The sequence below is a fragment of the Prochlorococcus marinus str. MIT 9302 genome (assembly GCF_000759975.1).
Lineage (GTDB): Bacteria > Cyanobacteriota > Cyanobacteriia > PCC-6307 > Cyanobiaceae > Prochlorococcus_A > Prochlorococcus_A marinus_M.
Genome location: NZ_JNAM01000010.1, coordinates 1 through 54,558 on the forward strand (window position 1 = coordinate 1; position 54,558 = coordinate 54,558).

At 31.3% G+C, this 54,558-nt stretch carries 72 protein-coding genes, 2 tRNA genes, 2 rRNA genes and 1 pseudogene (1 of these 77 only partly in view); 44 read left to right on the forward strand and 33 right to left on the reverse strand.

Going from position 1 to position 54,558, the window contains the following annotated elements; genetic code table 11:
- A 23S ribosomal RNA gene (locus tag EU96_RS04550) occupies positions 1–2,553 on the forward strand; the annotation flags it as partial.
- 64 nt (positions 2,554–2,617) lie between these two features.
- A 5S ribosomal RNA gene (gene rrf, locus EU96_RS04545) occupies positions 2,618–2,734 on the forward strand.
- A 43-nt stretch (positions 2,735–2,777) separates the two neighbouring features.
- Here rrf and EU96_RS04540 read toward each other — a convergent pair.
- The 4 genes from EU96_RS04540 to EU96_RS04525 all read right to left on the reverse strand — a co-directional run bounded on the left by EU96_RS04540 (position 2,778) and on the right by EU96_RS04525 (position 6,179).
- A complete protein-coding gene (locus EU96_RS04540; RefSeq protein WP_032526654.1) occupies positions 2,778–3,659 on the reverse strand; it encodes a DNA-formamidopyrimidine glycosylase in 882 nt (293 codons plus the stop codon).
- Positions 3,660–3,663: 4 nt separating this feature from the next.
- A complete protein-coding gene (locus EU96_RS04535) occupies positions 3,664–3,873 on the reverse strand; it encodes a photosystem I reaction center subunit IV (protein WP_032526655.1) in 210 nt (69 codons plus the stop codon).
- An 80-nt stretch (positions 3,874–3,953) separates the two neighbouring features.
- Positions 3,954–4,715 (reverse strand): LysM peptidoglycan-binding domain-containing protein, encoded by a 762-nt coding sequence (locus tag EU96_RS04530; protein ID WP_032526656.1) that lies wholly within the window; start codon positions 4,713–4,715, stop codon positions 3,954–3,956.
- 72 nt (positions 4,716–4,787) lie between these two features.
- Positions 4,788–6,179 carry an aldehyde dehydrogenase family protein gene (locus EU96_RS04525; RefSeq protein WP_032526657.1) on the reverse strand — a complete coding sequence of 464 codons (1,392 nt, stop codon included), beginning with the start codon at positions 6,177–6,179 and terminating at the stop codon, positions 4,788–4,790.
- 158 nt (positions 6,180–6,337) lie between these two features.
- Here EU96_RS04525 and EU96_RS04520 point away from each other — a divergent pair, with 158 nt between their 5' ends.
- Entirely contained in the window at positions 6,338–7,228 is an 891-nt protein-coding gene (locus EU96_RS04520) for a GNAT family N-acetyltransferase (RefSeq protein ID WP_032526658.1), read from the forward strand.
- A 73-nt stretch (positions 7,229–7,301) separates the two neighbouring features.
- Here the strand turns inward: EU96_RS04520 and EU96_RS04515 are convergent, their stop codons facing one another.
- Complete coding sequence (locus tag EU96_RS04515; RefSeq protein WP_032527001.1) at positions 7,302–7,553, reverse strand: DUF3104 domain-containing protein; 252 nt, start codon at positions 7,551–7,553, stop codon at positions 7,302–7,304.
- A 464-nt stretch (positions 7,554–8,017) separates the two neighbouring features.
- Complete coding sequence (locus tag EU96_RS10270; RefSeq protein ID WP_193741328.1) at positions 8,018–8,155, reverse strand: hypothetical protein; 138 nt, start codon at positions 8,153–8,155, stop codon at positions 8,018–8,020.
- 373 nt (positions 8,156–8,528) lie between these two features.
- On the opposite strand from EU96_RS10270, the gene EU96_RS04510 reads away from it, so the two are divergent.
- Positions 8,529–8,963: a hypothetical protein gene (locus EU96_RS04510; protein ID WP_032526659.1), complete on the forward strand. Its 435-nt coding sequence runs from the start codon at positions 8,529–8,531 to the stop codon at positions 8,961–8,963.
- Here EU96_RS04510 and EU96_RS0109190 read toward each other — a convergent pair.
- Positions 8,960–9,469: an alternative oxidase gene (locus tag EU96_RS0109190; RefSeq protein ID WP_032526660.1), complete on the reverse strand. Its 510-nt coding sequence runs from the start codon at positions 9,467–9,469 to the stop codon at positions 8,960–8,962. The genes EU96_RS04510 and EU96_RS0109190 overlap by 4 nt on opposite strands.
- Before the next feature lie 157 nt (positions 9,470–9,626).
- Between EU96_RS0109190 and EU96_RS10275 the strand changes: the two genes are divergently transcribed.
- Positions 9,627–9,767 (forward strand): hypothetical protein, encoded by a 141-nt coding sequence (locus tag EU96_RS10275; RefSeq protein WP_193741329.1) that lies wholly within the window; start codon positions 9,627–9,629, stop codon positions 9,765–9,767.
- 277 nt (positions 9,768–10,044) lie between these two features.
- On the opposite strand, the gene EU96_RS04505 is transcribed toward EU96_RS10275, so the two are convergent.
- Positions 10,045–10,353, reverse strand: coding sequence for a hypothetical protein (locus EU96_RS04505; RefSeq protein WP_032526661.1), 309 nt, complete (start codon positions 10,351–10,353; stop codon positions 10,045–10,047).
- Between the two features lie 306 nt (positions 10,354–10,659).
- On the opposite strand from EU96_RS04505, the gene EU96_RS04500 reads away from it, so the two are divergent.
- Complete coding sequence (locus tag EU96_RS04500; protein ID WP_032526662.1) at positions 10,660–10,866, forward strand: hypothetical protein; 207 nt, start codon at positions 10,660–10,662, stop codon at positions 10,864–10,866.
- A 90-nt stretch (positions 10,867–10,956) separates the two neighbouring features.
- A complete protein-coding gene (locus tag EU96_RS04495; protein ID WP_032526663.1) occupies positions 10,957–11,247 on the forward strand; it encodes a TIGR03894 family protein in 291 nt (96 codons plus the stop codon).
- A gap of 12 nt (positions 11,248–11,259) precedes the next feature.
- On the opposite strand, the gene EU96_RS04490 is transcribed toward EU96_RS04495, so the two are convergent.
- Complete coding sequence (locus tag EU96_RS04490) at positions 11,260–11,517, reverse strand: hypothetical protein (protein ID WP_241434567.1); 258 nt, start codon at positions 11,515–11,517, stop codon at positions 11,260–11,262.
- A 63-nt stretch (positions 11,518–11,580) separates the two neighbouring features.
- Positions 11,581–13,110, reverse strand: a complete 1,530-nt coding sequence (locus tag EU96_RS04485; RefSeq protein ID WP_032526665.1) for a phytoene desaturase family protein — start codon at positions 13,108–13,110, stop codon at positions 11,581–11,583.
- Positions 13,111–13,432: 322 nt separating this feature from the next.
- Here EU96_RS04485 and EU96_RS04480 point away from each other — a divergent pair, with 322 nt between their 5' ends.
- Entirely contained in the window at positions 13,433–13,918 is a 486-nt protein-coding gene (locus tag EU96_RS04480) for a hypothetical protein (RefSeq protein ID WP_032526666.1), read from the forward strand.
- A gap of 1 nt (position 13,919) precedes the next feature.
- On the opposite strand, the gene EU96_RS04475 is transcribed toward EU96_RS04480, so the two are convergent.
- Positions 13,920–14,135, reverse strand: a complete 216-nt coding sequence (locus tag EU96_RS04475) for a Nif11-like leader peptide family natural product precursor (RefSeq protein WP_032526667.1) — start codon at positions 14,133–14,135, stop codon at positions 13,920–13,922.
- Positions 14,136–14,230: 95 nt separating this feature from the next.
- Between EU96_RS04475 and EU96_RS04470 the strand changes: the two genes are divergently transcribed.
- The gene (locus EU96_RS04470) at positions 14,231–14,545 is read left to right on the forward strand and encodes a hypothetical protein (protein WP_032526668.1); all 315 of its coding nucleotides are present in this window, start codon (positions 14,231–14,233) and stop codon (positions 14,543–14,545) included.
- Between the two features lie 11 nt (positions 14,546–14,556).
- Here EU96_RS04470 and EU96_RS0109195 read toward each other — a convergent pair whose 3' ends face one another.
- Both EU96_RS0109195 and EU96_RS0109200 read right to left on the reverse strand, forming a co-directional pair.
- Positions 14,557–14,949: a hypothetical protein gene (locus tag EU96_RS0109195; protein ID WP_032526669.1), complete on the reverse strand. Its 393-nt coding sequence runs from the start codon at positions 14,947–14,949 to the stop codon at positions 14,557–14,559.
- Between the two features lie 4 nt (positions 14,950–14,953).
- Complete coding sequence (locus EU96_RS0109200) at positions 14,954–15,244, reverse strand: TatA/E family twin arginine-targeting protein translocase (RefSeq protein ID WP_032526670.1); 291 nt, start codon at positions 15,242–15,244, stop codon at positions 14,954–14,956.
- Between the two features lie 409 nt (positions 15,245–15,653).
- Between EU96_RS0109200 and EU96_RS04465 the strand changes: the two genes are divergently transcribed.
- The 3 genes from EU96_RS04465 (at position 15,654) to EU96_RS04455 (ending at position 16,967) form a co-directional block, all read left to right on the forward strand.
- The gene (locus EU96_RS04465; protein WP_032526671.1) at positions 15,654–15,887 is read left to right on the forward strand and encodes a hypothetical protein; all 234 of its coding nucleotides are present in this window, start codon (positions 15,654–15,656) and stop codon (positions 15,885–15,887) included.
- Positions 15,888–16,187: 300 nt separating this feature from the next.
- Entirely contained in the window at positions 16,188–16,637 is a 450-nt protein-coding gene (locus EU96_RS04460; RefSeq protein WP_032527003.1) for a peroxiredoxin, read from the forward strand.
- A gap of 57 nt (positions 16,638–16,694) precedes the next feature.
- Positions 16,695–16,967: a small RNA NsiR4-regulated ssr1528 family protein gene (locus tag EU96_RS04455; RefSeq protein ID WP_032526672.1), complete on the forward strand. Its 273-nt coding sequence runs from the start codon at positions 16,695–16,697 to the stop codon at positions 16,965–16,967.
- Positions 16,968–17,074: 107 nt separating this feature from the next.
- Here EU96_RS04455 and EU96_RS04450 read toward each other — a convergent pair whose 3' ends face one another.
- Together EU96_RS04450 and EU96_RS04445 are read right to left on the reverse strand one after the other, a co-directional pair.
- Positions 17,075–17,419 carry a hypothetical protein gene (locus EU96_RS04450; protein WP_032526673.1) on the reverse strand — a complete coding sequence of 115 codons (345 nt, stop codon included), beginning with the start codon at positions 17,417–17,419 and terminating at the stop codon, positions 17,075–17,077.
- Positions 17,420–17,648: 229 nt separating this feature from the next.
- Positions 17,649–17,885 (reverse strand): hypothetical protein, encoded by a 237-nt coding sequence (locus EU96_RS04445; protein WP_032526674.1) that lies wholly within the window; start codon positions 17,883–17,885, stop codon positions 17,649–17,651.
- 205 nt (positions 17,886–18,090) lie between these two features.
- Between EU96_RS04445 and arfB the strand changes: the two genes are divergently transcribed.
- Positions 18,091–18,513, forward strand: coding sequence for an alternative ribosome rescue aminoacyl-tRNA hydrolase ArfB (gene arfB / locus EU96_RS04440; RefSeq protein ID WP_032526675.1), 423 nt, complete (start codon positions 18,091–18,093; stop codon positions 18,511–18,513).
- A 78-nt stretch (positions 18,514–18,591) separates the two neighbouring features.
- Entirely contained in the window at positions 18,592–18,840 is a 249-nt protein-coding gene (locus tag EU96_RS04435; RefSeq protein WP_032526676.1) for a DUF1651 domain-containing protein, read from the forward strand.
- Positions 18,841–19,082: 242 nt separating this feature from the next.
- Here the strand turns inward: EU96_RS04435 and EU96_RS04430 are convergent, their stop codons facing one another.
- The gene (locus EU96_RS04430; protein WP_032526678.1) at positions 19,083–19,952 is read right to left on the reverse strand and encodes a CPBP family intramembrane glutamic endopeptidase; all 870 of its coding nucleotides are present in this window, start codon (positions 19,950–19,952) and stop codon (positions 19,083–19,085) included.
- Between the two features lie 17 nt (positions 19,953–19,969).
- Positions 19,970–20,164, reverse strand: coding sequence for a hypothetical protein (locus tag EU96_RS04425; RefSeq protein WP_032526679.1), 195 nt, complete (start codon positions 20,162–20,164; stop codon positions 19,970–19,972).
- Positions 20,165–21,136: 972 nt separating this feature from the next.
- Between EU96_RS04425 and pip the strand changes: the two genes are divergently transcribed.
- Complete coding sequence (gene pip, locus EU96_RS04420; protein ID WP_032526680.1) at positions 21,137–22,078, forward strand: prolyl aminopeptidase; 942 nt, start codon at positions 21,137–21,139, stop codon at positions 22,076–22,078.
- A gap of 32 nt (positions 22,079–22,110) precedes the next feature.
- Here the strand turns inward: pip and EU96_RS10280 are convergent, their stop codons facing one another.
- Positions 22,111–22,284 (reverse strand): hypothetical protein, encoded by a 174-nt coding sequence (locus tag EU96_RS10280; protein ID WP_193741330.1) that lies wholly within the window; start codon positions 22,282–22,284, stop codon positions 22,111–22,113.
- 108 nt (positions 22,285–22,392) lie between these two features.
- On the opposite strand from EU96_RS10280, the gene EU96_RS04415 reads away from it, so the two are divergent.
- Together EU96_RS04415 and thiD are read left to right on the forward strand one after the other, a co-directional pair.
- Positions 22,393–23,016, forward strand: coding sequence for a TenA family protein (locus EU96_RS04415; protein WP_032526681.1), 624 nt, complete (start codon positions 22,393–22,395; stop codon positions 23,014–23,016).
- Between the two features lie 51 nt (positions 23,017–23,067).
- Complete coding sequence (thiD, locus tag EU96_RS04410) at positions 23,068–23,847, forward strand: bifunctional hydroxymethylpyrimidine kinase/phosphomethylpyrimidine kinase (RefSeq protein ID WP_032526682.1); 780 nt, start codon at positions 23,068–23,070, stop codon at positions 23,845–23,847.
- A gap of 18 nt (positions 23,848–23,865) precedes the next feature.
- Here the strand turns inward: thiD and EU96_RS04405 are convergent, their stop codons facing one another.
- Positions 23,866–24,051 (reverse strand): hypothetical protein, encoded by a 186-nt coding sequence (locus tag EU96_RS04405; protein WP_032526683.1) that lies wholly within the window; start codon positions 24,049–24,051, stop codon positions 23,866–23,868.
- Between the two features lie 182 nt (positions 24,052–24,233).
- Here EU96_RS04405 and EU96_RS10285 point away from each other — a divergent pair, with 182 nt between their 5' ends.
- The 3 genes from EU96_RS10285 (at position 24,234) to EU96_RS04395 (ending at position 25,375) form a co-directional block, all read left to right on the forward strand.
- Positions 24,234–24,377, forward strand: coding sequence for a hypothetical protein (locus tag EU96_RS10285; protein WP_193741331.1), 144 nt, complete (start codon positions 24,234–24,236; stop codon positions 24,375–24,377).
- Positions 24,378–24,458: 81 nt separating this feature from the next.
- Positions 24,459–24,926 carry a cupin domain-containing protein gene (locus tag EU96_RS04400; RefSeq protein WP_032526684.1) on the forward strand — a complete coding sequence of 156 codons (468 nt, stop codon included), beginning with the start codon at positions 24,459–24,461 and terminating at the stop codon, positions 24,924–24,926.
- A gap of 71 nt (positions 24,927–24,997) precedes the next feature.
- Positions 24,998–25,375 (forward strand): hypothetical protein, encoded by a 378-nt coding sequence (locus tag EU96_RS04395; RefSeq protein WP_032526685.1) that lies wholly within the window; start codon positions 24,998–25,000, stop codon positions 25,373–25,375.
- Positions 25,376–25,411: 36 nt separating this feature from the next.
- Here EU96_RS04395 and EU96_RS09800 read toward each other — a convergent pair whose 3' ends face one another.
- A complete protein-coding gene (locus EU96_RS09800; RefSeq protein ID WP_072014697.1) occupies positions 25,412–25,594 on the reverse strand; it encodes a hypothetical protein in 183 nt (60 codons plus the stop codon).
- A 171-nt stretch (positions 25,595–25,765) separates the two neighbouring features.
- Here EU96_RS09800 and EU96_RS04390 point away from each other — a divergent pair, with 171 nt between their 5' ends.
- The 4 genes from EU96_RS04390 to EU96_RS04380 are packed head-to-tail and all read left to right on the forward strand — an operon-like array spanning position 25,766 to position 27,028.
- Positions 25,766–26,086, forward strand: a complete 321-nt coding sequence (locus EU96_RS04390; RefSeq protein WP_032526686.1) for a DUF3303 domain-containing protein — start codon at positions 25,766–25,768, stop codon at positions 26,084–26,086.
- Positions 26,087–26,138: 52 nt separating this feature from the next.
- A complete protein-coding gene (locus EU96_RS0109205) occupies positions 26,139–26,417 on the forward strand; it encodes a DUF3764 family protein (protein ID WP_032526687.1) in 279 nt (92 codons plus the stop codon).
- 40 nt (positions 26,418–26,457) lie between these two features.
- A complete protein-coding gene (locus EU96_RS04385) occupies positions 26,458–26,739 on the forward strand; it encodes a DUF3303 domain-containing protein (RefSeq protein WP_032526688.1) in 282 nt (93 codons plus the stop codon).
- Positions 26,740–26,770: 31 nt separating this feature from the next.
- Positions 26,771–27,028 (forward strand): DUF1651 domain-containing protein, encoded by a 258-nt coding sequence (locus tag EU96_RS04380; RefSeq protein ID WP_032526689.1) that lies wholly within the window; start codon positions 26,771–26,773, stop codon positions 27,026–27,028.
- Between the two features lie 126 nt (positions 27,029–27,154).
- Here the strand turns inward: EU96_RS04380 and EU96_RS10545 are convergent.
- The 4 genes and pseudogenes from EU96_RS10545 to EU96_RS04365 all read right to left on the reverse strand — a co-directional run bounded on the left by EU96_RS10545 (position 27,155) and on the right by EU96_RS04365 (position 28,707).
- A pseudogene (locus EU96_RS10545) lies at positions 27,155–27,346 on the reverse strand (hypothetical protein).
- A 663-nt stretch (positions 27,347–28,009) separates the two neighbouring features.
- Positions 28,010–28,237 (reverse strand): hypothetical protein, encoded by a 228-nt coding sequence (locus tag EU96_RS04375; protein WP_032526690.1) that lies wholly within the window; start codon positions 28,235–28,237, stop codon positions 28,010–28,012.
- Positions 28,238–28,498 (reverse strand): chlorophyll a/b-binding protein, encoded by a 261-nt coding sequence (locus EU96_RS04370; protein WP_032526691.1) that lies wholly within the window; start codon positions 28,496–28,498, stop codon positions 28,238–28,240. It lies immediately after the preceding gene.
- Positions 28,498–28,707: a high light inducible protein gene (locus EU96_RS04365; protein ID WP_032526692.1), complete on the reverse strand. Its 210-nt coding sequence runs from the start codon at positions 28,705–28,707 to the stop codon at positions 28,498–28,500. The genes EU96_RS04370 and EU96_RS04365 overlap by 1 nt, the downstream gene beginning before the upstream one ends.
- Before the next feature lie 218 nt (positions 28,708–28,925).
- On the opposite strand from EU96_RS04365, the gene EU96_RS10290 reads away from it, so the two are divergent.
- Both EU96_RS10290 and EU96_RS04360 read left to right on the forward strand, forming a co-directional pair.
- Positions 28,926–29,075 (forward strand): hypothetical protein, encoded by a 150-nt coding sequence (locus EU96_RS10290; protein WP_193741332.1) that lies wholly within the window; start codon positions 28,926–28,928, stop codon positions 29,073–29,075.
- 198 nt (positions 29,076–29,273) lie between these two features.
- Positions 29,274–30,059: an SIMPL domain-containing protein gene (locus tag EU96_RS04360; RefSeq protein ID WP_032526693.1), complete on the forward strand. Its 786-nt coding sequence runs from the start codon at positions 29,274–29,276 to the stop codon at positions 30,057–30,059.
- A 93-nt stretch (positions 30,060–30,152) separates the two neighbouring features.
- On the opposite strand, the gene EU96_RS0109210 is transcribed toward EU96_RS04360, so the two are convergent.
- A complete protein-coding gene (locus tag EU96_RS0109210) occupies positions 30,153–30,344 on the reverse strand; it encodes a hypothetical protein (RefSeq protein ID WP_032526694.1) in 192 nt (63 codons plus the stop codon).
- A gap of 401 nt (positions 30,345–30,745) precedes the next feature.
- On the opposite strand from EU96_RS0109210, the gene EU96_RS04355 reads away from it, so the two are divergent.
- On the forward strand, positions 30,746–35,068 hold the full coding sequence (locus tag EU96_RS04355; RefSeq protein WP_032526695.1) for an AAA domain-containing protein: 4,323 nt from the start codon (positions 30,746–30,748) through the stop codon (positions 35,066–35,068).
- Between the two features lie 18 nt (positions 35,069–35,086).
- Here the strand turns inward: EU96_RS04355 and EU96_RS04350 are convergent, their stop codons facing one another.
- On the reverse strand, positions 35,087–36,154 hold the full coding sequence (locus EU96_RS04350; protein ID WP_032526696.1) for a hypothetical protein: 1,068 nt from the start codon (positions 36,152–36,154) through the stop codon (positions 35,087–35,089).
- Positions 36,155–36,303: 149 nt separating this feature from the next.
- On the opposite strand from EU96_RS04350, the gene EU96_RS04345 reads away from it, so the two are divergent.
- Together EU96_RS04345 and EU96_RS10295 are read left to right on the forward strand one after the other, a co-directional pair.
- Positions 36,304–36,759, forward strand: a complete 456-nt coding sequence (locus EU96_RS04345) for a hypothetical protein (RefSeq protein WP_032526697.1) — start codon at positions 36,304–36,306, stop codon at positions 36,757–36,759.
- A 22-nt stretch (positions 36,760–36,781) separates the two neighbouring features.
- Complete coding sequence (locus tag EU96_RS10295; RefSeq protein WP_193741333.1) at positions 36,782–36,940, forward strand: hypothetical protein; 159 nt, start codon at positions 36,782–36,784, stop codon at positions 36,938–36,940.
- A 75-nt stretch (positions 36,941–37,015) separates the two neighbouring features.
- On the opposite strand, the gene EU96_RS09600 is transcribed toward EU96_RS10295, so the two are convergent.
- The 3 genes from EU96_RS09600 to EU96_RS04335 form a co-directional block, all read right to left on the reverse strand.
- Positions 37,016–37,735, reverse strand: coding sequence for a tyrosine-type recombinase/integrase (locus EU96_RS09600; protein WP_241434569.1), 720 nt, complete (start codon positions 37,733–37,735; stop codon positions 37,016–37,018).
- Positions 37,736–38,122: 387 nt separating this feature from the next.
- Positions 38,123–38,194, reverse strand: a tRNA-Thr gene (locus EU96_RS04340).
- Positions 38,195–38,204: 10 nt separating this feature from the next.
- Positions 38,205–38,286 (reverse strand) — tRNA-Tyr (locus EU96_RS04335).
- Positions 38,287–38,387: 101 nt separating this feature from the next.
- Here EU96_RS04335 and aroQ point away from each other — a divergent pair.
- From aroQ to proC, 10 genes are all read left to right on the forward strand, one after another.
- Entirely contained in the window at positions 38,388–38,828 is a 441-nt protein-coding gene (gene aroQ, locus EU96_RS04330; RefSeq protein ID WP_032526698.1) for a type II 3-dehydroquinate dehydratase, read from the forward strand.
- Positions 38,829–39,437, forward strand: a complete 609-nt coding sequence (locus EU96_RS04325; protein ID WP_032526699.1) for a tRNA-(ms[2]io[6]A)-hydroxylase — start codon at positions 38,829–38,831, stop codon at positions 39,435–39,437.
- 17 nt (positions 39,438–39,454) lie between these two features.
- Positions 39,455–40,210 (forward strand): precorrin-2 C(20)-methyltransferase, encoded by a 756-nt coding sequence (locus EU96_RS04320; protein WP_032526700.1) that lies wholly within the window; start codon positions 39,455–39,457, stop codon positions 40,208–40,210.
- Complete coding sequence (locus EU96_RS04315) at positions 40,210–40,695, forward strand: DUF1823 family protein (protein ID WP_032526701.1); 486 nt, start codon at positions 40,210–40,212, stop codon at positions 40,693–40,695. The genes EU96_RS04320 and EU96_RS04315 overlap by 1 nt, the downstream gene beginning before the upstream one ends.
- A 74-nt stretch (positions 40,696–40,769) precedes the next feature.
- Positions 40,770–42,143, forward strand: a complete 1,374-nt coding sequence (gene der / locus EU96_RS04310) for a ribosome biogenesis GTPase Der (protein ID WP_032526702.1) — start codon at positions 40,770–40,772, stop codon at positions 42,141–42,143.
- Positions 42,143–43,057, forward strand: a complete 915-nt coding sequence (locus EU96_RS04305; protein WP_032526703.1) for an energy-coupling factor transporter transmembrane component T family protein — start codon at positions 42,143–42,145, stop codon at positions 43,055–43,057. Before der ends, EU96_RS04305 begins: the two co-directional genes overlap by 1 nt.
- Before the next feature lie 18 nt (positions 43,058–43,075).
- The gene (locus tag EU96_RS0109220) at positions 43,076–43,342 is read left to right on the forward strand and encodes a PII-interacting protein PipX family protein (RefSeq protein WP_032526704.1); all 267 of its coding nucleotides are present in this window, start codon (positions 43,076–43,078) and stop codon (positions 43,340–43,342) included.
- 3 nt (positions 43,343–43,345) lie between these two features.
- Positions 43,346–43,981, forward strand: a complete 636-nt coding sequence (locus EU96_RS04300) for a YggS family pyridoxal phosphate-dependent enzyme (RefSeq protein ID WP_032526705.1) — start codon at positions 43,346–43,348, stop codon at positions 43,979–43,981.
- Positions 43,982–44,131: 150 nt separating this feature from the next.
- Positions 44,132–44,707 (forward strand): cell division protein SepF, encoded by a 576-nt coding sequence (locus EU96_RS04295; protein WP_032526706.1) that lies wholly within the window; start codon positions 44,132–44,134, stop codon positions 44,705–44,707.
- 7 nt (positions 44,708–44,714) lie between these two features.
- Complete coding sequence (gene proC / locus EU96_RS04290; protein ID WP_032526707.1) at positions 44,715–45,527, forward strand: pyrroline-5-carboxylate reductase; 813 nt, start codon at positions 44,715–44,717, stop codon at positions 45,525–45,527.
- Here proC and EU96_RS04285 read toward each other — a convergent pair.
- The 4 genes from EU96_RS04285 to hpf all read right to left on the reverse strand — a co-directional run bounded on the left by EU96_RS04285 (position 45,524) and on the right by hpf (position 48,813).
- On the reverse strand, positions 45,524–46,690 hold the full coding sequence (locus tag EU96_RS04285) for a glycosyltransferase family 4 protein (RefSeq protein WP_032526708.1): 1,167 nt from the start codon (positions 46,688–46,690) through the stop codon (positions 45,524–45,526). The genes proC and EU96_RS04285 overlap by 4 nt on opposite strands.
- A gap of 85 nt (positions 46,691–46,775) precedes the next feature.
- Positions 46,776–47,561 (reverse strand): DNA repair protein RecO, encoded by a 786-nt coding sequence (gene recO, locus EU96_RS04280; RefSeq protein WP_032526709.1) that lies wholly within the window; start codon positions 47,559–47,561, stop codon positions 46,776–46,778.
- A complete protein-coding gene (locus tag EU96_RS04275) occupies positions 47,562–48,221 on the reverse strand; it encodes a deoxyribose-phosphate aldolase (protein ID WP_032526710.1) in 660 nt (219 codons plus the stop codon).
- 7 nt (positions 48,222–48,228) lie between these two features.
- A complete protein-coding gene (gene hpf, locus EU96_RS04270) occupies positions 48,229–48,813 on the reverse strand; it encodes a ribosome hibernation-promoting factor, HPF/YfiA family (protein WP_032526711.1) in 585 nt (194 codons plus the stop codon).
- Between the two features lie 44 nt (positions 48,814–48,857).
- On the opposite strand from hpf, the gene lipB reads away from it, so the two are divergent.
- The 5 genes from lipB to queA form a co-directional block, all read left to right on the forward strand.
- Positions 48,858–49,508, forward strand: a complete 651-nt coding sequence (gene lipB, locus EU96_RS04265) for a lipoyl(octanoyl) transferase LipB (RefSeq protein WP_032526712.1) — start codon at positions 48,858–48,860, stop codon at positions 49,506–49,508.
- Between the two features lie 27 nt (positions 49,509–49,535).
- Positions 49,536–51,479 carry an AMP-binding protein gene (locus EU96_RS04260; protein WP_032526713.1) on the forward strand — a complete coding sequence of 648 codons (1,944 nt, stop codon included), beginning with the start codon at positions 49,536–49,538 and terminating at the stop codon, positions 51,477–51,479.
- 38 nt (positions 51,480–51,517) lie between these two features.
- Entirely contained in the window at positions 51,518–51,961 is a 444-nt protein-coding gene (locus tag EU96_RS04255; protein ID WP_032527004.1) for a YlqD family protein, read from the forward strand.
- Positions 51,962–52,173: 212 nt separating this feature from the next.
- Positions 52,174–53,541, forward strand: coding sequence for a dihydrolipoamide acetyltransferase family protein (locus tag EU96_RS04250; protein WP_032526714.1), 1,368 nt, complete (start codon positions 52,174–52,176; stop codon positions 53,539–53,541).
- A 6-nt stretch (positions 53,542–53,547) separates the two neighbouring features.
- Positions 53,548–54,558: the 5' portion of a tRNA preQ1(34) S-adenosylmethionine ribosyltransferase-isomerase QueA gene (gene queA / locus EU96_RS04245; protein ID WP_032526715.1), read on the forward strand. 114 nt of this gene lie beyond the right edge of the window; the window shows 1,011 of its 1,125 coding nt (coding positions 1–1,011); its start codon is at positions 53,548–53,550; its stop codon lies beyond the right edge, outside the window.

A 54,558-nucleotide genomic window follows, 5' to 3' on the forward strand; every position in this document is an offset into this window, starting at 1 on the left:
TTTGAATGGCGTGCCACAGAGGGTGAAAGCCCCGTAATCGAAAGATAAGTTGACCTAGCTGTATCCCGAGTAGCACGGAGCACGTGGAATTCCGTGTGAATCTGCGAGGACCACCTCGTAAGGCTAAGTACTACTGTGTGACCGATAGTGAAACAGTACCGCGAGGGAAAGGTGAAAAGAACCCCGGGAGGGGAGTGAAATAGAACATGAAACCGTGAGCTTACAAGCAATGGGAGCCCGACTAATCGGGTGACCGTGTGCCTGTTGAAGAATGAGCCGGCGACTTATAGGCACTGGCGGGTTAAACCGGAAATGGTGGAGCCACAGCGAAAGCGAGTCTTAATAGGGCGTTTGTCAGTGTTTATAGACCCGAACCCTGGTGATCTAACCATGGCCAGGATGAAGCTTGGGTGATACCAAGTGGAGGTCCGAACCGACTGAAGTTGAAAATTCAGCGGATGAGCTGTGGTTAGGGGTGAAATGCCAATCGAACCAGGAGCTAGCTGGTTCTCCCCGAAATACGTTGAGGCGTAGCGTCTAGTGCTCCAGCAGGGGGGTAAAGCAACCATTTCGGTGCGGGCTGCGAAAGCGGTACCAAATCGATATGAACTCTGAATACCCTGTGTGTAACTAGGCAGTCAGACTGTGGGGGATAAGCTCCATAGTCAAGAGGGAAACAGCCCAGACCGCCAGCTAAGGTCCCAAAATTAACGCTAAGTGATAAAGGAGGTGGGATTGCCCAGACAACCAGGAGGTTTGCCTAGAAGCAGCCATCCTCAAAGGAGTGCGTAATAGCTCACTGGTCGAGCGATCCTGCGCCGAAAATGAACGGGGCTAAGCGTTATACCGAAGCTGCGGATAAATTTATTTATGGTAGGGGAGCGTTCTATGTAGGGTGAAGCGTTAGCGTAAGCGGACGTGGACAGCATAGAAGTGAGAATGTCGGCTTGAGTAGCGAAAACATGGGTGAGAATCCCATGCCCCGAAACCCTAAGGGTTCCTCCGGCAGGCTCGTCCGCGGAGGGTTAGTCTGGACCTAAGGCGAGGCCGAAAGGCGTAGTCGATGGATAACAGGTCAATATTCCTGTACCAGTTGTGTTTTGAGAAGGGGGACGGAGAAGGCTAACCAGGCCAGATGTTGGTTACTGGTTCAAGCGTTCGAGGCTTTGAGAGATGGAGAAAACATCTTGAGCTAAGGCGTGAGTACGAGCTGCTACGGCAGCGAAGTTGGTGATGTCATGCTTCCAAGAAAAGCCCTATACTCGTTAAGACACAAATGCCAGTACCCGAAACCGACACAGGTGGGGTGGTAGAGAATACCGAGGGGCGCGAGATAACTCTCTCTAAGGAACTCGGCAAAATGGCCCCGTAACTTCGGGAGAAGGGGTGCCAGCGAGAGCTGGTCGCAGTGAAGAGGCGCAAGCGACTGTTTACCAAAAACACAGGTCTCCGCTAAGTCGCAAGACGATGTATGGGGGCTGACACCTGCCCAGTGCCGGAAGGTTAAGGAAGCTGGTTAGCTTTTAGTGAAGCTGGCGACTGAAGCCCCGGTGAACGGCGGCCGTAACTATAACGGTCCTAAGGTAGCGAAATTCCTTGTCGGGTAAGTTCCGACCCGCACGAAAGGTGTAACGATTTGCGCGCTGTCTCGGAGAGAGGCTCGGCGAAATAGAATTGTCTGTGAAGATGCGGACTACATACACCCGGACAGAAAGACCCTATGAAGCTTTACTGTAGTTTGATATTGTGCTCGGGCTCTGAATGCGCAGAATAGGTGGGAGACGTTGAAATAGTGCTCGTGGGTACTATTGAGTCATCGGTGAGATACCACTCTTTTAGAGCTAGGGTTCTAACGCTTACCCGTTATCCGGGAAGCGGACAGTATCTGATGGGCAGTTTGACTGGGGCGGTCGCCTCCTAAAAGGTAACGGAGGCGCACAAAGGTTCCCTCAGGCTGGTTGGAAATCAGTCATTGAGTGCAAAAGCAGAAGGGAGCTTGACTGTGAGACCTACAAGTCGAACAGGGACGAAAGTCGGTTTTAGTGATCCGACGGTTCTGCGTGGAAGGGCCGTCGCTCAACGGATAAAAGTTACTCTAGGGATAACAGGCTGATCTCCCCCAAGAGTTCACATCGACGGGGAGGTTTGGCACCTCGATGTCGGCTCATCGCAACCTGGGGCTGAAGTCGGTCCCAAGGGTTGGGCTGTTCGCCCATTAAAGCGGTACGCGAGCTGGGTTCAGAACGTCGTGAGACAGTTCGGTCCATATCCGGTGTATGCGCAGGAATATTGAGAGGATTTCTCCCTAGTACGAGAGGACCGGGAGGAACGCACCTCTGGTGTGCCAGTTATCGTGCCAACGGTAAACGCTGGGTAGCCATGTGCGGAGTGGATAACCGCTGAAAGCATCTAAGTGGGAAGCCCACCTCAAGATGAGTATTGCCATGGCTTAAGCCAGTAAGGTCACGGGAAGAACACCCGTTGATAGGCTCTACGTGGAAGCTTGGTAACAAGTGCAGCGGAGGAGTACTAATAGACCGAGGGCTTGACCAAATAAACTTAATTTATTGTTTTTAATTTATATAATTTTCTATGCAGTTCTCAAGGTTCATACTATCCTGGTGTTCATGGCGATGTGGAACCACTCCGATCCATCTCGAACTCGGTTGTGAAACGCATCAGCGGCGAAAATATTTAGGGGGTAGCCCCTTGAGAAAATAGCTCAATGCCAGGTAAAAATATTTAAAAGGGTTTACTCTTCAAGAGTAAGCCCTTTTTTATTTTTGGCAATTTGGACACCAATGGGTACTCCTTCCAGCTATTTTTTGCTTTTCAATTAAATTTCCACATTTGCGACATTCTTTGCCAGTTCTCCTATAGACATTTGTTTGTAAACCAAAATTTCCATTCTCTCCTTCTAAGTCTCTAAAATCACTAAATGTAGTCCCCCCAGAACCTATACTTTTTTTTAATACATTAACAATTGATTCTTTGAGACTAATTAACTCATTCTTCTTTATTGTTTTAGCTTCCCTAAAAGGTGAGATTCCTGCCGAATATAAACTTTCATCAGCATAAATATTACCTATACCTGCAACTATTGTTTGATCTAATAAAATAGATTTTATAGACTTTGTTCTTTTGGAAATAACTTTCTTAAGATAATTTGCATTAAAGTCCTTAGAGAATGGTTCTGGTCCTAATGAACCTAATCCTTTGATTATGTTGTTAGGCGATAACCCTTCTTTTATCCACCACATTTGACCAAAACTTCTAACGTCAATGTACCTAAGCTCATTATTTTTTTTATCGAAAACTCTTATTCTTGTATGTTTGCAAGGCTGAGTAGATTTATCAATGAATTTGAAATATCCAGTCATTCTTAGATGAACTACAAGAAATCCGTTATTCTTTGATAGTTTCTCTATAGGAAATTGAATATTCTCATTGTCAAATTTTTTTAGTTCAGCTATTAAATATTTTCCTCTTCTATCCCATTTGTACAAAGTTGAGTTCTGAAGTCCATTAATAAACTCTTCCTTGCTATCAGGAAAAGCTACAGTTGAATCCCTACAGACTTCTACTTTTTTAATAATAAAGTTATTAAGTTTTTGCTCTAAACCTAGGCGAACAGTCTCTACTTCAGGTAACTCAGGCAATTATTTAAGCTTTTTCTAATTCACTTTCAGCAAAATTATTTGTATTCATTCCACCTTCAGTACCACTTATGCCATTGTAATTTACTTTGTCAAATCTAACTACACAGTTATATTTGATACCTGATTCATCAACAGAAGCAACTTTACCTATTTCATTATACCAATATGATTCTGGTCTTTTTACTCTTACGAGATCTCCTCTTGAAATTGCCATTACTTTTAATTTAACTTTTTAAACAATAACCCATCATTAATAGTCTTAGACAAATTATTCACAGATATTAATTAAAAGTTTTAACAAAAATCATTTATTAAGTTATTTTCGAATTCTTCTTTAGCAGGCTTACTTCCCATCCATTTTCTCCCTGGGACTCTAACATCTAATTCATTTGAATTGCAATTTATTGAAAGGATCAGTTTTTTATTTTCTTGATTTAGTACATTTAAAATTTTTCTACCTTTAATTTTTTCAGAAGATTTACTTTGAATAATTATTGGACCATAAATTTGTTTATCTAATTCAAGTAATTCATTATTTTTCTTATTTTTAATTAATTGATAATCTTCTGAACTAGTTAGTTTGTTTTTGCTTAAGAATAGCTTTTGCCCAACTTTTATAGAATCTGGATTCTTGAGATTATTAATTTCTATTAAATATCCTAAATTCAACTTATATTTGTTTGAGATCTCAGTAAGATTTTCACCTATTTGAACAATATGATAATCATTTATTAAACCTGATTTCTTTGTAAAATTTTCATTAGATCTTGATAAAATAAGATTTTGGCCAACAAAGATATAGTTTTCATCTTTTAAATTATTCAATTTAATAATTAAATCTTTATTTATTGAATAGAGTCTTGAAATACTTGAAATTGTATCTCCAATTTTTACAATATGAATTTTTCTTATTTCAGTTTTATCTTCAGTAATTGATTTTTTTTTAGAAATATTTTCGATTTTATTATTTCCTGAATCAATCTTTTCCTCAGACTTTATCGATGAGGTATTAAAAAAATTAATAATGATTGCAATTACTAAAAATACTAATTTCATTAACTTCAATGTTTATTTAAAGATAAGCTCTTAATTCAAAATCGCTAGGGTTTTGAACATAATTTAAGTAATTTAAATCTTAAAAATAAACTTTAAAAATTTCGTTACTCCTTCGTAGGGAGGATACCGAAGATTTAAATCAAATAAAAACCCTTTGAAAGTAATAGATTTTTGATTTGAAAAATTTCGAAAACCTTCCTCTCCATGAAATTTACCTATACCACTATGCCCAACACCTCCAAAAGGTAAGTTTGGAATGAGAACTGGTAACATAACATCATTGATACAAATAGTTCCTGAGCTGGTTACTCTTGAAATATAATTATGGATTTTTTTATTGCCTCCAAATAAGTAAATTGCAAGTGGTTTTGATGTTTGATTAATCTTTTTCAAAGCAGATTCTTTATCATTGATTCCAATTACTGGAAGTAATGAACTGAATAATTCTTTTTGCAAAATATCTTTTTCTTCTAGTTTTGAACTAATAATTGTAGGAGATATTTTTAACTTTTTCTTACTAAAAGTTCCCCCAAATAAAATTCTTTTTTCTTTCTTATATCTTTTAAGAATTTCTAAAGTAGATGAAAACTGCTTTTTTTCTAATTTAGATAAGTTTTTGGAAAGAATTGGATCTTCTCCGTAAAAATTTACTATGCATTGCTTTAATTTTTCTATGAAATTATTTTCAATTTCTTTATCTACAAAGATATGATTTGGAGCTATGCAGGATTGACCAGAATTAAAAAATTTGCCCCAAACAATTCTTTTCGCAGCAACTTCTAAATTTGCATTCTTGAAAATAATTACAGGATTTGTTCCGCTCAATTCAAGAGTTAATGGAGTTAAGTTCTTTGAAGCCAATTTCATAATAGATTTACCTGTTTCGGTACTTCCTGTGAAAAATATATGGTCAAAATTTTGTTCAATTAATTTTATGGATTGTTTATAATCACCCTCTACTGTGAGGAGGACATCTTTTTGGAAATATTTGGATGTAAGCTTTTTAATAAGTTTTGAGGTCGAAGGACATTTCTCTGACGGTTTTATAACTGCAGTATTTCCTGCTGAGAAAATATTTACCAATGGCTTTAAAACGTACAGCAATGGATAATTATATGGACCAAGAATCAAGACACACCCAAGAGGTTCATAAATAATTTTCGAGGATGATGGAAATAGATAAAAAGGTGTATCAATCTTTTTGGGACGCATCCAAGAATTAAGTCTTTTTTTAATCAGTGAAATTTCTTCTTTGACTAAAAGTATTTCAGAAAAGCCTTCAATTTCAGATTTTCCTAGATCAACAAAAAGGGATTTTATTATCTCTTTTTTGTTTTCTTCCAAAAGTTTAGAAACTATGTTGATCTGTTTGATCCTCCATTTGATATCTTCCGTTTTACCTTTAAGAACTGTACTTTTTAAGTTATAGATATTTTCTAAATGAAATTTATCAGAAATTTTCATTTTTTGTTTCTATGAATAGTATTAAATATATCAGAGGATAAATTGTAAATAACTAAAGTTTTTAGCCACTTAAGTTAAAGTGAGTAATTTTTAAGCAAGAATCAAATTAATTAATATTGCCTTTGAATATTCTAATTTTTCCTAGTTAATATATTTCTATGAAAGAAAATTTTTCAATTAGATTGATATCTAAAAATGAAATAAAAGAAATTACAAATTGGGCAAGGTTAGAAGGCTTTTCTCCTGGAATTGATGATGTATTAATTTATAGAAATACAGATAAACAAGGAGTATGGGTTGGCTGCCTCGATAATAAGCCTATAGGTTCCATAGCGTGCATTAAATATAATTCAGCTTATGGTTTTATAGGTTTATTTATAGTAAAAAAAGAATTCCGAAATAATGGATTTGGAGTGAGATTATGGAAACATGCACTCGATTATTTAAAAAATGTTGATTGTATTGGTCTAGAGGCTGCTCCAAATAGATTGAATGATTACCAAAACTGGGGTTTTAGAAAATCTTCAATTACAAATCGATGGAAATTAAATGGTTTTCAAGATTTACCATTGAGCAATTTCTATAAAGATAAATTTCATTCTTTTAAAGTTGTTCCAGGTAATAAAATTTCTTCTGCAGCAGTCTTAACTTACGACGGTCAGAGAGAACCTAGCCCCAGGCCTCATTTTCTAAATGACTGGTTGGAAAATTCTCATGGCAATGTTAGTGCAATTGTCGATAATAATGGGATGTGCCATGGATTTGGCAGGATAAGACCTTGTGTCTTAGAGGATAATAAGCAAGGCTGGAGAATCGGACCGCTTTTAGCTGATACCCCACCACTCGCTGAACTACTAATTAGGGAGTTAGTTGGTGATTTAGATTCCCAAATCTTGTTGGATTGCTCTAATCTTAATCCTTATGCAAATTATCTTTTATCAAGTTTAGGATTTGAGGAAATATCAAAAACTTATAGAATGTATAAAGGTATTCAACCCACCTGCCCAATAAATCAAGTATACGGACTTGCCTGCTTGGAACTGGGATGATTCCCTCTAAAAATTTCCTTTTTGCATTTCGGTTTTTTAATACTTAAAGAAGTTTATTTGGTTATCCATAAGCTTAACTTTCAGAAGTTTTCAAAATATTTTCTACAATATCGGCATTAATTATAGTGATTTCTCCATTATCAATATTGGCTACTTGAAATAATGTCCATGAATTTGGATTTCTAGCTCCTCCAATACAGTCAATAACTTGACCGACCCAATAATTTATATTCTTTTCTGTAGTATCCTCGCAATTTTCTTCATTTTTAATTGCCACATAATCACCAGGCTTAACGAAAAGAAATTCAGGAGTTGCCGAGCTCAAAATAAACAAGTAATAGTACATATTTACTATAGTAGATTATTATTTTTGTTGCTGGAATTTGAATTAATTTGCAAACTAGAGGTAATTTAAAAATAAAATGGAATCTACTGAAATTGCTATCTTTTCAACATTATTGGGGTTAATTTTAGCTTTAACTGACGCTTACATAGAAAGAAATATTCCTGGATAAGATTTGAAATTTATTTTTTAAATTAAGTAAGATTTAAGCTGATCTAATATATCTGCATGGTTAGAAACTAATTTTGTAAAAATTAAATATAATAATCCTCCCATTGCAAGTCTTCCATTGATTTTTTCTAAATGCTTTAACTTTCTAAACAAATTTCTTTAGCGGGTAAATAAAATTTAAAGGCTGTAGAAATTAAAAAAGTATTAATTACTTCAGAATTAAAAAAAAATTACAAATTTATTTAAAAATAATATTTAAAATAAAAGAATTTAATTTAGAGCCAAGCTTCTTTCATCTCAAGATAAAGCCTCTCGCTCTCAGCAGAATTGATTTTGCTGTCAGAATAAGATTGCTGCTGCTGCTGTTGCTGCTGCTGAGTTGAATTAGTATTAGAATTTTGGATTTCACTCATTAGATTTAGATGACTAAAATTATTTGTGTTTATTCTCTCATATTCAGAGCTTTTTTTGTCAATTTAAATTCTTAAATTATATTTAAATTTTGCTCATCTTTAATTTCCCTTTTTTTATTGAAAGTTATTTTGCCACTGTAGTTTTGGTGTATAGGAATTTAACTTCCCAATATACAATTCCTAGGAAGATAGCACTTGCAATAATAATTTCAGAAATAGCTAGCATTTTATTTATCAATACTAATAGAATTTTGGTATCAATTTACACAGAATGCAATAGGTACTAATTACATTTAAGATTTTAAAAAATCTTACTTAATAAAATAAAGCCTCAAAATAATATAAAATTTTAAGTTAGATACTAATTTTATTCGTGGGGAATTTCATAAATACATCAATCCTTATACCTTTAATACCTCTTGTTACAGCTTTATTTATTTTTGTTTTATTAGTAAGTTTTAACAGAACACTTAATAGGTTAACAAAACCAGTCACTGCATTTGTTTCATTATCTTTATTAATTTCTGCTTTTATAAGCGCTTTTGACTATTTCAAGAAAATAGAAGAAGATTTAGTTTTGTCGAAATTTATTAAATATTTTGAAGGAACAAATTTAGTAATGCACCTTAATTTAGTTAATGAAAAAATTATAATTTTTTTCTCATTAATAATGACCTTGGTAATTGGATTATCTTTTTATAAATTACCGAGGAACAAAGGATATGTTTTATTGATGATTGGCCTTGGAATCTTCTCTTCTGCGATAATGATATCAATATTGCTAATAGATTTTTCAGCACTAATCTAAACAGAAGTTAGCATTGACAAAGCTTCATTAAGTTCTCGAACATGATTTAATTCATCTTGAGCTATTTCTTTAATTTTTTGATCATTTGGATTATCTTTTAAATATTTGGAGTAAGTTTTAAATGCATGTTCTTCTATTTTTATGTTGACATCATAAGCATTGGCTGGAGAGAAAAAATAATAAAAAACCATGATCCAGTAATAAACAAGCACAAGGTGTCTAGCAAAAAATCTATCAATCCAAAACCTATCTCCTCCTCTTTTCTCCATTTCCTTAAGATGCTCAGTTTCGTTAATAGCCTGATAAAAATGTTCTTTCATTAAAAACATTGTTTTATCATTTTTAATTCCGAGGGATTCTTTAAAATGAAGAACTGACAGAAATGCAAAATAAGGAGATCTAGCTATTACTTCTAAAACCCAGAATCTTTGTAAATTTCTATTAGTGTAAATAAAGTCTAAGAAGTTGACAGTATTATTTAAAATGAAAGAATTTAGCCTCTTCATGAATTTCACTTTTCTTTAAGTATAATTACTTATATCGATTTAGAGGTATATATTTTTTAAGTAATTAACCAAAAATTAATATTTCTAATCTAAGAATTATTATCTACCATTGAAAAAATTTATTTTCATGCATTAATTGGGTAGATAAAAACTTTATATGACAACAACTGAAAAAATTGCGAACGCAAAAAAAAGGATTGATGAATTAGAAAGACTTATAAAATTTTGGAATAATTCAGAACAGGATGAAACAAAAATAGCAAATTTTCCAATCAAAATTGAAAATAAAGTTGCTTAAGATAATGATGGTTTAGGTTGATTACCTTTTATGAATTTTGAGTGATTTAGTATCTTAAAGTATACATATATTATTTTCTATATAAAAATAGAGCAATTAAACCTATTCTCAAAAATAGTAAGGAGGAAATAATCTAAAAGAAAAATCTATATGCAAAGCGTTTCAAAAAATTATTTAGTTCCCATTAAATTTTTGCCCTGGATTTTTTGGGTGATTATATCTTTAGCGAGTATATATTTGTTTAAAACAGCCTGGGTAAGTTGACTATATAGGGATCTTAACTTCTTCTTAACCAATCAGGTGCTCCGCCAAACCAGTCAGATATATCATCTTCATTTGGGTTGAAATGATTTTCTTTGTAGAGCCCATCTATCCCAAATGATTGTAAAAGGGAATCAATTCCACTATCGCTTTTTACAACATTCCTCCTAAAGCTGTTAGCTTTCTTTAGCCAAAGAGCAATTGTAGAATTGTGCTTAGCAAATTTCTCGACATATATTCTTTCTTCTAATGAAATTGATTTGTCATTTGCAATTCTTTTAATTATTCCCTGAATTTTTATTCTTTTTTGATTACTCAGAAGCATTTTAAAATCAAATTCTTATTACTTTTATAGGAACGATGATTAAAAATATCTTGTCAATGTGAATTCCAACAAATTATTTATTTTAAAGGGTTTTCAGCAAGAAAAGTCTTAAGACACTAAAAAAAGGTATTAATAAGTAATGCATGATACGTTGATTCATATATGAAACTTATATATTTTATGATTTAGATAAGAAAAGAAAATTTAATTAACTCCCAAAGACGTTTGAGTGGGTAATTAAAGCGCGGAAGTTATTGCATTATAGTAAATGTGTACTATTATTGGTACAAACGTATTATAGGGTTTATGAAAGTGATCTCATCTTCTCCTTATGCCACTTTTAATTCAAAAGAGTGGAATTATCTAGTAAGTAAAAATGAAAAGTTTGAAAATACTCCAATTAAGATTCAAAAGAAATTTCATAGAACTTTTACCTTAAAAAAGATTGAAAAAGATAAACTTTTGCAAGAGAAGAATGAATTGCATCAACAAATGCAAATTGTATTCGCGTAGAAAAATTTCAACTAACAATCTTTTTATTGAATATTATTTTAAGAGATCCAATTGTTTGTTAGATTAGTATAAAGACAAGAAGGTTTTAATTTGGCTGTAGATCGAGAGCTTTTAAAAGAAGTTACCCAAGAACTTTGGAATACTGTAAAAAAATTAAGACCAGAAATTGATAGGCAAACCCGACTTCAATTAGTTTTGAAGGCCTTATTGACTATTGGAGATTTGCCAGATCAAATGCAGGCCGCAATGGTAGTAGGTGTTTGTGCAGAAATGGACAAGAGTGATATTGATAATGTTGAAACTAATTCTCAAACAAAAGATTCAAGCGGAGTTGACACTTCTACAGGAAGAAAAGTAGTTAGAAGAAGTTCAGCTAAATAAACTTTAAAACGATCATCCTTTAATATTCTTTGATTCGTTTTTATTAAGTCGATTGAATAGATAATATGAAATTACAAGTAATAGAGGAACAAATATTGAATGTAAAGTCATCATTAATTCTGTTTGACCCATTCCTATAAGATTTGACTCGCTTGGAAGTTGCTCTGACCAAGTGCCAACCAAATGCCAGGCTTGAGGAATTGATAAGAAAAACATATAAGAGCTATAAGTTAAGTTTATGTTCAGATAAAGATTATCATTATTGAACATTTCTGCTCTCTTTATTCTTATTTCTTAACTAAGTATTTGTAGATTTATAAAAAAGGACTTGATTCATAAATTTATTTTTTTAAGAAGAGTTTTAAATTCTTTTTTACCAATAATTTTTTCAGCTGCATAAGCACCGCTTGCAGAAACAGCTGGAATTCCGATACCTGGAAATGTACTTGCACCGCAAGTAAATAAATTTTTCACTGGAGTTTTGCATCCTGGGGAAAGACCTCTTGCTGCAGATAATGCTGGACCATAACTACCGCAATGGGTATTAGTGAATTTTTTATGAGTAATTGGGGTCCCTAACATCTTTAAATCTATCCTTTCATCTATATCAGGGATGAATTTTCGCACAGAATTAAGGAATATTGAACATCTTTCTTCTTTCATATTTCTATACGCTAGTTCTTTTGGATTTAGGTTTTCCCAAATTTCCCATGGTTCATTTGCCGGAGTATATCCATGAAGAACATGTTTCCCTTTAGGGGCCATATTTTTATCTAAAACAGATGGGATTGAAAATACAGCTATATTTCTTTCTGCGTTTATACCTTTCTCCCACTCATCAACATGTATCGCATGTATCGGCAAATTTTCAAGACCATCAGCATCAAAACCTAAATGTATATGAAGGAAAGAATCGCATTTATTAGGATCTAAGACCTTTGGCTTCCATTTTTTTGAGACTTCATTTGGAATTAACTTTTTTAAATTCCAAACATCAGTATTCATTACAACAGATTCACAACTATAAGTGGAACCATTATCAAGGGTTATACCTGCCGCTAAATTTTTATTGAAGTTTATTGTCTTAACTCTTGAAGAGAGTAATAATTCTCCTCCATTTTTTTTAAATCCATTAATTAAGGCTTTTACAATAGATTCACTGCCTCCTTTGGGGTATTCAAGGTAGGAATTTGGTTCAAACCATTCGTTAAATAAAGTAGCCATAGCAGCTGTATTTGTATCATGCATTGACATACCACTTATCAAAAAGCTCAATAAATTAACCCAATTCCTGAGAAAAGGATCTTCTAAGTGATTATTTACTAAATTCCCAAAACCCTTATTAATTTTTGGTATTTGTTTTATATTAGGTAAGAATTTTGAGGTTAAATTTATTAGATCTAAGAAATTTATTGATTCAGGAGAAAACGAGAGTAAAGGTATTTCATTTATAATTTGGCTAAGAGGTTTTATTCCAGAAATAAATGATTCCCATTCTTTAACAGATTTCTCACCTCTTAAAGTTTTTATTATTTTTTTAAAAGGTTCTTCCCCTACATCAAGATTAAAATTGCCTTCTGGGACTATAACTTGCCACCCTTTGTACTGAAATAGTTCAACTTCTTCATCAAGTAATCTAAGAATTTGCCCTAAGGGATTAGTTGTTGGCCATTTACCTATCCCACTCCATAGGGAAGGTCCAGACTCAAAGGTGTAACCTCTTCTTTTGAAACTGTGAGCAACACCTCCTGGTCGAGAATGTGCTTCACAGATAAGAACTTTTTTACCTGATAAAGATAGAATTGAACCACAACATAATCCACCTATACCACTACCTACTATTACAACATCATATTTTTGCATTAAATATTGATTTTATTTTTTCTTATAAAACTAAATAGCTTTAAACGAAAGTATTTGTTGAAGTTGTAATACTTAGTACAATCGCGAGGAAGAATATATAAGGAACCACTTTGAGAGGTACGTATCCTTGGCTTTTAGAGATGAAATCCATCGATTTAGTTATATTTTGTAATATATTAACGAGATATTGTTCCTTATGTGTGCTAAATCTCCTTTTTTTTTGAAATATTTCGAAACAAAGAAATTTTTCATAGGATTCATATAACCAAGAACATTTTTTCTGAGGTTTTCTTAGTATTTAGTTCTTAGATTGAAATTTATTATGAAGGACTTCCCTGACATAAAAGAGTTAAAACTATTAGAAAAAAATTCTCAAAAGAATGGTAGCGGAATAGTTTATGAGGAATTGTTAGGAATATGGAAGTTTCAGTATGTGTGGGGAAAAGAGTTAGATGAAATAAAAAATATACCTAGTTCGATTCTCCAAGTATTATCTGCAAAACTAGAATTAAAAAAGAAAAATAAAGAAGATCAACTTAATTTCGAAATAAAAAATTCAATTAACCTCGGATTATTAAACATTATCTTTAGAGGCAGCGCCGAGTTAAAAGGGCTTAGACCGTTGTTAACTTTTTATTTTGAAGAATTGAAGATTAGTTTTAGTAATTTTCCAATATTTAGTAAGGAATTAAAAAAACCTGAAGATAAGAAAATGCCTTTTTTCTCTCTTGTAGGAATTAGCACTAAAGATAAATGGATGTGTGCACGAGGCAGGGGCGGCGGGCTCGCAATATGGGTTAAGTCTTAAATTAGTGGTATTCCCCTGGATGATCTACTTTTCTTACGGTTACTTTTTCAACTTTTTGTCCATTAAATCTTAAGAGATCATCTCCTGAAAAATCATATCCCAAGCCTTGACCTATTAGTGCTACATCATCTGCTGTAGAAGAAGATGTAACCTGCTTTTTTAAGTCTTCATCAGACTGCATCTTAATTAAAAATTTTCTTATTTCAGAAAAACTCATCACTATAATTTGATTGATTGATTGATTTTAAATAATTTATAAAAATCTTGTTCTTTTTAAGAACAAGATAAATAGATAATTATTATAATATTTCTATGACTTACCTCTTTCTTTATGTAGTTGGAATAATTCTTATATGGTGGACTTATCGTGTTGGTTGGCTTGAGGCACTCAAAACAGTAGTTAAAGTTATAGTTCCATCTATACTTATTGTTTTATTTAATATTAAGGCTGGAAGATTACTTTTTAAAAGTCCTTTAGTTGGCTTATTAAGCGCTTTTCCCACTTCTATTTTTATTTTTAGAGGTTCACTACCTCTAGTTAGTTATATTAATAATTGGATCGAAAAAAAAATAAATAAGTATGATTCGGAAGTTATAGATACTGATTCTGTCCCTTTGGATGACTAGATTAGTTTAATTTAATCAAAGCCAAGAAATAATTCTTTGTGTACAACAAGAACATCAAATAAAGTTGTTCCGTGAATAGGGCTTAAAGGAATTTTGTCTATATTTAGTGCTTCTGCGCAAATTAAATGAGCATCCCATTTTGTATCGTGATCACTAATTTCAATTGACCACTCGATTACTTTGTTGAAATGATCTGGCATCTCTGAACCAATTTTTCTGCATATTTGACATAGAATTGTCAAAAGAGGAGGCTTTGATGGTCTTTTTAAATCTTTAATAAGACTTGGTTGTGTGAAAATGCTTGTATAGCGGATGTAGTCTATTAATTCATATTCTTCTTTAGTAAGAGCTGCTTGAGATAATGCTCTTTCAAATTCGTCTATGGGGGTTATGGGCCTATCCAAGATATTAGTTGTTGCTGTTTTCTTTCTTTGAAAGATTCATGTTTTCTGAATTAAGTTTTTCTTGATCAATTTCATTCGTTTGACTGCTTTTTATAGATTTAGGCGATTCCTCTTTGTCTTCTTCGTTCATAACTTGATCGATTTCATTTTGAAATTCATTCGACGCTTTTTTAAGACTTTTCAATGTTTTGCCAAGCTGTTTTCCTAATTCTGGAAGCTTTTTTGGACCAAAAATTAAAAGAGCTAAGATTAGTATTACAGTAACTTCAGGCAAACCTACACCAAAAATATTCATAGCTGATAACTAATTACTAATTAGGAAATCTATTATTAAATATAGTCAAATCATTTAAAAATTTCATTCTTGGAATAGCTTTATTAATATTAAAAAATTTTGAAAAATATCATTGTTACTAATACCCCTTTAAAGAAAACGAGCCAAAGTAATTGATAATCACTCAACTTGAATTTTTTTTTATACCAATTTATAAAAGTTTTGTGTTTTTCGATTAATTTTCTTATTTTCACGGAGATAATTTTTTAATGTCACTTATTTTACCTTAATTTCTTGTATCATTATTTTAAAATAATCCTAGATTTCTATCAAATTAGAATATTCTAAAAAATCCTTATCTTATTTTTTCTAAACTAATTTTGTTGCTCTGTTATTGAAACTAATTGCTAAATATCTAAATTAAAAAAAAATGAAGTCCTTATTTATTATTTTTTACCTAAGTTTTTTAATTTATCCAGCTGAAGCGGTTACAACAAAAATGTTTAAAGTATTAGATACATGTGCAAGATATCGACTTGGTGAGATTGATTCTAATGAGGCCATAGAAAAATTAAAATTAAGTAATTCTTCTACTAATCAGCCAAAGGATCTAGTAAGAAAATATTGCTCAGTATTTACTCCAAATGAAAAGATTGAATTTTAATCTTATTAATACAAATTAAATATCCGTTTTTGAATAATCTTTGGCCTTGTTTTGTACTTCTTTAACTTTTTTAAAAGTAGTTATTTTTAAATTAAAAATAACTCCTAAAAAAAGAATTAGAAATAAAAAAATATAAATTATTAATTACATAATATTGAATTAATAAATTAAACTTAGTGTATTTATCTAATTTTTTAGTATCTTTTAAAACATAAAAAGGGACTTTTACATTAGTTATTTGATTTGAAGGCCACAAAAGAATCAAATTTATACTTAATATGTAGATTTATAATTGATATTTTGCAGATCGGAGATAAAATTCCAGACTTTACTTTACTGGATCAAAATGGAATTAAAAGATCAAATAAGGGATTAAAAAATCCTCTCGTTTTATTTTTTTATCCAAAAGATGATACCCCAGGATGCACCATAGAAGTTTGCGGATTTAGAGATAAGTATGACTTATTTAAAGTCTTAGGTTCTCAAGTTTGGGGAGTAAGCAATGGAAGTACCTCAAGTCACTTGGCATTTGCCAATAAAAACAAGTTACAGTACCCTCTACTTTGCGATACCAATAACTCTCTCAGGAAAACTTTTAAAGTTCCTAATGTATTAGGTTTTATGGATGGCAGAGTAACTTATGTTATCGATCGAAATGGAATAGTTAGACATATCTTTAGAGATTTATTGAATGGTCCGGAGCACATCAAAGAGGCCATTAGAGTACTAAAAGAAATTCAAAATAAATAAATATAATTCTCTATGTTTGTTTTTTGTTTTAATATGGTTTTAGCATTTATTTAATCTATGAAAAAAATGGGAATGCAAGCTGTTGATTTGGCTATTGAAAATGGAGTTGATCTTGACGGTACCCCAATCCCTACAAAAATGCTAGATTTATATAATCGAATAATGGATGAGGAGAATAAAAGACAAAGAAGTGGCGTTAAAAAATCAATGAGAAATAGATGCGTCAAAACTGGTTCTAAGCATTTTGATCAAGAAACTTTGAATCAATTATTGATTGACTCAGGATGGGAAGGTCTTAAAGAAAAGGAAATTTTATTTTTTTATAATTAAAAAACAAAATAAACTTTAAAGTCTACTTTAAAAAATTTTTAGGTTGACTTTATACTTAAATTAAAAATGAGAGATAATTCAATTTTTTCTCAGACCTAATTTTTGAATTATTTAAACCACCCTTTTTTTTTAGAGGGCTTTATTTTTTCTTTTTCAGTCTTTATTTTTTTACTTGCTTGTTTGAAAGCTAAGTTGGCTTCTATAACCGTAACTATTGATATAAAAAAAAGACCAGAAATTCCAATTATTTGTTCTCCTCTAGAAGGTTCTGAATTTCCTTGTAAAAAAAATCCTAAAGCGAACCATGAAGTAGCAGCAGCTATTGTTAAAAAATAGGGCTTCCATCTTCTTTGGTATAAGTAACCGGATCCTAAACCAGGAAGAAAATTCAAAAATGATGCTACCCAGCCTTTTGAAGATGCAATTATCTCGTCTCTTGAGGGATTAGACATTAAAATTAGGTATTTATTAGATGTACATTTATGTAAGCAAAAGATATGGCTGCGCAAATCACCCAACTAAAGGGTAGGAACATTCTTATTTTTTCTTTATTATTTTCCATTTATTAATTATGTAAAATATTTTAAAGATCTGTGGATTAATGGTTATCTTAAAACTAGAAAAATTAAAAAAAGACGGCTAATAACCGTCTTTTAAAAAATTAATTACTCTAAAAATTAATTATTTATTTTTTGAAGCAGAGAGTAATTTAAGTTCTTTCTTTACCTCTTTTTCTCTCTCTTCAAGATGTTTTAGTTGAGCTTTAAAAGCATCTTCAAGTCTTACTCTTTGAGTTTTAATTTCATTAAGTTCTTCTTGATGTTGGTTTTTCTTTAGCTCCTTCATTTCACTATCAGAAATAACATATATTTGGCGATATGAAGGTGTTTCAAAAAGAAGATCAAGCATTGAATACATAAGTGACCTTTGAATTAGTACAAATCTAATATCTGATAATTATTTGAAATGTGTAAGGATAAATACCGAAGATATTGATACGGCAAATACACCGAATTTCGGTTTACCTAACATAACCGGCCAGTATTTACCGATCAAATTTTAAGGAATGTTTTAAAGTATTTAAGAGATAATTCTAAAAAGTCTAAATTTATAAGAACTAAAAATGGATTTAATAATTACTAAAACATTAGTAATCCCATCTAAGGAAATTAAGTGGCGATTTTCCAGATCCTCTGGTCCTGGAGGGCAAAATGTAAATAAAATTGAAAGTAGAGTAGAGATTATTTTTAATTTAGAAGATTCAAAAGTCTTAAATGATTATCAGAAGGCAATTCTTAAGATTAATTTGAAAAGCAAATTAGTGAATAATAGTTTATGTTTAGCTGTTCAAGAACACAGAAATCAATTATTAAATAGGCAGTTAGCTTTAATTAAATTTAGTTCAATTATAAGAGGCGCATTAAATAAATCATCTAAATTAAGAAAATCTACAAAACCTACCAAAGCATCACAACAGAAAAGAATTGAGTTTAAGAAAAAACGAGGCAAGTTGAAAAAAAGTAGACAAAAAGAAAAAACATATTAATCATAAGAAAACTAAATAAATATTTTCCTCGAAAATTCTAATGAAAGCATATGATTAGTTTAATTTCATTTCGGTTTATTGAATTCAAATAATGATTTCTGGTTAATTGACTCCAATTCTGTAGGAGTGATGCGTTTCTACAAAGATAAAGAGCATTCTGATAGATCTATTACTTATATGTTTATTGAGGAAGGAATCATTATGGGAATTCATGGAGATAATCCACCTTTAATGAAAACTAGAAAAAAAATTGTTATTGAAGAGGCAAGATTATTATGGCAAAAATTGTTAAATGAAGGTTGGCAAAAAACTAATAAAAAATGGTGAGAAAAATTCAAAAAAACTTTTTTAAATTTCAGGAAATAAATATTCCTTTTGGATATAGCTTTCAAATTTCATATTGTTGTAAAAATCCCCTTTTTTGATGTCGTTTTTATATCTTCTCAACATAATTAGATAGTTTGTAAATCCAAAAAGTACTAAAAAGAAATAAATCTTATTCCTGCCACTAAGTTCATATGACTATTAATGTTTTTTTAATCTGACAATTATTAATCAATAATCAATCGCTATTTATATCTAATTAAAGGATCTAAAAAAAACCTCTTTGATTTTAAGAAATAAAAAAGACACAACAAAAGCAATATTAAAATTGCGCTAAAGCTTCCTATTGGGTTTGGAATATTTTGTGTAAAAGGTCCTGCTAAAAAAGAAGGCGTATTTTCTTTGAATTCAATTAATCCGTTGTTTATAAAGAACCAAATACCAACAAGTCCTCCATGAATACCTATGCAATTCCACAATGAGCCTTTATCTCTAATTCTTACTAATGATAGAAATATCCCGAGTAAAAAAAATCCTAAACGTAATCCAATAATGTTCCAAAATATCTCATTTGATAAATGATGAACTAAGCTAAAAGCTAAAGCTTGTAAAGTAATTGCTATTTTTGTTCCATATTCAAATTTTAATTCTTCTAGTAACCACCCTCTAAAAATTATTTCCTCTGCGAATCCAACAGCTAATCCTAGTACAATAGAATTTAATAATATTCTAGGCGAGAATTCACCTATCCAAGAAATAAAATTATTTTGCAATAGTGGTACCAAAATTAAAATTATTAAAACTAAAGAAAATAAAATACCTTTTGAAAAATCGACAAAGTTTTTTAATAATTTGTGTTTAGTTATCCCGAGAAGTACCCATGTACTTGATATGTTCCATCTTATATAAAACCAATATGGGACAAAAAAGATAAAAAGTAAGAAAGTAAAAATAGTACCAATTAAAGATAAATTTTCTCTTTCAAAATCAAGAAATAATAACGGCTGAGATAAAATCCAACCAATACCATAAAGAATTGGAATAAAAAATATAGTTGATAAAAATCTTGGTCTTAAAAGAAAAAAACTTTTAGTGAATTTTATTAAATTTTTCATTTGTTTTGAATATTAATTTATCCCCCTTTGCCTTTGATTATTCTGAATACTTGTTCAAAAAGAATTGACTTTTTCTCTTTACTATAATTTATATTTTTTGAAAGATCAGATAAATCTCTATAAAATCCAATAGTTATTTTGTCTTCTTTTTCACTAGGCCATAATAAGTCTGAGACCTTTTTATATTTTTCTTTATAATTTTCTGTATTCAAATTTTTTTATATCCTAATAATTTAAATTCTACTGATTGCAAATGATTAAAAGTGATGTTTATTAAATTTGTGTATTTATTTAAATTTATGGCTATTAGTCTTTCTACGTTAATTTTTACATTATTATCCCCATTACTTATTTTTGCAGTAATAGTGTCTGTTTACTTGTTTCATTAGGATAATATTTATCTAATAATAAAAATTAATTTAAGGGTGTATTATCCCTGCTTTTTCTAATGCGAAAGATAAGACTGCAATTATCGCCATTAGAGTTAGAATCTTGTTCTTATTAATGAAATCCATAATAAACATTAAAAATTTATTTATTAATTTTATATATAAGATAGTAGGTAATTAAATATTATAACAGTCCTAATAGAAGCTATTTTTGTAGGAGATTAAAACCAACTGATAGTGATAAAAGAATAATTTATTTTATTTTATTTTATTAAACTGAATAACAGAAAATTGTAGACTTTAATTTTTCCATTTATCTATAAAAAACAAAGGATCATTAAAATCCTCTTACAGATTAAGAAAAAAGTAAATCAGCATATTTACGGATTTACTGAAAACAGAAAAAGAAGTAATTTATAAATGTTGAGTTAGGAGGCAATCTAAATGATTGATAGTCCGCCTGAAATTTAGCAAATTCCAAAATATAGGAAGCGTATTCCTGAGCATGGGATTATTCGAAAATTAAAGTTCAATCAATTAGTCTGATAAGACTTCGCTTTATAATTACTAGCGATATTAGGGACTCAATTTATCGAGAAAAATCCCCGAATTCACGTATTCAAGGTTTATGAGTAAATAGACTTTAAAATATGTAATTTTATATCCTTTAAGAAGGAAATGAGATATTAAAAAAGGACTGCTCAAGCAGTCCTTTTTTATTTTTAAGAAATTATTTCTAAACTAGACTTCTTTTTGGATAATATTGATTTATAAAGTAATTCAAAATATTTGAAAATGACATATAGAGTCTTGTTTCCGCAAATTGAAGTACGTGAAAAGGGGTTTCTAAAAGTTAGTGATATTCATACTATTTATTGGGAAAGATCTGGCAATCCAAATGGCAAAAAAATACTTGTTATTCATGGAGGTCCAGGAGGAGGAAGTCAACCAAGATATAGAAGATACTTTGATCCAGATAAATTCGATATTATTCAATTTGATCAAAGAGGTTGCGGATCCTCAACCCCTTTCTCTGAATTAAAAGAAAATACTACTAATTATTTAGTTGATGATATTGAGAAATTAAGGATCTTATTGAAAATAGATAGTTGGCATCTTTTTGGTGGATCTTGGGGCTCAACACTTTCACTTGTATATGCAATTAAAAATCCCTCAAGAGTTATGAGCTTAACTTTGCGAGGAATATTTTTATGTAGAAAATTTGAATTATCATGGTTCTATCAATATGGTGCAAGTGAGATATTTCCCGATGAATTTGAAAAATATATTGCTGTAATACCAAAAGAAGAAAGGAATGATTTAATAAGTTCTTTTTATAAATATCTAACATCTTCAGATGTGGAGCTTAGATCAAGAGCAGCAGCAGCTTGGACAAAATGGGAACTCTCAACTAGTCATTTAATCAATAAAAAATTCGATTTTGATAAGTCCCAAGTTAATTCTTTCTCAGATGCCTTCGCAAGGATCGAATGTCATTATTTTATTAATAATATTTTCTTAGAAGATGATTTTATTTTGAAAAATATAAAAACAATAGAATCGATACCAACAAAAATAATTCAAGGAAGATATGATGTCGTATGCCCTGTTAGGAGTGCTTGGGATCTAAATAAGAAATTAAAGAATTCTGAATTAATTATTGTTAATGATGCTGGGCATTCAATGAGTGAGAAAGGTATAAGTATCGAATTAATAAAAGCTTTAAAAGGAATTTAAAATTTCTAATAAAATAATAATTTTTTTTACAATCAAATTCCATTATCTTCAATATTTTGGGCTATACTCCTAAGAAGTTCAACGATATCAGAATCTTCGCATTTAGTATCCTCCTTAAGCAAAATGCACTCGTCTCTAATACTTAGATTAGTACTCCACCATATACCTGAACTATTGGTATCGTCCCATTCAAATCTTTCAGACATAATTGATTAAATCTAATTAAAACATTAAAGCTTGCATTACTTCTTCGTGGATTTATATACTTAATTTCAAAATTAAAAAATTTTTGAATAAATAAAAATCAAAAAAAAATGAGAATAACAAAAATACTTTGGGAGGATAATTATGAAATCGCTCTACTAAATTTAAATACAAAATTTGTTCAAGGGTTAAAAACTGGAAGTCTCCCTAAAAATATATTTAAAGAATATTTAGCTCAAGATTATTTTTTTTTAGAGACTTTTGCTAGGGCATATGGTCTTGCCGTTTCTAAATCAAAAGATAAATATTCCATAAGGAAGTTAAGTGAACTTCTAATGGGTGTTTCAGAAGAGTTAATTCTTCATGAAACTTATGCAAAAGAATGGGGTATTGATTTGTCTAATAACTATATAAAAAAAGCTACTAAAAATTATACAGATTTTCTTGATGATACGGCTAAGAGACTTAGCTCCATTGAAATAATGTTTGCAATGACTCCATGTATGCGACTTTATTCTTGGATAGGAAAAAGTTTATATCAAGAGGATTTTGATGATAAATATAAAGAATGGATAATTACTTACTCTGATGAGGGCTTTGAAAATTTAGCAAATTCACTAGAAAATCTTATTGAGACCAACAAAGAATCATATGATATTAATCAGGCAAGATATTTATATAAAAAAGCAATGGAATTGGAGTTGGATTTTTTTAATGCATATTCAGATTTCTAATTTAAATTTAGAATATTTTTACGATATTTATAAATTCTATTTAATCAAATTATGTATTCTAAAATTGCACTTTCAATAGGTGGTAGTGACTCTGGAGGTGGAGCAGGTATCCAGGCTGACCTAAAAACTTTTATGGCCCTTAAAGTACATGGATGCTCTGTTATTACATGTATTACCGCACAAAACAGTATTGAGGTTACATGCGTTGAAGCAGTAGACAAGAATACTTTATTAAGTCAGTTAGATACTTTATTTTCTGATTTTGGTATTAATGCTTTAAAAACTGGAATGTTACTTAATGAAAGGATAATTGATGATACTGCATCCAAATTAAATACATATAAAATAACCAAAATTATTGACCCAGTTATGGTTACAAGAACTGGGTCTAAATTATTGGAAGATTCTGCAATTAATGCTTATAAGAAGCTCTTATTACCAATTGCAGATTTGGTAACCCCAAATATTTATGAAGCAAATCTACTTTCTGGTTTGGAAATTAGGAGTAAAGAAGATATCGAAAATTCCGCAATAAATATTATTGGGATGGGAGCTAAAGCAGTACTTATAAAAGGTGGCGGTTTAATAGATATGAAAGGTAAAGATTTTTTCCTTGATTTAAATGGTAGAAAAGAGTGGTTGTTTAATAATTTTATAAATACAAAAAATACACATGGTAGTGGGTGTACATTAAGTGCTGCTATTTGTGGTTACAAAGCTTTAGGTTTTGAGCTACTCGAATCCATACAAAAAGCAAAATTATTTGTTGAAAAATCTTTAGAAAATTCTTACAAAATAGGATCTGGCCCAGGTCCCTTAGGTCATCATTAATTATTTATAAAAGAAAGGTTAGAACCACCATTTCCTGTAGGGCTTTTTTAAAAATAAGATTTCTTCTTTCTCCCATCCACCCTCCAACCACTCAAGATGCTCAAGCAATAAAGATTCACTTTCTCTTTTGCTTAATTGCCCAATTCTATTTGCAATACCATCAAACCTTACTTTCATCAATTCTTCAATCTTGACGTTATTCATAGGTTAAACAGTAAATTTTTTCTACTCAAACTTGTATAGATTTTTTTGTCAAGGATTTAATTTTATTTTTATATAAGCAGTTCTCAAATATGTATTAAATACAACTTTTTAAAATAGATAGTAATTAAGACTTATTCACATAGATTTAATTAAAGATTAATTTATATAAAAATACATTAATTATGAATAAAGAAGAAAAAGCAAAGCAAAAAACTATTTTAAACGTGGGCTATTGTGAAACCACCTCTGAATGGATTAATAGAATTATTACTGAACTGGCAGATGAAAACAAGAATTTTGTAGACTTGTCAGTTATTTGCGCTTAAGTTTTTGATAACTTGATTTTATTTTGATTTATTTTCAAGAAGCTATTAACTTAAGATAAATTTAAAAGATATTTTTGTGATGTGAATCCTAATAAAAAAAACATAGAAATAATTAAACAATTTAATTTATCTCCTCATCCTGAAGGTGGATGGTTTAGAGAAATAGTAAGGAGTAAGAATTCTCTAATAAGGGAAGACGGCCAAATAAGAAACCTTATTACTGGAATTTATTATCTTTTGGAGGGAGATGCAAAAAGTGCTTGGCATAGAGTAAAAAATGCAGATGAAATTTGGATTTATCTTAGAGGTGATCCTTTGAATTTATGGTGTCTAGATAATGATAATAAGTTAATTAGAAATTTAATTTTAGATTCTAATAATCCCGTAGAAATGATTCCAGCTGGATATTGGCAAGCGGCAAAAAGTGCAGGAGAATTTACATTGGTGAGTTGTTGTGTTGGTCCTGGGTTTGATTTTAAAGATTTTGAATTGCTAAGAAATACAAATCATATTTCTAGATTAGATAAAGCAATTAATGATCTTATTTAAAATATTTTTTCGTTTATATTTTTGAAATTATCCTTTAGATTTATAGGGCTGCTTAAATCAATGTATTTGGGATGAATCAAAATTCTGTCAAAACAATTGGTATTAATGATGAATCAAGAAAAGATTCATACTTAGTATATGTAAATCAGGTTGATGGATTAAAAGGCATTCTTAATAGGGATTTTGAAGAATGGTCAAATTTTGATAGTTGGGAAAGTATTTCAGTTCAGCAATGGATTTTTTCTAGGGCTTTGGAGGTTTTCAGATGTATGAAAATTGATATTAAATGCGATTGTTGTGAACATAATGATTTAATCCCAAATTATTCTGAGAGCATTAAAAAAGAAAAATGCTTTGGTAAAAAAAGTGCTTACATGATTGAAAAAGTTGTAGATGAAATTGTATTAGCTAAGGCAAGAAGAGAAAGTGATGGAACATATTCTGCATAAGATTCATAAATATCTATGGAGTGAAAAATCTTTTACTTACCAGTGAAAATTATTAGAAGAACCAATCGTTAAATTTCTAGTGGAAATCTTATGGAACTTAAAGTGTACCGAATCACTGAACTCCTTTTCATCTGAGTAATTCACAAGATCTACTGGGTCGATGTTTTCATCGAACCATGCATCATATTCAATATGGTTTGGTTCAGCAAAATAACTCATATCCAATTAATAGCTAAAGAAAAATTTACAAAAGGTACATTCAATACCAAATAAAGATTATTTTTTTAGCTAATTCATATTGAAAAAGGCTTAAAAATCTAAATTTAAAGATAATTTAAATGTTTTTTAAATATGGTTTCTAAATTGAAATCACATTAATGATTTTTATTTATGGCTTACTATCACGTTCATGGACTTATTCCAGATGGAATTTCTCAGTCCGAAGGTTACAAGATGTTTGAGCAGTATATTGCTTCCGGTGCACCGATGGATAATTTTGATGGATTTGAATTAGTAAGTAGATTCCATGCGCCTGAAACAGGAGAGGTTTTTGTTACTTTCAAGGCTGAAAATCACTTAGCAATATCTCAACATTTTGGGGTTTGGAGAGCGAAATTTGGTCTTGATTGGAATATTACTGCTGTTTTAAATGATGATGAGGTTATTCAAAGAAACAAACAAGTTGCTAATGCTGTTGAAGCAATGGGATAATTCAATTGATTGACAGTCGATCTAAAATAAGGAGCAAATAGCTCCTTTTTTTATGTCTATTGAAACTACTGTTTTTACATTCAAAATAAGTGTCCCTTTTAAGGAATGGGCTGCAGTTTATGACAGCCAAGAAAATATACAAATGAATAAAGAAAGAGGAATTGTTTGCTTATATAAAGGTGTAAAGAAAGATGATCCAACCAGTGTAATTCTTATTGAACAGGGTGAAGAAGGTAAATCAATAGTTATGTTTGAAGATCCAGCAGTGAAACCATTAATTGAGAGTGCAGGTCATATTTATGATTCGACTGTCATATCAAGTTATTTTTAAATTAAGAGTTCTAAAATAAGTTTTAATTATTTTTTTATTTGTGCTTCTTCTAATTTCTTATAAATTTAATGATTCAAACTCCCAAGAAAAGGGATCAAAAATGCTAAAGAAATGGTATGACAACGGAGGGCCACAAAATATACCAAGGAGTTATGACCTTAAATCTAGGATTTTTCTCCCTCAATATGGCAATGGTTACTCTGTTGTAGATACTGATTCTTTAAAAACTATTTGGCGAAAATGGCAACCTTGGAGAGGATTATTGGAGTTTACTATTGAACTTTGTGCATGTTTAGATCAAACGGTGGCTCTATATTGTTAATCAAATGCGTTCTAGTTTTACCTTTTAATTAATGGCTAAATCTCATTGGTTGATTAATCCAAACAGGACAGAAGTAAAAAGGTTTATAAAAAACGATAAGAGTGTTGATGGAGTTTTTGAGTATATGTTTGTAGATACTGGAAAAATAGTTGGTGTGTTGGGAAAAGAGCCGCCTTTAATGATAACAACGATTTCTGTAGATATAGATTTAGCTAGAGAAATTTATGAAAGGTTAATCTCTCAGGGATGGAGTAAAACTGAAGAAGTTTGGTCAAAAAAAGAGAGCTAGATCTCTACTCTAGGAATCTTTTTAGTTAACTTTTAACTCAGGGAGTTTTTTTGCCTTTAAAAATCATCAGCAAAGGTATACCAATAATCATTAGGCTTCCATCAATTAATAAAAAAGTATTGAGATTCATTTATCAATTCCTTCTGGGATATCCCATTTAAGGGGAATCCCCTTTTTTACTGAATGTTTTTTCATATCATCCATTTATTTTCTGATTTTGTTGTTGTAGGCTAACTATTCTTGATCATCGGAACCTAGACCATAATTCATTGTCGCTGCAATATAAATTCTGTGCATTCTGTATGAAGATAGTGCCATAATTAAATGCTATGAAAATAAAGGACTTTTGGATTATCCTTTACTAAGATACAGAAGATTTGAAAATAATATGAATCTTAAAAATATAACCACTTATAAATTAAAAATTAGTAATAAATTTTCAATTACTGAATCCTTAAATTTTAATAATTTTGGCGGTAGTTGACCTAAGGGCTATGCCCTCGTTGGGACTTGAACCCGAGACCTCTCACTTACCAAGGGAGTGCTGTGATCTATCAAGAGTCCAGTTAAATATCGGATTTTTTTTATGGCTCCCTAAGAATCTAGTGCTTTATGAGTCAGATTTTTATCAACTAATGCAATAGGGATTGCTGAAAGACCTACTGCAAAATAATCTATTGCGTTTAAATTTTTTTACTGATTTTGAGTAGATATTAGCTGTAAGGATTGCTCCAAAATTTACTAAAACTACAGTCAAGACCAGTAGCTCGATAGCGAGGTTGGTCATAAGATTACCCTCCTTAAACTTATACGAAAACTCTATAACGACTTTGTAAGTATTGAATAGAGTTTAAATTCTTATTTTTGGGAGTCTAAATCTTTTTTAGTTAGTTGCTTTTTTCCCCTTTGCAATCATCACTACTGGTACTAAGAGATAGGTGAAGAAAGAGATTAAGAAAATGTCGATGTTCATGGATTTCACTATAAATTTTTTAAATCTTGCTCTATTTTCTCAAGTTTTTTGTTTAGTTCTATTTTCTCCTTCAATAGAGCTTTTTTCTTTAACTGAAGTTCTTTGTTAAATGGAGAATTGAAGTACTTTTTGTAAGCTAGAAAAAATACAGCCAGTGCTACAACAATCCCTATCGCGCCAATTATGAGTATGGGCGAAGATGGAAAATCGTAGAATGGTACAGAGAGTAAAAGCATTTAAACGAAACCTGGAATTATTTGGCCTGTTGTTAAGTAGGCTCCAACAGCAGCAATTAATCCAAGCATTGCGAATCTGCCATTAATAGTTTCTGCAAGAACTTTTTCTTTTTCGATTGTTTTTACTTTAGGGTTTGAATTTGTCATTGGATTTGAATTTAGATAGTTTAAATTTTCGTTTTGAAATTGCTTGGTTAGATAAGCAACGAGGACAGCTGTGAAGAATACCATTACAGCTAAAAAACCTGAAAGAGGAGACATTAAAAAATACCTGGAATAATTTGGCCTGTAGTTACATAAGCTCCCAAAAGTGCAACTAAACCGATCATTGCCCAACGACCATTAATTTTTTCTGCGTTTTGAGGATATCCATCGTAAGAAACAGATTGATCAACATAAGGACGAGGCTCAGTTGGAAACATATTTTGCCTTCCGCCTGATTCTGTAATTATGTATGAAGAATTAGTCATTAAGTTAAGTAATTTAATTGTTAACAAACGTAACATCCTTATTAACTAATGTAAAGAAAAAGGTTAAAAATATGTGTAATTCGGTACTTTTAAAGCAATATTGATACAGATCCGTAACAAATAGTAATTTATTTTTAAAGTTGAAGCTAATAATTAAAAGATCATGGAGATATGAAAAAGCTTCCTCGAATTTGTTTTTAATTGATCAAAATTAGAGAATGACAGATCCTATTCTCTACTTGTCAATGATCCTTGGGCTGGGAGGCGTTTATGTCTTAATTGCCTCTTTCAATGATGATGACGATGACAGTGATGATGATGGTGAAAAATATTTATTTAATCTCGAATATGCAAAGGGGGGAAGATAGCCTTAATAATACAAAAATACTTCTTGCGGAATGTTATTTCATTTGGCAATATTAGTAACCGACTCCAAAATTGGCACATCCGAGTTGGATGTTTCCATTAATGGCCAGATAGAACTGAAGGAATAAAAGTCAGGGATTTTCTAATATTTTTCTTTCGGTTCAGCTGTTAAAAAGCTCCTACACACATACTGATAAACAATGAAAATTATTAAGAGACTCAGGTCGCTCCCTGGCGATTCTCTGAGTGTTATACGCCGCACTCCGCCACTTGTCTTCGCAATGGCAGTCTTATCTCTCGGAGGTTTTATAGGCGCCTCCACGGTCCTTGTGAGAGGGTTCAGAACGGTTGAGAATACTATCACTGTTACAGGTGCAAGTACTGAAAGTTTTGAGAGTGATATTGCAAAATGGTCAGTCCAGGTAAAGACCTCAGGTAAAACTCAGATTGACTCATTTACCAAGCACAAGGAGTCCATTAATAAGACAATGGAATTCCTTAAAGCAAATGGAATTGAGGACAGCATAAAGCAGGATGTTTATCTTGGACCTGCGAGTATCAGTGAATATAAAACAAGGAATCCCAAGACTAATGAAATCATTAGAACTGAATGGATTACTTATCAGAATATTGAGATTGAAAGTAGGGATGTTTATAACATCCAGAAGACTCACAGTCAGATAACAGAATTGCTTGGGAAAGGGGTAAGGGTGAAACCAAGCCGTCCTGAATTCACCTATTCAAAGCTGGCTGATAAGCGCGTTGATATGCTTGCGAAGGCAGCAAAGGATGCCAGAGTTAGGGCTGAAGCTATTGCTCTTCAGGCAGGTTCTGAAGTAGGTGGTTTAAAGAGAGTGAATACTGGAGTTTTTCAGATAACAGTTCCTAATTCCACCAAGGTAAGTAGTTGGGGATCTTATGACACCACCACCATCAAGAAAGACATCACTGCGGTTATGGGAGTAACTTTTGCTGTTAAGAAGTAACTTAGGGAGTCTTCTTTTTTCCTTTAAGAATCATCAGCAAAGGCAGACCAATAAGCATCAGACTCCCATCAATTAATAAAAAAGTATTCAGATTCATTTATCCATTCCTTCAGGGGTATCCCAATTAAGGGGTATCCCTTTTTTAACTGGTTCTTTTTTCATATCATCCATCTCTTTTCTGATTTTGTTATAGTATGCCAACTCTTCTGGATCATCAGAACCAAGACCATAATTCATGGTCGCTGCAAGATAAATTCTGTGCATCCGGTATGACGATAGTGGCATTACTGAAGACAATCTCTGTTAAATATATATGAATTTAAGACAAAATGCTGGTCTCTGAGAAACCTGTTATTGCAATCGATTACGAAACCCCTTCATAATACACAGGAAGAAGGCGGAAAAGAAAAGAAATTGAGTGGGGACTACTTACTGGATGTGTGTACATCATCATTGTAAGGACTGAAATAAACCACTCTCAACAACAACTAAACTACTTATATTTGATACGTGGGTATGTGTTTAAACACATAATGCACGTACTGTATGTAGGTCCCTAAAGGTTGAGTATTAGTATGTTTTGACTAATACTTTATCCTTTAAAAGTTTTTGACAATTCGTACTCTGAAGTTGATAAATATTGTAGATTCAATAATAATAAAACAAAAAAAATTTGTTTTCTGTAAATGGATGAGAATAAAATAAGACCTTATTTTAGAAATTCAAATAGTGAACTAATTAGTATTGGTGAATCACTCATAAGGCAGAAAAATAAAAGACAGCTTATTTATTTAAAAGAGGAAATTAGTTTTAGAAAAAAAGCTAATTCAATTAAAAAACTTCAAATAATAAGAGAAAAAATAAATATATTTTTAGAGACCTTATCTTATGAGGAAAAAAGTAAGAAGAGTTTCTTAGATAAATCATCAGAAGAATCAGATAGTATTCAATCGAGAAAGGCAGATGAGATGAAATTTAGATCATCTTTTCAATCAAATTTAAGGACTAAGAGAGAAGATAAACCGATTTCGGATTTTAAAAATATTTCTAAACCAATAAAAGAGAAAACTAATGATGAAAAAATTAATCGGACAGAAGAATTTAAAGAAACTAAGCCAAGTGAATATAGTGAAATTGAAGATGATGTGAATGATCTTGATAAACCTAAAGTTAAATCAAGGGAAATTATTATTCCTGCTGGTTTCTCTTCAATTAAAGACTATTTAGTTTACAAATTAAAAAATAATACTTCGCAAAATGAAGATCAAAAAGAAAATAATGATGACTCTCTATCTAAAAACTATACAGATCAAGAAAAAAATGTATTTGAAAAAATAAAATCTTGGGCAGACGAACTAGTAGATTTGTCTGGAAGAAATGACTTGATAAGTTTTAGACAAACAAAAACCACTTCCTATATCCCATCTGATGAAATAGTTGAATCTCTTTTAAATGGAGATTCAGTAAGTGTTTCCGATTTAGAGGATCTTGAAGCTGAGGGCAATATTAAAGGTTCTGTAAAAGAAGCTATTGATAATTATGAGCAGTATGGAATAGAGGTTTTTAGTCTTATATCTGGCTTCGCAATCTGGAAATCTGAAATGGTTAGTAATGCATATTCCCCCTTGCTTTACTACAAATTATCTATTGATAATCCGAAAGAAAAAAGAATAAAGAATATTACTTTTTCAATAAAGAATATGGAGCCTGAAGTTAACCCTGCTTTAGTACTTCATTTGAATAGAAGAATGGGTGAAGAAATTAGTGATGATTTATTGAAATTGGCTCAGCTTGAAGGAGAAGAAATGGTAAGAGGATATCTGCTAGAAGAAATTTCAAAAGACCTTGAATTCGAAATAGAAGAGGGTTATGCAATGAAAAACTTGCGTTATTTAAAATTTCCAATGGTTAAAGATATTTTGTCTGCTGGCGATGCTTTGATGAATAATTTATTAATTACGGCACTAGCTGGAGATAGAAATTCTATGCGAAAGCTTAAAGATGATATTAAGGATGTTGATATCAATGAACCAGATTATATTCCTCCTGCGAATGAATTTCTTGTTCTTGATGCAGACTCAAGCCAAGAATTTGCTATAAATTCTGCTCTAAAAGGACAAAATCTTGTAATTGAAGGACCTCCAGGGACAGGTAAAAGTCAAACAATTACAAATTTAATTTCTAGCTTGATAGCACAAGGTAAAAGTGTTCTGTTCGTCGCAGAAAAAAGAGCAGCTATTGATGCTGTAAAAAAAAGGATTAATAAGGTTGGACTGGAAGATTATTTTTTAGATTTGCATTCCATAGATACCTTTATAAAAAGACCGGCAGAATCATTCAGACAACAACTTGAAAGTATATTGAGCTATCGAAAAAGAAGAGTTCAAGAGAATAATAATTTAACTAGATCGAGAGATATTCTTGTTTCAAGAAGTCAAGCAATGAAAAGCAAAAAAAATATTTGGAATGCTTCTTATCTTGATGTTTTGAATCTTGCGATTAAAGCAAAAAAAAATAATGATTTTGCTCATGATATAACTGATCAAGAAATTGATAATCTTAATCCTGAATCTTTAAAAAAGCTAGAAACTTTATTAGCAGAATTATCTAGATTATCTTTAGATATTTTTGTAGATGAAAGTTTTCCTATGAGATTATCATTCCTAGAATCAAAAATAAGGACTCCTTCTCATATTCAAAAAATTTATATTTCAATAGATAATATTAAAAAAAATATTTTAGAAATTTATAAATGGAGACAATTCCAAAATGAAACCAATGAATCAAATACTGATTCATTAGAGAAGATATATAAAATTGAAAATTCAGTTTCAGAAGTTTTGTCTAATCAAATTTTAGATTTGAGTAAAGATTTTATTCTTGAAAAAGAAAAAATTAATTATTTAAGAAATATTTTTAGGAAAAATTTTATATTTAGATGGTACTTTTTTCTCCGTGATAAATCATATCGAGATTCACTATCGATTTTTAAAAAAATAATATTTAAAGAAAAAGAAAAAAATTATGAAAATATTTTTAATGGTTTAAGAATTCTGGATATTAAGAAAAATCTAGAATTAGAAAAAGTCAAAATTATAAATTCATCAAATAATATTTTTGAAGTGATCAATTTATTAAAAGAAAATTTATCACAGTTGAACAATTTCTTGGATAAGGAATTAAACCAAAATTCAAGCATTGAGAAAATAAAAAAAACCAATGAAATACTTCAGAAAAATAGAGAATTAATTCCTAATCTTATAAAAATTAACGAGCTTCTAAATGAATTGCTTGACTTAGGCCTGTCACAAGATAATTTATTCGAAAATATTTTAAAAGATTTTCAAAATGGATTTTCATATTCCAGAATTTTTCAAAGAGTTACTCTTGGTTGGTGTGATTCAGTAGAAGAATTAATGAGAATTGAAAGTCCTTCACTTTCAATTTTTAATAGAGATTATCTTGATGATATTGTTGATGAATTCAGAAAGGATGATTCAGAGCATATAGAAAAATCTTTCGTCAGGATAAGTACAATTTTAGATAATAATGCTTTTGATTCATTAAATAATAATCCCAGCGAGACTCAAATTTTAAGGCAAGAATTAGCGAGGTCTAGGAAGTTTAAACCTGCAAGAGAGTTATTTGAGAAAGTATCAAACGTAGCAAAAAAGCTTAAGCCCTGCTGGGCTATGAGTCCTTTAGTTGTTTCTAAAGTAATGCCCTCTTCAGAACCTTTTTTTGATGTAGTTATTTTTGATGAAGCTAGTCAGATCGTTCCATATGATGCAATTACTTCAATTCTAAGGGGGAAACAAACTATAGTTGCTGGTGATTCCAAGCAATTGTCACCTACTTCAACAGCATTCTTCGCTACTGGTAATGATGTAAATTCAGTTGCAAATAGCGTTGATGATGATGGATTTAGTGCGGTTGACGAAACTGAATCATTGCTTGATGCAGTAAAGGAGGCTTTACCTCCTGTTTATGGAACTAAAAAACTTTTATGGCATTATCGTTCTGAAGATGAAAGATTAATATCTTTTTCTAATTGTCATCCAGAACTTTATCAAAAGAAATTAATTACTGCTCCATCGGTTTCATCAAATCCTCCATTTATATATCATCAAGTTGAAGGTGATTTTAACGAGATTAGTGGTAAGTCTCCCGAGGCTGAATGTAGAAAAACTATTGAATTATCTATAAATCATTTAAAAACAAAGCCAAATGAAAGTTTAGCTGTAATTGCTTTTGGTGCTGAGCATGCAAGAAGATTAGAAAAAGAATATCGAAAACAAACAGGAGATGAAGATTTTTCAATAAGTCCTGAAGATCGACCAGAGGAGAAATTTATTATTCGTCATTTGGAAACTATTCAAGGAGATGAAAGAGATGTTATTTTTCTATCAACCGGATATGGACCAAATAGTGCTGATAAATTACGTCAGAATTTTGGTCCTATTAATTTAGATAATCCAAAATTCTTTGGTCTTAGAAGATTAAACGTAGCAATTACAAGAGCAAGAAAAAGAATTGAAATTATTTCTACAATTGATCCATATAAATATGATGATAATCAATTAAATCAAGTTAGTAAAAAGGCTTTTATTCAATATTTGAGATATGTAAAAAGTGGAGGAACTGATCTTGGTGATTTATCAATAGAATCGGTTCCAATGAATGCATTCGAACAGGATATATATGATTCATTAATTGATAGAGGAATAGGACTTGTTCCACAATATGGCGTGTCTGGATATAGGCTTGATTTTGCGGTGCAACATCCTAAAGAAAAAGGTAAATATATTTTGGCAATTGAGGCCGATGGAGCTACATATCATTCATCTGATACTGCAAGAGATAGGGACCGAATAAGACAAAGTCATCTTGAAAGATTAGGATGGAAATTTCATAGAATATGGTCTCGAGAATGGTTTAAAAATAAAGAGCAAGAAATTGAAATAGCTTTAATTGCAATTAAACAAGCACTAGATGAATATGATTTATAAATTAAAATTTTAAATTTTTTAATTTTTTTCTAAAAAATTCAAGGCTAAATTTTTCAGGTTAAAAAATTTTAATGGAACAATATATTCATTATTTTTTTCTTCAATTAACCCAAAAATATAATAGCCTCCTAACCATCCAATAGTTCCTCCTGATTGATAACCAATACTAATTAAATATGCTTCCTTACATTTATTAGTTAATTGTTTAGCTAGTTTATTGCATGTTTTTAAATCTATTTTTTTAAGTATTTTGTAATGTGGTTTGAAATGATCATATTTTTTATTTTTTTCATATCGATTTTTCAGATAAATAAAATTATTAAATGCAACTAATTCATATTTTTCTGATTTCTTCTTTCCAAATCCATTTTGAAGAGACCATTTAAAGCAATCATTTAAATTTGTTGTCAATGAATAAACATAATTATTTCTTCCTTTTATGTGAGTTGGATGTTCAATTTGATAATTAATAGGAATTGTTTTGCCAATATATTTCCCAGGACTAGTTTTAAATTTAATTTTGTCTTTAATTTTGAATTTCTCTGAATAAAAATTTATTTTAGTATTTTCAAAATGACCGAAGGTTGGTAAGCAAGTTGGAGATATTATTCCTTTTTTAGTTCTCCAACCCACAATATTATTATCTTCAAAGTTTTCTTGATTTACACCGTTAATTGATTGAATAGACCATTTACCTGATGGAGTCAAATCATACCAAATTAAACCATCTGCTAATTGGAATCCTCGCCATCCTAATGAATTGCAGGGAATCTTACTTGTAGTAATTTTTGATACCCATTCTTTTGGGAATATTTGATCGAAACTTTTACTTCTTAAATATGCTTTTCTTGGTCCATTTTTTAGTTCATCAATTAAAACTATTTTGTAAATACCTTTTAGATCTTTTTTGGCCAATAAATTCTGTATCTTTCTTCCGAAGTCATGAGCTTCTTGCATTTCATAGTACTTATAGTTTTGATTATATTTTTTTTCATCACAAGTTTGGCTTATAGGAATTTTTGTTTCTGTTTTTATTGGAAGAGGAATAGAAGATAAAACGAAAACTATCAGTAACTTAAAAATCATTTAGGAAATTGTTTAAAATTTTGCGAAATTTATTTTGCTAAATATATCCTCTTTTTGTAATTGAAACATCTTTATTTAAAAAACGCTTTTAGGTGTAGCGAATTTTTATTTTGTGATTTATGACATAAAAAAACATAAATTATTTTGATATGTCTTTCAATAAAAATAAAGGAAAAAAAATTGGACTTTGGCCTTTAGTTGGAGTATTCTATGGACCAATTATTTTTTCGATTCTATTGGTATGTTTGCCAAAGATAGAATGGAAATATGTTTTTGAATCTAATAAAACTAAAGTTGCCCGTCATCATAAAAAAGCAGAAGATAATGGATTACCCGGCATACCTTATTGGAGAAACTCAGGATCATCAGCAATTCTTTATTTAAATAGAGATGGAATCGCATATGCGATGTGTGGTCCTGATTTCTTTTGCTCAGAAGAATTGAATGCAAAAAAAGGTATTCATTTTGTGCCTATTAGTGGTGTAGCTAGAAGAATCAATAGCAAAGTTATATTCGCAGAAGAGAGCTACTGGTGTGATAGCTATGATATAAATCATGCAGGAAAATGTAGATCAGGTGGATGGGTGAATGTTTCAGAAAGATAAAATTAATTAAAAGATTTTTTAAATGAAGAACTTTCGAATATCAGGTTTGGTAGATGATAAATACAGAATAAAAATTAATCTTTTGGCGATCTCTCCAGATCATGCTATTAAAGTTTTTAAGCAAAAATATCCTAAGGCAGATGATATTTATGTAATACAGAACTTGTTCAAAAAATCTTGAATTTTCATCTAAAAATTCTCTTTCGTTTTATACGTCGAATCACTTTGAATACCCCCCAGGGTTGAAAGTTATTAATTAAAAACTTAATTGATAGTGACTGTATCTCATCAACATTTTTATATCTCTGTGTCCACTGCATGCGCTTATCTCCAAAGCATTCATTCCTGAACTCCACATTCTGCTTATGGCTATATGCCTTAGATCATGAAATCTGAGAGTGTTAAGCTCTGCCCTTTTTCTAGCTTTATCAAATCCATTTCTTGCGGCTCCTTTTGTAATAGAGAGTACTTTGCCTTCTTTGCTTTCAAAACTTCTCAGTAGCTTTTTGGCATTTGATGGTAATGGAACAATACTTATTGAATTTGAACCTCCTCTTGCGGCACATTCCTTTCTTTGAACATAGATTTTGTTTTTCTTTAAATCGATATTTCTCCATGCCAGGCTCAGAAGTTCGGAGCGGCGAAAGCCAGTTGCCAATGCAAGCTTTGTGAGTCTCAGATGATTTGGGTTGGACATCTGAGACAGTTCAAACAGGAGTCTTTGTTCGTCTTCATCAGTGAAAAAGGGTGCTCTTGCATCTCCTGTTCCTCTTACTCTCAGATGCCTTGCGGGGTTGCCTTGTATTTCTGCCCCTCTTTCATCTCTTGCCCAATCAATTAATACACGTAAAATTCTCAGTTCTCTCATCACTGTATTTGGTTTTACCTTCAATAATCTTTCATCTCTCCAGACTGCAAAATGCTTTATCTGCAGATCACTTAGTGGAATATCTCCCAGCCAGCTTTCTGCCGTCACCCTAAGAGGATATTTTTCATTCTCCGCACTTCGGTGCAGCAGCAGCGGACCATTTAAATAGTCATTGATTGCATCCCCTAGAGTGATGGGTATATTCGGAAAAACCTTTTTTGTTCTCTCTTCAACTGCATTTGCCCATGATTGGGCCAGATCTCTGGAAAGAAAAGTTCTTGACCTTGGGGCCTACATAATTCTTCCTTCTGATAAGGACCTGCCAGCCGCTACCGCTTCTTCTGATTGTTGCCATTTTGGTGTCATCGTTTGTGTGATGCACCTTCAGATATCTGCCTTTAAAACAGAAAAGTGGACCCGTAATCGGACATCCACTTCTGAATAATTTCTTTGTGCGATAGTGGTAATCACACTGATACCACGCTATCCCGCGAGTGCCCTCGTCGGGACTTGAACCCGAGACCTCTCCCTTACCAAGGGAGTGCTCTACCGCTGAGCTACAAGGGCAATTTTAAAGTGGGCCGGGTTGGATTTGAACCAACGTAGGCAGAGCCAGCGGATTTACAGTCCGCCCCCTTTAACCACTCGGGCACCGACCCCCACTATTTGAACTTATCAGTTAATGGTCACTTTGTGTGAAAATGTTTTGGTTTTTTTGCTTCTTTCTAGATAGCATTTAATAGAAAAGACTTTATTGATGATGAATATACTATTAATAAATGGACCAAATCTAAATCTTTTGGGTACTAGAGAACCTGAAATATATGGCAATAAAACATTGAGTGATATAGAGAAAGATTTAACTAAAGTTGCCCACGAAAAGAGTATTAATCTTGAATGTTTTCAAAGTAATCACGAAGGTGAAATAGTAGATAAAATTCAGGAGTCTGTAAAAAGTATCCAAGGTATTCTTATAAATGCTGGCGCTTTCACTCATACCTCTATTTCAATTAGAGATGCTTTAATTGGATCAAAAATTCCATTTGTAGAATTACATATTTCAAATATCTTTAGTAGAGAAGAATTTCGTAAAGAATCTTTTCTTACAGATAAAGCTATAGGAATAATCAGTGGATTCGGAATATCAAGTTATTCCTTAGCTCTTGAAGGAATCATTGGATATTTAAGTAGTAAAGATTAAATGCTAGTCGATTTTAAAAGGCCTTCTTCTCATATTAAATATTTATCCTCATTAACCTCAGATGAGTGGATCAAACTCGCATTATCTAATCCAATAGATATTCTTATTGACCATGCTCATTGTGAAAGAAAAGCAGCAGGAGTGGCTATTCAATTGATGTTCAGATATCCATCAGAACCAAATCTTGCAGAAGTTCTAAGTCCAATAGCGAGAGAGGAATTAGAGCATTTTGAAAAAATACTTTATTTTTTAAAGGATCTTGGACATTCTCTTGAGTCCTTAAAACCGCCTCCATATGGAGCTGAATTGTCCAAGAATATAAGAAAGGAAGAGCCAGATAGAATGCTTGATAGTTTCTTAATCGCAGGACTTATTGAAGCAAGAAGTCATGAAAGATTAAGCTTACTTGCTCTTAATTCTAGAGAAGAATCTTTTAAAATTCTTTATGAATCTTTGCTTGAGAGTGAGGCAAGGCACTTTGGAATTTATTGGAAACTAGCGCAAACTAAATTCTCTAAAAATAAAACTTTCAAAAGGCTAGAAGAATTGTCTCAAATTGAGTCAGAAATTCTTTCTGAGACTTGTATGATGCCAAGGGTCCACAGCTAAAAATAATAAATTTAAGAATGTTAATAAAAAAAATTTTGACAGTATTTAAAGATTACAAAAGTGATTCGGCATCATTTAGTATCGTTGGTGTTGGCCCTGGAGATCCATCGCTTTTGACAATTGCTGCTGTGGATGCAATAAAAAAAGCGAAAGTTATAGTTTTTCCAATATCAGATGATAATAAAAAGAGTTTCGCTGCAGAAATAGTCAAGAAATACACCAAATTTAAAAAAAATATACCTATCATCTTTCCAATGGCTAGGAAGGATTTTGATCCTGATGAAATATGGTCTAACGCAGTAGAAAAAATTGTGAAATTTATAAAAAATGGTGAATCAGTTGTTTTACTTTGTCTAGGAGATACCTCAATATTTGCAAGTTCTTCTAATATTTTGAGGATAATAAAGCATAATTATCCAGAAATCATTACCAAAACCATACCTGGTATTTCTTCTCTATCAGCAACAGCAGCTTTGAATGATTTTGATTTAGTTAAAAAAGGTGAGACTTTAATAATCAAAGAGTGCCCCTCTTCCAATTCAGAATTAGCATCCTTAATTAGGGACAGTAGAGAAAATAAAACGGTCTTGGCCATTATGAAAATTGGGAAACGATGGAATTTAGTTAGGGAAACTTTAAAAAAAGAGGATATTTTCAAAAAATCATTAATTGCTTTGAGTGTTGGTACGCCTGATCAAATTATTCAATATGCATCCCAATATAATAAGGACGTTATGCCTTATTTTTCTTTGATTTTGATAAGGTTCGATTAATGCATAAAAGAGAAAAATTCGTTGATAATCAATTTACATGGCCAATATGTAAAAAACTATTATTTCTTATTCTTGAAGATAAGGTTAGTGATTTATTTGTTTGCGAATTGGTTTGGGAAAGACTTTTTTATACTAAAGAACTACCTGTAAATGATTCGGTCCCTAGTGCATTAACTCCTACTTATTGGTCAGAAAAATTTGTAAAAGCTCCTCAAATCATTTCAGAGCGAATAGCATCAGTACATTTGACTAGATCCATTCCAAAGGAACATAAGCAGGGACTGAAAAATTTTCTTAATTTTAAAGGTTATAAGATTAACGAACTCTATCCAAGAAGAACTAGAAGAGCGACCGCTGTAAATTGGTTGATTTATTGGGCTATAGAGAATAATTGTTTTTCAAATGATAATGATGTTATTCCAAGCCCCAGTTCACCGCCGATTAACCCAGCAAAAGGACATTTTGGCGATCCAGAAATCAAATAAATTTTTTTGAGTAAGGTAAATGATTCTATTAAAGGTATAGTTGTAATGGATACTACTTTCTTTGGATAGAAGAATTGATTCTCCCCACAATAGCAATTATCGGAAGACCTAACGTTGGGAAATCTACCTTGGTGAATCGTCTTTGCCAAAGTAATGATGCAATAGTATTTGATAAACCTGGTGTTACAAGAGATAGAACTTATCAAAATGCGTCATGGGGAGGTAAAGAATTTCAAATAGTTGATACTGGAGGTTTAGTTTTTGATGATGATAGTGAATTTCTCCCAGAGATAAGAACACAAGTTTTCCTAGCTCTAGAAGAGGCTGCACTCGCTTTACTTGTAGTAGATGGAAACCAAGGTGTTACTGATGGTGATTTATCAATAGCAAAATGGCTAAGAAGCTCAAGCTGTAAAACAATTGTGGCTGTTAATAAATGTGAATCGACTACTCTTGGAATCTCTTTAGCTTCAGAGTTCTGGAAATTAGGATTGGGCGAACCTTACCCTGTTTCGGCTATTCATGGTTCAGGAACTGGCGATCTTTTAGATCTAGTTATTGGCGAACTTCCTGAAAATAATATTCAGAATGAAGAAGAAAAGATAATGATGTCAATTATTGGTAGGCCAAATGTTGGTAAATCTAGTTTGTTAAATTCAATGTCTGGAGAAAAAAGAGCAATAGTTAGTGATATCAGTGGTACGACAACTGATTCAATAGATATGCTTATTAAGAAAGGTGATAATCAATGGAAAATAGTTGATACTGCAGGTATTAGAAGAAAGAAAAATGTTAAATACGGCACAGAATTCTTTGGTATTAATAGGGCTTTCAAATCTATTGATAGAAGTGATGTTTGTGTGTTAGTAATAGATGCTATAGATGGAGTAACTGATCAAGACCAGAAGTTGGCAGGGCGAATAGAAGAACAAGGCAGGGCTTGTATAATTGTCGTTAATAAATGGGATCTTGTAGAAAAAAATAGTTCAACAATTTATCAAGTAGAAAAAGAACTTAGATCTAAACTTTATTTTTTACACTGGTCAAAAATGATTTTTATATCTGCCCTAACTGGTCAAAGAGTTGATAATATTTTTGAGCATGCTCTTAATGCTGTGAATCAACATAGAAGAAGAGTTACAACATCTGTAGTTAATGAAGTGCTTAAAGAATCTATTAGTTGGAAAAGTCCTCCAACTAAAAGAAGCGGCAAGCAAGGTAGGCTTTATTACGGTACTCAAGTGAAAAATAAACCTCCTACTTTTACTCTTTTTGTAAATGACCCTAAATTATTTGGAATAACTTATAGAAGATATATTGAAAAACAAATTAGATTAAATTTAGGCTTTGAAGGCACACCTCTAATTTTACTATGGAGAGGGAAACAACAAAGAGCATTAAATAAAGAAGTAGAAAAGGAAAATATTGAGTTAATTCAAAAAGATTAATGAATTTATTAACCAAATTTTCAGTTGGTCAATACGTTTATGGTAATAGAAGTTGGCTAAGAATTATAGATAGTAGATTAAAAATAATTATAGTAATGATATTTTTAATCACTCCAATTTGGGCAGGTCCAATATGGAGATTGAGTTTAGTGGTTTGTTTACTATTAATTACTTTTTTAAGTTTATTGCCATTTAGAATATGGTGGCGATCATTATTTTTCCTATCATGTTTATCGTTATTAATTGGATGTATATCAATATTTGCTTCTTCTGATATTCTCTCTCTTGATGGCTACTTAAGAAATCCCAACGAGTTACAAGTAGTCTTGGAAAATTATAAAAAATGGAATATTTTACAAATTCCTTCCCAGAGCATATGGTTTATAAATTTTGGTCCTTATAACTTATCAAGAAAAGCTCTTGAACTAGGAATTAAAACCTCTACTTTGATATTTACTGTCATTCAAAGTGTTAATTTGATGCTTTTAACTACATTACAAGAAGACATTGTATGGGGATTAAGTTGGTTTCTTGATCCATTAAGAAAAATTGGGTTGCCAATTAGTAAGTGGCTTTTTCAATTATTGATCGCATTACGTTTTATTCCTTTAGTACAAGAAGAATTTCAAAATATAATTACATCAGTTTCAGTTAGATCAATAAATTTTAGAAATTTAGGATTAAAGAAATCCTTTAATGTTTTATTAATTTTAGTGGAGAGGTTTTTTCAGAATATATTTCTGAGAATTGATCAAGGAGCAGAATCATTGCTCTCTAAGAAAAAAATTAATATAAAAACCAATAGATTTAAAACTTTTTATCCTTCAACATCTCTTAATGTAATTGTTAATACATTATCGATTTGTTTTATTTGCATAGCAATTTTTCTTAGAAAACTGTATGGTGCATTATAAATAACACAATATTTTAGTTTGAGTTCCGAGCGTTATTTAAACCATCCAACATTTGGAATGTTGTACCAAGTATCTCCGGGCAACGATGGGAGAGATATCTATGCGACTTTATACGCTCAAAAAATGTTTTTTTTGGTGGAAATTAGACAGAGAGAAGTTTTTTTTGAAGTAATACCTTATTTAGATGCTCGTAATCAGGCAGAATTAAACCTTCAAAGAGCTAGAAGAGCAGGATCTGAAGATCTACCTAAATGGGAGAATTTATTTACACAAACTTTTTTATAAAAGGTGAATCCTTCAAATTATTTAAAAATAAAAAATAAAATCCCATCAAATGTAAATATTCTTGCCGTAAGCAAAGGATTTGAAAGTCAAGAAATCATGACTATTCAAAATATAGGCCAAAATGATTTTGGTGAGAGTAAGTTTCAAGAGGCTTTTGAGAAGCAATTAATCCTGAAAAACCTTAAAAAAATAAAATGGCACTTTATTGGACGAATACAAAGTAATAAGGTAAGAAAGATAGTGCAAAATTTTGAATATATTCATTCTGTAGATTCATTTGAAAAGTTGAAAAAGATTTCAGATATCTCATATCAAGAGAAGAAAAATCCATTGATAATGTTGCAGGTTAAGTTGAGTGATGATCCTACTAAAGGAGGATTTAATCCAGAACTTTTAATATTGAAATGGAAAGAAATTAAAGAATTGAAAAATATCACATTAACAGGTTTGATGACTATTAATCCTAAAGGACTTAGCTCCAAAGAAAATATAGAATTGTTTAAAAAATGTCGCTCCCTAGCTGATTCACTCCACCTTCCAGATTGTTCAATGGGAATGTCAGGGGATTGGGAAGAAGCTATTGATGCTGGTTCAACTTGGTTAAGGTTAGGATCATTAATTTTTGGTGATAGATCCTAATTAGTAATTTTTTTATAAAAATCTTATTTATAAACTTGCAGTAAAGTACAACTAACGTTATTTAAGTATAGGTAGTTTATTCATTTTAAAAATGAATCTATTACTTAAGGTTCTTAAACCTTAGTAATCAATTTCAAGAGGATTTAAAAGGTGTCACTTATTTCTAGATTAAAGGCAGTTGTTGCAGGGGATGAGTATCTCGATGATGATTTTGATGAGTTGGATTATGCCTCAGAGGATGAATTAAATGATATTCGTGACTTTAAACAAAATCAGAGAAATTCAAATGCCCTTGCAAATTCAAATCCATTTGATTTCATGAATAACAACAGATCATCAAAAGTAGTTGGAATGCCTGGGATCTCAAATTCATCTTCAGAAGTAAGCTTAATGGAACCAAGAAGCTTCGATGAGATGCCTCAAGCTATACAAGCATTAAGAGAGAGAAAAACTGTAATTCTTAATTTAACTATGATGGATCCTGACCAGGCTCAAAGAGCGGTAGATTTTGTAGCTGGGGGAACATATGCAATTGATGGACATCAAGAGAGAGTGGGTGAAAGTATTTTTCTTTTTGCCCCAAGTTGTGTAAATGTAACTAGCACTTCTCCAGAAGATGCTACTCCTTCAAATTTGTCTACAAAGAATACACCTCAATATACTTTGGAAAATAATGCTGCTCCAGAACCAGCATGGGGTGATTCTAAATTAAGTGCTTTTTCATGATTAATCTGTGACTGATACAATTGCGATTATTGGTTTTGGAAATATTGCAAAAGCTATTATTACGCCTTTATTAGATAAGAAATTATTACAGCCAGAGAATGTTTATTGTATTGTAAATTCAGAAAAAAGTTTAGAAAATATAAAAAAAAATTATAAATATAATATTAATATTTATAAATCAGGTTCGAAAGATTCAAAAATAATTTGGGATTGTCAATTTAAACTTCTTTCGATAAAACCTCAACATCTTCAAAATATAACTGAGGGCGAAAACATAAAAAATAAGGATAATTTATTAATATCAATTCTTGCAGGAGTTTCAATAAATAGGCTTACTCAAAAGTTCCCTAACCATAAATGTGTGAGGGCTGTTACAAATATCCCAATAACTGTTGGAAAGGGTTTAACGGGAATTGCTTGGGATGAAAATCTTACAGAAGATCAAAAAAAATTTACAAAAAAATTATTTGAAAATACCAGTAAGATTTATGAATTTTCTGAATATTATCTTGATATATTTTTAGCTTTAACTTCATCAGCGCCTGCAATTATCGCTTTAATTATAGAATCATTAAGTGATGGTGGGTTGAGTGGTGGATTACCAAAAATACTTTCAGAAGAACTTGTAATAGAGATGATGCTAGGGACCATAAGTTTAATAAAAGAAAACAAAATTACTACTTCAGAGCTTAAAAATTTAGTAACCTCTCCCGGTGGAACAACTATTTCTGCTTTACGGGTTTTAGAAAAAAAGAGCGTAAGGTCAGCATTAATTGAATCAATAGTTTCAGCTAGTAATCGAAGTAAAGAGTTTAGTTAGTGTTTAAAATTATCTTTTAAGTTTATATAAACTTTCTCAAGCAAATTGATATTTTTATGAATTGTATATCTTTCGATTACTCGTTCTCTAGCTTTTTCTCCAAGAGTCTTTGTAAATGAAGGGTGTTCTACAAGAATTGGGATTATAGTTTTTAGTTGTGCACCCACATTATCAGTTGAAATTACTATTCCTGCCCCGTTATCTAAAACTTCACCATCTGCCCCAGCATCTGTAGCTACACATGCAGTAGCAGTTGACATTGCCTCTAAAAGTGATATCGACAAACCCTCTACTAAGCTTGGTAAGAAAAATACTTCTGCTATTTGCATTATCGCTATTCTAGTTTCTAAGTCTAATTCGGCACCCCACCAAATTACTTTCTCTTTACTTAGGTTAGAAAAACTATTCTCAAGTATTGGCTTCATTGGTCCATCTCCAACAATAACTAATTTGCAATTTTTGTTTTTTGTTTTGCGCCAAGAACGTAAAAGTGCTTCAATATTTTTCTCATTGGCAATCCTTCCCATATATAAAAAGATTCTTTCATTTCCTAGTTTGTTTTTTACCTGAGAATATTTTTTGTTTTTTCCGCAAAAAGGTTTCCAAATATTTTCATCAACTCCGTTTGGAATAATTATTTGTTTTTCTTTAGGTACTCCTAATTTCTCAAGAACATTTTTTTGACGTTCAGAAAAAACGATTATTTTATCGAACTTTGCCAAAGAGGGAGCATAAAGTTGATACGTTAATTGTTGAGTGCTTGCAGTTAAATTTCTATTTTTATCATCAAATGCTGGGTGAAATGTTCCTATAAGTGGAACATTAATTTGATTACAAAGCTCTGGGAGTCTAAAGTCTAAAGGAGATAAAGTTAGACTAGCGTGTACAATATCTGGTTTTAATCTTTCTAATGATAGCCTTAACTCTTTTTCTGCTCTTGGGGAGGGTATTGTATAAACTTGGGACTTAATTAAATATGGGAGACTTACTTCAGGATCATTTGCTAGAAATAATGGTTTTGATGAATTTGAATTAGAGGGATTATCGAAATGAATAAAACTAATTTTATGACCTCTGGCCTTCAATTCCTCAGTAGTTGAATTACCATAGGTTACATTTCCACAAAAAGGAGATTTTTTACCCAACCAGGCAATATGAACCACATTAATATAATCAACTATTTATTAAGTTAACAGTCAAAGTACCCAAGATCATATTTTTTAAATTTATTAATAGTGAATGAAAAAGCTAGTTATAAAATTCTCTCAACATTTTTAGTGAAGATAGATCTTTTTCTAATTGAGTAGAGATCCAAGTTTCAATAATAAATAATAATTTAAGCCAAACCTTTTTAGGTCCCAATAACTCTCCATTAGATTTTATTGGCAATTCGGGGAAAAGAAGTCTCTGTAATAAGGCAACTTCAGATGCATTTATTTTTATATTACTTTGAGGATCTTCGATGGAAGAAAACCCTTCATTTGGCAAAAAATAACAACCCCATTCCCAATTTCCTAAAGGAGGAACAATAGGCGCTCCCGTTTTACAGCAATGATGAATTGGTAAATTAATCCCCCCTATGGCTAATAGATGGATTAAAGATTGAATACTCATTGAGAGCATTTTAATATCCTCTTGTTGAGAAACTTCATATAAATAAATCCTATCTAAATGAGCAAGAACACAAGATAAATAGTTTTGTTGCTGGTCATTATTACCTACTAATAAAAATGTTAATTCAGTTATTGCTTGTGCGGCTGCAAGACATTCAATATTTTTCCCTAGAGCAGCATAGCTTTTCAGTATTTTAATTTGACGTACAGTTTTAAGATTTCTTTTGCCAAATACTTGCAAACTTAAATATGTTAAGGGAGTGGCTGCTGCAAGACTGCTTTTTGGACGTCTAGCACCAGGTGCCGCTAATCTAATAATTCCTTGCTCATCAGTAAGGATAGTAATTAATCTATCATTCTCACCTAGTGGAGAGGCTTTAATACAAAGACCTTTGAATCTGCACTCACCGGAACCAGACATTTAAATAACTTTTAATTCTTGGAAAATCTCACAAAAATTAGAAGTTCCTACGCAATTAATCCCAGCATCAAACAAATCGATTACTTGTGTCAGTTTTTTTATACCACCTACAGTTTTAATTTGATTTTGGCGGCCTGTTATTTTTAATATTTGGTCTACATCATTCGATGTAATAGGAGGCCCAAAACCATCTCCAAATTGAAAATTTTTTATTCCTAATTCTTGAGATATTTCTATAGCATTATACAAAATTTCTTCTTCTAGCTTTGATTTATTTATGATTATTGTCACTGGTAATCCCGATAACTTAACTTGCTCAATTTCGGCAGCGAAAGTATCTAAATTCCTTTTTGATAAATTGATAAAGTTTGGGATATATTCGATTCCGTTTGCCCCTTTATCTTTTGCAAAACAAACTAATTCTTCAATAAATGAAACTGGTAAATCTGCCAAAGGATAAGAAATGAGTGCATTTATGTTGGAGCTGTAATTACTCAAACAGTTTTTTAAATCAGGTAAATAATTAAGCGAAGTAGAAATATTCTTGATGTAATATTTTTTTATGAAATCGCAATTTACGCAGAAATCATCCCAGGTTAGGTAGGGATTAATAATAATTGCATGAATTTTTTTGTTTAATTCATATTCAATATTTGGCATTTAAAAGTTATTTAGATTGAATCAGGCCATAACCTCCATGATTCCTCTTATATATAACTTGAAGTTCATTATTTTTCTTATTGCGAAAAACATAGAAATCATGATCAATTAGATCTAATTGTTTTCTTGCTTCTTCTGATGAAATTGGATTCATTTCAAAGTATTTATTTTTAATAGATGGTACAGGCAGACTTACTTCTCTTCCTGCTGTGAATAAAGCTTTATCTAAGAAACTTGATTCCTCACTTTCGCTTTGGAAAGAATCTTTATTTTTATGTTGATTATTATGAGATGTTTTATTATTTCTTTCTTTATATTTACGTAATTTTCTACAAAGTTTATTTGAAACTAAATCAATGCTTGAGTAGAGATTTTCAGTTTTTTCTTCAGCTCTTATTACAGTGCCATTTGCAAAAATAGTAACTTCTGCAGCTTGGAATGAAACTCTTGGGTTCTTTTCTATTGAAAGGTGTATATCCGCTTCTTTGACGATATCTTTGTAGTGATGGGTTGCTTTTTCTATCTTTGCCTCGGTATATTCTTTTAAGGCTCCAGTGAGCTCAAGATTCTTTCCATGGATTAAAATTTTCATAACAAATCTAAAAATATTTACTTACTTTTTAAATCTACTTAAATATGGTTAATAGAACAGCAATAATTAAACAACCTGATAAAATTTCTTTTTTTAATGAAGTTTATAAGTTACAAAAAGAATATCAGGACGCATTAATTTTAGATGGCTCTAACCCTGATTTTATTTGGATAGGAGAGCACCAACTCTGTTATACCCTGGGTAGAGGATCTAATTATGATAATTTGCTATTTTCTTTGAAGGATGATAAATATGATGTTTTTAAGATTGATAGAGGTGGTGAGGTTACTTGTCATATGCCAGGACAATTAGTAACTTACTTGGTTTTAGATTTGAAAAATTTTAATAAAGATTTAAATTGGTATTTAAGAAAAATTGAAGAAATCATTATAAAAATTCTTGGAACTTTCAATATAGATTGTCACTCTAGAAAAGGTCTTACTGGTGTTTGGATGGGAAATAAGAAAATTGCTTCAATTGGAATTGGGTGTAAAAGATGGATTACGATAAATGGATTTTCAATTAATTTCGACTGCGAATTGAAAAATTTTAATAAAATTGTTCCTTGTGGAATACAGAATTGTCTTATGGCAAATATGATTGATTACAACAAAAATTTAAATATTCAAGAAGTCAAGAGAATTGTTAAAAAAATCATTCAGGAAGAATTTAATTTTGATTTTGTATCAAAATAGAAATTAAAATTCCAAAATCAATTTAATATGGGTGATTTAGCATATTGGCCTTCAGCCGAACCTCTTTCTTTAAACAATAAATTTGCTAAAAATAGAGATTTTATTGAGAACCTTAATCATATAGATCAGATTTGGGAAAATTTAAAATTCAAATGTGGCGATACTTTAGCTGTTTGCGATTTAAGAGGGCAATATAAAGAAAAATTATCTTATTCTGAGCTGGCTGATTTAATAACTAAAGTCTCTTTTGCTTTTGAAAATTATGGGGTAGTAAAGGGTGATGTAGTGACTTTAATATCTGAAAATTCTCCAAGATGGCTCATAGCAGATCAAGGCTTAATGCGTTTAGGAGCTATAAATGCAGTAAGAGGTATTCATTCTCCTTCAGTAGAATTAGACTATATTATTGAGCACTCTAATTCAGTAGGATTAATAGTTCAATCTAAGGATATTTGGCTAAAGTTAAATAACAAAGAAGAATTAAAAAAAAGACTTAAATTTCTAATTAATTTAGAAGATGAGAAATTTGAAAGTTTAATAAGCTGGAGTCAATTTTTAAGAGCAGGAGAAAAAGGAAATTCTCAAAGTAATATTATTGAAAAATTTAATCCAAGAATTGATGACGTTGCTACTATCCTTTACACCTCTGGGACAACAGGAAAACCAAAAGGTGTTCCCTTGACTCATGCAAATTTTTTACATCAAATAATTAATTTAGCCTATATTGCTGATCCAGAGCTTGGGACTTCTGTATTAAGCGTTTTACCTATCTGGCATTCTTATGAGAGGAGTGCAGAGTACTTCTTTTTTTCATGTGGCTGTTCTCAATACTATACAATTCCAAAATTTCTGAAAGATGATATCACACAAATTAAACCTGTAGTAATGGCCACTGTTCCAAGACTATGGGAGGCAATACATGATGGTTTTTTTCAGGCTTTGAAAAAAATGCCCTCTAAGAAGCAAAAACTTATTAAGTTTTTAATAAGTAATAGTTCTTTTTTTAAAATAAATCTTAGAAAGATTAGAAATTTAGATATCAATCAAACAACTTTTATATCAAAAATCCCCTTACTTCTTTCTGTGCTTGGTAGATATCCTCTTCATAAGTTGTCTACTCTTTTTTTATGGCCGAATATTCTTAGAAAACTATGCGGAGCAAAACTGAAATTTCCTATTAACGGAGGAGGTGCTTTGCCAGAACATGTTGATCTCTTTTTTGAATCTTTAGGTGTAGATGTTTTGGTAGGATATGGCCTTACAGAAACAAGTCCAGTATTAACTTGTAGAAGAAGAGAATTAAATGTTAGAGGATCATCGGGTCAGCCTTTAGCATTTACAGAAATCAAAATAGTGAATGAGGATAAAAAAAAGATTTTGAAGTTCAGAGAAGTGGGAAAGATCCTTGTAAAGGGACCACAAGTAATGAAGGGTTATCTTAATAATGAATTAGCTACAAAAGATGTTTTATCAAAAGATGGTTGGTTTGATACTGGTGATTTAGGTTTTTTAATACCAAATGGTTCTCTTTTTATAACCGGAAGAGCAAAGGATACAATCGTGCTGTCCAGTGGTGAAAATATAGAACCTAACCCTCTAGAGATCGAAATTCTTAGTTCTGAATTTATTAATCAGGTTCAACTAGTTGGGCAAGACAAAAAATGTTTAACAGCTCTTGTTGTTCCTAATATTGAATTGGTTAAAAGTAACTTCTTGGAGGAGGACCTTTCAAAATTAAATCTGAATAAGAATATTAGTTCATTTTTTAAATCCAAAATTAATAATTTGCTTAAAGCTAGACTAGGAGCAAGATCAGAAGAACAAATCTTAGATTGTTACTTTGTTGAAGCATTTACTTTAGAAAATGGGTTGTTAACACAAACTCTTAAACAAAAAAGAAAGGAAATAGAAAAACATTATTCTTATCAAATAGAAAATATGTATGAAAACAAATTAAATAAGAAAATTTGATTTGTTCTAATTATATTGAGAAAGTAATTTTATTTTTTATGGAAACAAAAAACTCATTATCGATAAAACGCTCCATAGCTATTAAAGCTATAGTTACACCAACTTGGAAGGAGGATGCTGAAAGAGAATTAAGTAAAGCAATTTCAAACATTGACCAGCAATTATCTCAACTTGAGCAGGAGGGGCAGGAAATAGTAAACAATATTAGATCCCAGTCAGTAAATCCATTAGATCCAAGGGTTCAAGAACAGGTTAGTCAGGTGCAACAACAAGTTGCAGTAAAACGAAACGAAATTGAAGAACAAAAAAGAAATCTACTTCAACAACAGAGTCAAGTTCGCGAATTAAAAATGGACGAAATTGTTGATCAAGGGCAAGTGGATAGTTTCTGTGATGTCACTGTGGGCGATAATCTTATTGAAAAAATGCAAGTCTCGATTACTGTTAAAGATGGAGTTATTCAATCTATAGATAATAATTAGAGGAAGAAGCGGCGTATTTGAAAAAAAGAAATCTCAATGAAAAAAAATTAAATTTATAATCGATCTAAATTATTACTTTCTTAAGTTTTAAGAGTTCCCACTGTGAACATGATTTCGTATAATTAAATCAAGAGTTTAAAGGGTTTTAAATCATAAAAACTTCAGAAAGTTTGATAGAAATCTTTTAAAACTTATGCAATAACAATTTTCTTATGTCTCACGAAATATTCATGCCTGCCTTGAGTTCTACCATGACAGAGGGCAAGATTGTGGAATGGTTGAAAAATCCTGGAGATAAGGTTGAAAGAGGTGAATCTGTATTAGTTGTTGAATCTGATAAGGCAGATATGGATGTTGAATCTTTTCAAGATGGATATCTTGCAGCAGTTTTAATGCCTGCTGGTAGCACTGCACCAGTAGGGGAAACTATAGGTCTTATCGTAGAAAATGAGGATGAGATAGCTTCTGTTCAAGAACAAAATAAAGGAAATCAACCCGCAGTCTCTACTTCAGACCAACTTGAATTGGTAAGCAATAAAACTAAAGAAAAACCAGTAGTTCAGACTGAAAATATCAAAAAAGAAGCACAAGAAGTAATCTTAAAGAGTGAAAAGGCAGTACCATCTTTTACTAGCGATCAAATTAATGCCGCTACAAGTAATGTTTCTTCGAGGATAATTGCATCTCCAAGAGCTAAAAAACTAGCCTCTCAAATGGGTGTTGATTTGGTAAAGGTACATGGATCTGGCCCTCACGGAAGGATTCAAGCCGATGATATTTTAAAAGCTAATGGCCAACCTGTCTCTATACCATGGATAGGAGAAGGTACTTCTCCTGCAAGTGTTTCTGGTTCAAATTTGGAAGTAGAAAGTAAACCAGAAACTGCAGGAAATAGTTTTGGTAATCCTGGAGAAACAGTTCAATTTAATACTCTTCAAAAAGCGGTAAACAAAAATATGGAATCTAGTTTAGATATTCCATGTTTTAGGGTGGGGTACTCTATTAACACAGATAAATTAGATAATTTTTACAAAAAGGTAAAACAGAACGGAGTGACTATGACTGCTTTACTTGTAAAGGCAGTTGCAAAGACATTAAAGAAACATCCTCAAGTTAACTCAAGTTTTTCAGAAAATGGAATTTCTTATCCTGAAAATATAAATATTGCTGTTGCTGTCGCGATGGAAGATGGTGGACTAATAACTCCAGTATTAAAAGAACCATGCAATACTGATTTATTTGAATTATCAAGGGATTGGAAAGATCTCGTAAAAAGATCAAGATCAAAACAATTAGAACCTGATGAATACTCAACGGGAACATTTACCTTATCTAACCTTGGTATGTTTGGTGTTGATAGATTTGACGCAATTCTACCCCCAGGGACGGGTGCGATCTTAGCGATAGCATCATCGAAACCAACTGTTGTTGCTAATAGTGATGGTTCAATAGCTGTTAAAAAAATAATGCAAGTAAATCTTACAGCTGATCACAGAGTGATTTATGGAGCTGATGGTGCTTCATTCTTGAAAGACTTGGCTTACCTGATTGAAAATGAGCCAGAGACACTTGTATCTTAAACTTAATTGATTTCACAAATTAATAATGAAGGAAGAGATTATAAGCTTGAAGCTTATGATTACTTTCTAGATCCTTCATTAATTGCTAGTAAACCTTCTGCAATAAGGCACGAATCAAGATTGATGATAGTTAGAAATAGTGCTTTAGAAGAGAATTGCTTAACTAATAAATTTACCAAGAATCTTTTAGATGAATTTAGAAAAGGCGATCTTGTGGTTGTAAATAACACTAAAGTAATGAAGGCAAGATTAAAGGTTCAATTAGAAAATAGGACGTTAGTCGAATTATTAGTCTTAGAAAGATCCCATGAATGTGTTTGGTTATGTTTGGCAAAGCCAGCGAAAAAGTTAAAAATAAATAGAAAAATAATATTAAAATCTCCTTCTGCACAAGATATTAATTTGATTGTTGATGGGCTTGATGAAGAAACTGGAGGGAGATTTATTAAATTTCCTGAAAATATAACTGATCTCAATTCAATGAATGACCTTCTTGATAAATATGGGGAAATCCCTCTCCCACCTTATATAAAAAATTCCGAAGAAGAATCTTTTCATGAGAATAGTTATCAAACTGAGTATGCAACTAATCCAGGAGCCGTTGCCGCGCCAACTGCGGGTTTACACTTAAGCAAAAATCTTATTTCCAGTCTTAAAAAAAAAGGAGTAATAATTTTACCGATAACTTTGCACGTGGGCTATGGAACATTCAAACCAATTGATCAACAAGATCTAAGTGACTTAAAACTTCATAAAGAATGGGTAAGTGTTAATGAGGAAGTAGTGGAGGAAATAAAAAAAATAAAGAAAACAGATAGAAGAATAATTGCTATTGGGACAACTAGCGTGAGAGCTCTTGAAAGTTGTTATTCTCACGAAATTAATGACTTTATTCCCATAGCGAAGTACGTGGATTTAGTAATTAAGCCAGGTTATAAATTTAAGGTAGTTGATGGATTATTAACTAATTTTCATCTTCCTAAAAGTTCATTATTACTATTAGTAAGTGCAATGATT

Excerpts from the sequence above, each read along its gene's own strand:
- EU96_RS04490 (WP_241434567.1), bottom strand. The coding sequence starts at position 11,517 with ATGTTCAATAATGATAATCTTTATCTGAACATAAACTTAACTTATAGC.
- EU96_RS04320 (WP_032526700.1), top strand. The coding sequence starts at position 39,455 with ATGTTAATAAAAAAAATTTTGACAGTATTTAAAGATTACAAAAGTGAT.
- EU96_RS04360 (WP_032526693.1), top strand. The coding sequence starts at position 29,274 with ATGAAAATTATTAAGAGACTCAGGTCGCTCCCTGGCGATTCTCTGAGT.
- EU96_RS04535 (WP_032526655.1), bottom strand. The coding sequence starts at position 3,873 with ATGGCAATTTCAAGAGGAGATCTCGTAAGAGTAAAAAGACCAGAATCA.
- EU96_RS04305 (WP_032526703.1), top strand. The coding sequence starts at position 42,143 with ATGAATTTATTAACCAAATTTTCAGTTGGTCAATACGTTTATGGTAAT.
- EU96_RS10270 (WP_193741328.1), bottom strand. The coding sequence starts at position 8,155 with ATGAGTGAAATCCAAAATTCTAATACTAATTCAACTCAGCAGCAGCAA.
- EU96_RS04260 (WP_032526713.1), top strand. The coding sequence starts at position 49,536 with ATGGGTGATTTAGCATATTGGCCTTCAGCCGAACCTCTTTCTTTAAAC.
- EU96_RS04375 (WP_032526690.1), bottom strand. The coding sequence starts at position 28,237 with ATGCTTTTACTCTCTGTACCATTCTACGATTTTCCATCTTCGCCCATA.
- EU96_RS0109190 (WP_032526660.1), bottom strand. The coding sequence starts at position 9,469 with ATGAAGAGGCTAAATTCTTTCATTTTAAATAATACTGTCAACTTCTTA.
- EU96_RS04470 (WP_032526668.1), top strand. The coding sequence starts at position 14,231 with ATGACTTACCTCTTTCTTTATGTAGTTGGAATAATTCTTATATGGTGG.
- EU96_RS04325 (WP_032526699.1), top strand. The coding sequence starts at position 38,829 with ATGCTAGTCGATTTTAAAAGGCCTTCTTCTCATATTAAATATTTATCC.
- EU96_RS04445 (WP_032526674.1), bottom strand. The coding sequence starts at position 17,885 with ATGTATTCAATGCTTGATCTTCTTTTTGAAACACCTTCATATCGCCAA.
- EU96_RS04355 (WP_032526695.1), top strand. The coding sequence starts at position 30,746 with ATGGATGAGAATAAAATAAGACCTTATTTTAGAAATTCAAATAGTGAA.
- EU96_RS0109205 (WP_032526687.1), top strand. The coding sequence starts at position 26,139 with ATGTCTATTGAAACTACTGTTTTTACATTCAAAATAAGTGTCCCTTTT.
- EU96_RS04345 (WP_032526697.1), top strand. The coding sequence starts at position 36,304 with ATGTCTTTCAATAAAAATAAAGGAAAAAAAATTGGACTTTGGCCTTTA.
- EU96_RS04475 (WP_032526667.1), bottom strand. The coding sequence starts at position 14,135 with ATGAGTTTTTCTGAAATAAGAAAATTTTTAATTAAGATGCAGTCTGAT.
- EU96_RS04380 (WP_032526689.1), top strand. The coding sequence starts at position 26,771 with ATGGCTAAATCTCATTGGTTGATTAATCCAAACAGGACAGAAGTAAAA.
- EU96_RS04500 (WP_032526662.1), top strand. The coding sequence starts at position 10,660 with ATGAAAGTGATCTCATCTTCTCCTTATGCCACTTTTAATTCAAAAGAG.
- EU96_RS04485 (WP_032526665.1), bottom strand. The coding sequence starts at position 13,110 with ATGCAAAAATATGATGTTGTAATAGTAGGTAGTGGTATAGGTGGATTA.
- aroQ (WP_032526698.1), top strand. The coding sequence starts at position 38,388 with ATGAATATACTATTAATAAATGGACCAAATCTAAATCTTTTGGGTACT.
- EU96_RS04350 (WP_032526696.1), bottom strand. The coding sequence starts at position 36,154 with ATGATTTTTAAGTTACTGATAGTTTTCGTTTTATCTTCTATTCCTCTT.
- EU96_RS10285 (WP_193741331.1), top strand. The coding sequence starts at position 24,234 with ATGAATAAAGAAGAAAAAGCAAAGCAAAAAACTATTTTAAACGTGGGC.
- EU96_RS10275 (WP_193741329.1), top strand. The coding sequence starts at position 9,627 with ATGACAACAACTGAAAAAATTGCGAACGCAAAAAAAAGGATTGATGAA.
- arfB (WP_032526675.1), top strand. The coding sequence starts at position 18,091 with ATGGATTTAATAATTACTAAAACATTAGTAATCCCATCTAAGGAAATT.
- hpf (WP_032526711.1), bottom strand. The coding sequence starts at position 48,813 with ATGAAAATTTTAATCCATGGAAAGAATCTTGAGCTCACTGGAGCCTTA.
- EU96_RS04480 (WP_032526666.1), top strand. The coding sequence starts at position 13,433 with ATGAAGGACTTCCCTGACATAAAAGAGTTAAAACTATTAGAAAAAAAT.
- EU96_RS04455 (WP_032526672.1), top strand. The coding sequence starts at position 16,695 with ATGAAAAAAATGGGAATGCAAGCTGTTGATTTGGCTATTGAAAATGGA.
- EU96_RS04520 (WP_032526658.1), top strand. The coding sequence starts at position 6,338 with ATGAAAGAAAATTTTTCAATTAGATTGATATCTAAAAATGAAATAAAA.
- EU96_RS04395 (WP_032526685.1), top strand. The coding sequence starts at position 24,998 with ATGAATCAAAATTCTGTCAAAACAATTGGTATTAATGATGAATCAAGA.
- EU96_RS09800 (WP_072014697.1), bottom strand. The coding sequence starts at position 25,594 with ATGAGTTATTTTGCTGAACCAAACCATATTGAATATGATGCATGGTTC.
- EU96_RS04450 (WP_032526673.1), bottom strand. The coding sequence starts at position 17,419 with ATGTCTAATCCCTCAAGAGACGAGATAATTGCATCTTCAAAAGGCTGG.
- EU96_RS04465 (WP_032526671.1), top strand. The coding sequence starts at position 15,654 with ATGAAGTCCTTATTTATTATTTTTTACCTAAGTTTTTTAATTTATCCA.
- lipB (WP_032526712.1), top strand. The coding sequence starts at position 48,858 with ATGGTTAATAGAACAGCAATAATTAAACAACCTGATAAAATTTCTTTT.
- EU96_RS10280 (WP_193741330.1), bottom strand. The coding sequence starts at position 22,284 with ATGTCTGAAAGATTTGAATGGGACGATACCAATAGTTCAGGTATATGG.
- EU96_RS04415 (WP_032526681.1), top strand. The coding sequence starts at position 22,393 with ATGAGAATAACAAAAATACTTTGGGAGGATAATTATGAAATCGCTCTA.
- EU96_RS04315 (WP_032526701.1), top strand. The coding sequence starts at position 40,210 with ATGCATAAAAGAGAAAAATTCGTTGATAATCAATTTACATGGCCAATA.
- EU96_RS04370 (WP_032526691.1), bottom strand. The coding sequence starts at position 28,498 with ATGTCTCCTCTTTCAGGTTTTTTAGCTGTAATGGTATTCTTCACAGCT.
- EU96_RS04530 (WP_032526656.1), bottom strand. The coding sequence starts at position 4,715 with ATGAAATTAGTATTTTTAGTAATTGCAATCATTATTAATTTTTTTAAT.
- EU96_RS10295 (WP_193741333.1), top strand. The coding sequence starts at position 36,782 with ATGAAGAACTTTCGAATATCAGGTTTGGTAGATGATAAATACAGAATA.
- EU96_RS04275 (WP_032526710.1), bottom strand. The coding sequence starts at position 48,221 with ATGCCAAATATTGAATATGAATTAAACAAAAAAATTCATGCAATTATT.
- recO (WP_032526709.1), bottom strand. The coding sequence starts at position 47,561 with ATGTCTGGTTCCGGTGAGTGCAGATTCAAAGGTCTTTGTATTAAAGCC.
- EU96_RS04430 (WP_032526678.1), bottom strand. The coding sequence starts at position 19,952 with ATGAAAAATTTAATAAAATTCACTAAAAGTTTTTTTCTTTTAAGACCA.
- EU96_RS04390 (WP_032526686.1), top strand. The coding sequence starts at position 25,766 with ATGGCTTACTATCACGTTCATGGACTTATTCCAGATGGAATTTCTCAG.
- EU96_RS04250 (WP_032526714.1), top strand. The coding sequence starts at position 52,174 with ATGTCTCACGAAATATTCATGCCTGCCTTGAGTTCTACCATGACAGAG.
- thiD (WP_032526682.1), top strand. The coding sequence starts at position 23,068 with ATGTATTCTAAAATTGCACTTTCAATAGGTGGTAGTGACTCTGGAGGT.
- EU96_RS0109200 (WP_032526670.1), bottom strand. The coding sequence starts at position 15,244 with ATGAATATTTTTGGTGTAGGTTTGCCTGAAGTTACTGTAATACTAATC.
- EU96_RS04505 (WP_032526661.1), bottom strand. The coding sequence starts at position 10,353 with ATGCTTCTGAGTAATCAAAAAAGAATAAAAATTCAGGGAATAATTAAA.
- EU96_RS04255 (WP_032527004.1), top strand. The coding sequence starts at position 51,518 with ATGGAAACAAAAAACTCATTATCGATAAAACGCTCCATAGCTATTAAA.
- EU96_RS04525 (WP_032526657.1), bottom strand. The coding sequence starts at position 6,179 with ATGAAAATTTCTGATAAATTTCATTTAGAAAATATCTATAACTTAAAA.
- EU96_RS04405 (WP_032526683.1), bottom strand. The coding sequence starts at position 24,051 with ATGAATAACGTCAAGATTGAAGAATTGATGAAAGTAAGGTTTGATGGT.
- EU96_RS10290 (WP_193741332.1), top strand. The coding sequence starts at position 28,926 with ATGACAGATCCTATTCTCTACTTGTCAATGATCCTTGGGCTGGGAGGC.
- pip (WP_032526680.1), top strand. The coding sequence starts at position 21,137 with ATGACATATAGAGTCTTGTTTCCGCAAATTGAAGTACGTGAAAAGGGG.
- EU96_RS0109210 (WP_032526694.1), bottom strand. The coding sequence starts at position 30,344 with ATGCCACTATCGTCATACCGGATGCACAGAATTTATCTTGCAGCGACC.
- EU96_RS04365 (WP_032526692.1), bottom strand. The coding sequence starts at position 28,707 with ATGACTAATTCTTCATACATAATTACAGAATCAGGCGGAAGGCAAAAT.